The sequence below is a fragment of the Camelimonas fluminis genome (genome assembly GCF_014656355.1).
GTDB lineage: Bacteria > Pseudomonadota > Alphaproteobacteria > Rhizobiales > Beijerinckiaceae > Camelimonas > Camelimonas fluminis.
Window position 1 is genome coordinate 497,438 of the sequence record NZ_BNCG01000001.1, and the last position, 57,671, is coordinate 555,108.

Below are 57,671 nucleotides of genomic sequence, written 5' to 3' on the forward strand. Positions count from 1 at the left end.
GGTTGCAATCCGGCTGCTGGACCTGGGATTTGGTATATTCTATGCAGGATTTCGGGCGGCGGGCATCGGGCGGGCGCTGGCTTCGCCGGAGGGAGGTTTCCCTCCCGGCAAGTGCGCGCTCCAGACCGCTCCGGACGCATATGCCTGTCAGATAATGCCTGTAACGGGCGAGATGACGCCCCTGGGAGGAAACAACATGACCAATGCAGCAGCCCGCACGGACAATTCAGGTGAAAACAGGGTTGAGCTGACGCCCGACGAACTGGAAGCCATGGTCGGCAAGGAAGTCGGCGTGTCGCGCTGGATCGAAGTCGACCAGAAGCGCATCGACCAGTTCGCCGACGTGACTGAGGACTGGCAGTTCATCCACGTTAATCCGGAAGCCGCGGCGAAGACGCCGTTCGGCTCGACCATCGCCCACGGTTTCCTCACCATGTCGCTGATGGTGCCGATGTCCTATGAGGTGCTGCCCGGCATCAAGGGCCGCACCATGGGCGTGAACTACGGCCTCGACAAGCTGCGCTTCCTTGCGCCGGTCAAGTCGGGCAAGCGCGTGCGCGGCCGCTTCGTGCTCAAGGAGTTCACCCGCAAGTCGCCGACCCAGGTGCTGCTGAAGCATGAGGTGACGGTGGAGATCGAGGGCGAGGACAAGCCGGCCCTGATCGCCGAGTGGCTTGGCATGAGCTTCATCGGCTGAACCACGGAAGCGCAAGGTCTGGGGCGCTTCCCTGATGATGGGTCAGGAGGCGTCCTGGCGTCGCTCCTTGACGCGTTCCTCTGGCGCGAGATGGCGCCGGCGACGCCGGGAGGCGCGTTGGCGGCGTTGCGGCCGCATCTGCATTTCCGGTCAGCAGCGCCACGAAAGCTGATACATGGAGCGTGCCGCTGGCTTTCCGGCCCGCGGCGTGAACCCGGCCGCTGGCGGCGTATGGCTATAGCAACGCCTGATGCGGCGACAGGATCAGGGATCTGAAAGAAGATGAGCATCCGTTTTGACAATCGCGTCGCCATCGTGACGGGCGCGGGCAATGGCCTTGGCCGCTCGCACGCACTGGCGCTGGCCGCCCGCGGCGCGAAGGTGATGGTGAACGACTTCGGCGGCGCCCGCGACGGCACGGGCGGCAGCACGGCGGCGGCGGAGAGCGTGGTGGCGGAAATCGTCGCCGCTGGCGGCGAGGCCATCGCCAATGGCGCCGACGTCTCCAACATGGCCCAGGTGGAGGCCATGGTCGCGGAGGCAAAGGCCAAATGGGGCCGCGTCGACATCCTGATCAACAACGCTGGCATCCTGCGCGACAAGACCTTCGTCAAGATGACCCTCGATGACTTCTGGAAGGTCATCGACGTGCATCTGATGGGCACGGTCAACTGCACCAAGGCGGTGTGGGAGATCATGCGCGAGCAGAACTACGGCCGCATTCTGGTGACGGCTTCGGCCACGGGCCTCTATGGCAATTTCGGCCAGGCCAACTACGGCGCCGCCAAGGCTTCGATGGTCGGCCTGATGAACGTGCTGCACCAGGAAGGCGCTTCGAAGAACATCCGCATCAACACCCTGGCGCCTGCGGCGGGCACCCGCATGACCGAAGAGCTGATGGCGCCGCAGATGTTCGAGCTGATGACGCCGGAGATGATTTCGCCCGGCGTGCTGTACCTCGTGAGCGAGGAAGCGCCGTCGAAGGTCATTCTGGAGGCTGCCGCGGGCGTCTACGCCCAGACGCGCATCTACCAGACCCGCGGCGCCTATCTGAAGCCGGAAGACAACACGCCGGAAGGCGTGGCGGCGCACTGGGCCCAGATCACCAGCCCGGAAGGCCAGCGCGAAGTCAGCGGCGCCGGCGAACAGTCGGCCAACTTCATCACGCTCGCCGCCGCCGCCCAGGGCATCGAGTTGCCGAAGCGCGGATGAGTTTTTCCGCGAAGTCGCCGCGGCTTCGCGGATTGAAGGCGCATCCGTTCAGGGGCAGGGACCAGGGTTCGCTCCGGAATGAACGGGTTTTGCCCTGAGCGCATGGATGCGCGGGAAGCGGGCGCCAGTTGCACAGCGCCCGCTTCACCCAAAAGTGCTATAGCGTGACAGCGGAAAAGATGGGAGACGCGCCGGACGCATCATCCCGCCCGAGATTTCAACGAACTGGAAGGAAGACGCCATGAGAGAGGCTGTAATCGTTTCAACGGCGCGCACGCCCATTGGCAAGGCCTATCGCGGCGCGTTTAACGACACCCAGTCGCAGGAACTGGGCGGGCACGCCATCAAGCACGCCGTGTCGCGGGCAAAGGTGGATCCGTCCGAGATCCAGGACGTGGTGATGGGCGCCGCCATGCAACAGGGCGCGCAGGGGCTTAACGTCGCTCGCCAGTCCGCCATGCGCGCCGGCCTGCCGGTGACGGTCGCCGGCATGTCGCTCGACCGCCAGTGCGCCTCGGGCATGATGGCCATCGCCACCGCCGCCAAGCAGATCATTTCCGACGGCATGGACGTGGTGGTCGGCGGCGGCCTCGACTCGATCTCGCTGGTGCAGAACGACAAGCAGAATCACTATCGCGCTCGCGATCCCTGGCTGGTCGAGCACCTGCCGGCCATTTACATGGGCATGCTGGAAACGGCCGAGATCGTGGGCGAGCGCTACAAGATTTCGCGTGAAGCCCAGGACCGTTACGCCGCCCAGTCGCAGGACCGCACCGCCGCCGCCCAGGCCGCCGGCAAGTTCAAGGACGAGATCGTTCCGCTCGCCTCGGTCATGAAGGTTCAGGACAAGGTCTCGGGCGAGGTCAAGGACGTCGCCGTCACCCTGGACAAGGACGAGGGCAACCGTCCTGGCACCAGCTATGAAAACCTGGCGCAGCTGCAGCCGGTGTTCAAGGGCGGCATGGTCATCAAGGAAGGCAAGCACATCACCGCCGGCAACGCCTCGCAGCTCTCCGACGGCGCCTCCGCCGCCGTGCTGATGGAATCGCGCCTGGCCGAGAAGCGCGGCCTGCAGCCGCTCGGCATCTATCGCGGCATCGCCGTCGCCGGTTGCGAGCCGGACGAGATGGGCATTGGCCCGGTGTTCGCCGTGCCGAAGCTGCTGAAGGCTCACGGCCTGAAGGTCGAGGACATCGGCTTGTGGGAGCTGAACGAGGCTTTCGCCGTTCAGGTGCTGTATTGCCGCGACCAGCTCGGCATTCCGGATGAGCTGCTCAACGTCAACGGCGGCGCCATTTCTATTGGCCATCCTTACGGCATGTCGGGCGCCCGCATGGTCGGCCACGCGCTGATCGAGGGCAAGCGCCGCGGCGCCAAATTCGTCGTCTGCACCATGTGCGTCGGCGGCGGCATGGGCGCGGCCGGCCTGTTCGAAGTGGCCTGATTTTCCGCTTGCCGGGCGTCCCCGGGACGTCCGGCGACAGGGAATGCTTCTGGCGCCGGCCTGGCAGGGCCGGCGCCTTTTTTGTTGCCGGTTTCCACGCCTGTTTCGCTGGAGCAATTCCCGATCTACATGGATCGGGGATTGCTCCAGTTTCCCTTATTTTGAGCGCATTCTGATCGACCAGACGATTCCGTCTGGTCGATCAGAATGCGCTCCAGCCTGCTTGCCAGAGCCAGTCTGCGGTGGGATCGTCGGCGTGGAGCTGGAATGCGGGGTTTTCGCGCCGCTCCGGGTCATGACGCGCAAGGAGAGCCACCATGAGCGGAACGCCGCTGGACATCGATCCGCAGCCGACCAGGAAAGTCAGTTTCTGGGCGGCGCAGGCGCCTTATGTGATCATGCTGCTGCTGGTGTTCACGGGCATGGTGCTGACCAGCCTGACGCCGGGCTTTTCAGCGATCTACTGGCAGATCACGGCGGTGGCTTTCGCTGGCGTATGCATCGTCAGCGAGTGGGGCGCGCAGGTCTATCGCAGCGACAAGATTGGCATGGCGATCCGCCAGGGGGTGCACTGGCTGATCATCGTCATCGCCATGCGCACCCTGTTCTACCACGACGTGATGTCGGCGATGACGCCGATGGCGCTGGGCCTCGCGGTGCTGGGTCTGCTGGCCATCGGCACGCTGCTCGCGGGCGTGCATCTGGCGTCATGGCAGATCGGCCTGGTCGGCGTGCTGTTGGCGCTCGCCATCCCCGGCGTCTTCTGGCTGGAGCGGATTTCGCTGCTGCTGACCGCGGCCGCCGTGACGATAGCCTGTATCGCCGGCGTGTATTTCTGGCAGAAGCGCAAGTCAACGCGTGGAGATTTCGGACAATACTGATGGCGAATTTCCGGCGCGGCGTTCACGGTGGCGTGAAACGTCGCGTTGTGGTGGTGATTGTCCGAAGGGTATCAATGACATGCTGACTGGATTGCAGCCTGTGAATATGTCCATCCGGCGCACACGAACGGCATAATTTCGCCGGGCGCCCTGCTGTATGTTCATGGTCGCAGGCAACGTGAAAGCCCGTCTGGAGTTCGGAGCAAAGTCGAGCCGTATCGGATCAGGATTTTGCTTCGCTTTTTCCCAGGTTCGATCTTTCGTGAGTGACGTTCACTCCACGGGAGGGCGGGGGCAAGTCGGACAGTGGAGGTTTCGCCATGCGGCGGTCCTTTCCCGGACGGGAATCTTGGCGTTGCAACGCATCTGGAGGTCAGAAGATGACAGGATTTCGTACCTTGCTGGTTTCCGCCTGTGCGTCAGTTACGCTGGGCGGCGCTGCAATGGCCATGCCCGCCGCGCCGTCGCCGATGGATGGGCCGGCGCATGTGGAGCTTGCGGCGCAAGGCTGTGGGCCTGGCTGGGCTCGCGATGGATGGGGCCGTTGTCGCCCCATGGGACGCCCGGGGTACGGCTATGGTCCGCCGCCCTATGCCTATGGCGCGCCGCCCTATGGCTATGGCGCCCGGCCCTATGGCTATGGATATCGTCCGCCGCCGCCGCGCTGCTGGTGGCGCACGGACCCGTGGGGTCGCTCGGTGCGGGTGTGCCGCTAGAGCGTTTCAAACGTAGTGGATCTCGGTTCACGCAAAGAAAACGCGTTCATTCAGACGAGGAGAACGAACACCCGGTTCAGTATGAACGGATGTTGCTCCGGTGGAGCGAATTTGGCCCCCGCCTTCACATGAACGTGGGGAGCGGATGTCAAATTCACAAGCTCCCGCAGAAACACAATGGACAATAGATTGTCAGTGACCTGACGATGTCAGGAGCCGGCCAGGAGTTCCTGGCCGGCTTTTTTTTGATCCGCACATGCGGACAGCGCGGCGACGCGCAGGGGGCTTCTGGTTTGGGGCGCGCCCGTCCCAGGGCGCCGTCAGCAGCGCGGCAATGGGCGCCAGGCTTGCGGGCCGATGACGGATGACGGCGGGAACGTTTCGGGCTTATCCTCGCGTCGGCCAGACATACGGGTGAACCAGCAGGAAACGGGTGGGTGATGCAGACGATAGTTCCGGGCGTGATTCACCCCATCATTCAGGCGCCCATGGCCGGGACAGCCACGCCGGCGCTGGCCGCGGCTGTTTCCAATGCCGGCGGCCTTGGGTCGCTCGGCATTGGCGGCGTCAGCGTCGCCGATGGCGCCAGGATGATCGCGGCGACCCGCGAGCTGACCGACAGGCCATTTAATGTCAACGTGTTCTGCCACCGCCCCGCCCGTCGCGACGCCGCGCGCGAGGCGGCGTGGCTGGCATGGCTGGCGCCGCTGTTCGCGGAGTTCGGGGCCGGGCCGCCGACGACGCTGGCGGAGGTCTATCCCACATTCACCGGCAATGACGCGGCCACCGCCATGCTGCTGGAATTGCGCCCCGCAGTCGTGAGCCTGCATTTCGGTTTGCCGACGACGGCGCAACTGGCGGCGTTGCGTCAGGCCGGGATCATCATTTTCGCCACCGCCACCAGCGTCGCCGAAGCGCGGGCCCTTGCAGCGGCCGGCGTCGACGCCATCGTCGCCCAGGGCTATGAGGCCGGTGGGCATCGCGGCGTATTCGACCCGGATGGCGATGATGAACGCCTGACGACTTTCGCATTGATTGGCAAGCTGTCGGGCGCCGGTTCTCCGCCGGTGATCGCAGCAGGCGGACTGATGGACGGACGCGATATCCGCCGGGCGCTGGAAGCGGGCGCGGCGGCGGCGCAATTGGGCACGGCTTTCGTCGGCTGCCCGGAATCGGCGGCGGGCGCCGGATATCGCAAGGCGCTGGCCAATGCGGGACGCGACGCCACCACGATGACCTGCGCCATCTCGGGCCGGCCGGCGCGGGGGCTGATCAACCGTCTGGTCCGCCATGGCGCCGCGACCGGCGCGCCGCCCCCCGCCGACTACTCGCTGACCTATGACGTGACCAAAAAGCTGTTCGCTTTGGCCGCGGCTCGCCATGCCGATGGCTTCGGCGCCTGGTGGGCGGGCACGGCTGCTCACCGCGCCCGCGCTTTGCCGGCGGCGGAACTGATGCAGATGCTGCTGGCTGAAATGGAGGCGTAGGGAGCATTCGTCTATGCTGCCCGTCGCCATGCCGGAAACGGGTCTGGCAGGGCGCGCCACTGCGGATTGTCGAGCCCGCCGCTCGTGCTCGTGGCTGGCGTGAGTGCGGCGGCGAGCGCCGCGCGCATGGCGGCTTCATCCATGCCGACGCCGATGAACACAAGCTCCTGACGCCGGTCGCCATAGAGCGGATGCCAGCGCTGCTGGGCCGCGGCGCGCCATTGCGGGTCGCGCGGCCAGCGCGCCGGTGGGGTGGCGGCCCACCAGAGGCCCATGCCGGAGGTTCTGCAGACGGCGCCGGCGATCGACAGTTCGCCGCACCAGTCCGGGCGCGTCGCCAGCCAGAAATGCCCCTTGGCGCGCACGAGGCCGGGCCAGTCGCGACGCAGGAAATCATCAAGGAGCGCTGGCGCGAACGGCTCCGGGGCGCGAAAGACGAAATGGCCGACGCCATATTCCTCGGTTTCCGGCGTGTGGTCGGCGAAACCGTAGAGTTCCTTCGCCCACATGGGGTGGCCGTGAGCCTTCTCCAGATCGAACAGGCCAACGTCGAGCAGGTCGTCTGGCGCCACGACGCCATGCGACGTCTCGATGATGCGGGCGTCCGGGTTGAGCGCGCGCACGGCGGCGCGCGCCTGGCGCACCTGCGCCGGGCCCGCATCGCCGGCCTTGTTGATGATCACGATGTCGGCGAATTCGATCTGGTCGACGATCAGGTCAGCCAGGGTGCGGTCGTCGCCGCTGCCGGCGGTTTCGCCACGATCGGCCAGCAGGTCGCGGCCGCCGAGATCGCGCAGCAGGTTGAGGGCGTCGACCACCGTGACCATGGCGTCGATGCGGGCGACGTCGGCGAGGCCGCGGCCGTTCTCATCACGAAAATCGAAGGTGGCGGCGACGGGGAGGGGCTCGGCGATTCCCGTGCCCTCGATCAGCAGACAGTCGTAACGTCCATCGGCGGCGAGGCGGGCCACTTCCTGGAGCAGGTCGTCGCGCAGGGTGCAGCAGATGCAGCCGTTGCTCAGCTCGACCAGCGCCTCGTCCGTGCGGGAGAGATTGGCCCCGCCGTTCCGGACCAGGTCGGCGTCGATGTTCACTTCGGACATGTCGTTGACGATAACGGCGACGCGCCGGCCGGCGCGGTTGTTGAGAATGTGGTTGAGCACGGTGGTTTTGCCGGCTCCGAGAAATCCGGACAGAACGGTGACTGGCAGGCGGTTGTCGATCATCCCGGTTATCCAATGTATGTAATGTTATAATATTGCATAAACAGAATGACGTTAACCGTCAACGGCGGGGGGAGGCGCGGAGGCAGGCGGCGGGCAAGCAAGCGGACAAGTGGGTGAGCAAGTGGTGAGCAAGCGCGCTGGCTTTTGCCGGTGTGATGGCTCGCCAGCCTGCGGGGGCAGGCGCCGCCATGCCCACGCGCGTTGCGGCGTCCATGCTTTTTCATCATGGATGAAGGTTCAGTTTTGCGCGCGCCGTTGTCATCGATGGCCGGATCAGGTCCGGCCACGGCGGGCGGGTCGGGGAGGCCGCGCGAGGCGAAAGGCGCGCGGGATTGCGCGCCCCCCGGTCTCTTCGTCAGGCCAGGCCGCCATCGCCCTGGTCGATCAGGTCAATGGCGCCCTTGATGGGAATGTGCAGGAAGTCGGGACGGCGCTCCAGTTCGTGATTGATTTCGTGCAGCGCCTTGGCCAGCAGGCACAGGCGCAGGAGCCGCTCGCGCGCCGTCAGGTCGTGAATCCACAGCGGCGTGTCGCGGATGGCGGCGTCGTAGCTTTCGCGGAAGCTGGCGGCGGAGAGATCGCGCCAGCGCCGCGCCGCGGCGACCAGTTCGGCGTCCACATGGGCGATGCGCTGGCTAACGTTGTGGAGCACCGTTTCGGTGACATAAGAGACCGAACGCAACATGCTGGCCACGTCGCGCATGGGCGTGGTCTTGCGGCGACGCTCGGCCACTGGCCTGTCGGCGCGTCCCTCGAAATCGACGATGAAGACGTCGGCCCGCTCGATCAGGAACTGCCCCAGGTGCAGGTCGCCGTGGATGCGCGTGCAGATCCCCTGCGGCGCGGCGCTGGACAGCGCGATGATCAGCTCCAGGCACGCGCCTTCCCGTTCCAGCAGATTGCTGACCAGCAACGCGTTGTCCGCGGCGCTGGCGCGGGCCGGGCCCGCCTGCTCAAGGAGCTGGCGCAAGCCGGCGAAGGTTTTTGCGGCCTGTTCGTGCGCTTCGCGGGCGATGGCGTCGACATCGGCTCCGGTCATGGCGACCGGGGAGAAATCCTGATCGCTGGTCTGCCGCGCCAGGGCCGCGTGCATCTCGCCGACGCGCCGGCCGATGGTGTGGGCGTAGTGGCCAAACGACTCGAAGGCCTGCTCGGGCGAGGGGCGATCCTCCACCGGCAATTGCGCCAGATGCTCGATCTCGCGCTGCATCACGCTGGTGGCCACGTCCCAGGCGTCGCCCTGGTTGCGCACATAGTCCTGCAGCAGGGCCAGGGTGGTTATCGCGCCGTCGGCGGCTACATGGCGGGCGCTGCCGAGATAGCGGGGCGTATGGGTGAAGCCGGCGACCTCGGTCAGGTAGCGGCACATTTCCTCTTCAGGATGAACCCCCTGCTGCAGGCGCCGGTAGAGCTTCAGCACCATGCGCGAGCCGAGCGCCATCGAGGTGTTGCTCTGGTCCAGCCGCATGCGCGACAGGTCATGCGGATCCAGTTCCGGCGCATCCTCCAGTCCCGCGCCGCTCCGGAATTCGATGGCTCCAGCGTGCAGGGTGGGGCGGTGGGCGTTGTCGCGCATGGCCCTGACCATGCCGACGACGAACGCAGGGGCGGCTTCGGCGCCGTATAGCAGACCCATGCGGGCGCCGCGACGCAGGCGGGCGATGGCGTAGGGCAACAGCGCTTCGTTCTCGCCGCTTTCGTCCACGGCCAGGGGGATGAAAAACTCCTGTTGCTCGCCGCTGCGAAGGGTGACGTCAACCAGCGACAGCATCAGATTGCCGTCGCCGGCGCCGGGCAACATGGCGACGTCGCGCACCTCGGCGGTGTTGATGCGCCGGCGCGAGCCCGTGAACCAGCGACGGGTTCCCAGATAGCGCGGCAGGGATTCGCGGGCGAGGGCCTCGCCTTCGCGGCCTTCGAACAGCCCCTGCGGCGCGCCCGTCAGCACCAGGGTGAACAGTTCAGGCACCGGCCGGGGACCGAAACGGTCGTCGACCACCGCAGCTTCTTCCATGCGGAACCAGTAGAAGCCATAGGCTGGCAACGTGATCTGGTAGGGCAGATCGCTGACCGGCGGGAACTCCGCGCCGCCGCTCATCTCCACCAGGCGCCAGCCGGCAAATTCCGGCAATTCGATCTCGGCGGCCTGGGGCGCGCGCGACAGATTGGCGACGCACAGGATGGTCTCGTCGTCGAAAGCGCGCAGGTAGGCCAGAATCTTGCGGTTGTCTGGATAGATGAACCGCATGGAGCCGCGGCCAAAGGCGCGGGTATTGCGGCGCGCCGCCACCATCCGTTTCATCCAGTTGAGCAGGCTGGAGGGATTGCGGCGCTGGCTCTCCACATTCACCGCGTCGAAGCCATAGACCGGGTCCTGAACCGCTGGCAGCACCAGCCGGGCCGGGTCGGCGCGGCTGAAACCGCCATTGCGGTCCGGCGACCATTGCATGGGCGTGCGGACGCCGTCGCGATCGCCGAGATAGATATTGTCTCCCATGCCGATCTCGTCGCCGTAGTACATCACCGGCGTACCGGGCATGGAGAGCAGCAGGCTGGTCAGCAGTTCAATCTTGCGCCGGTCATTCTCCAGCAGCGGCGCGAGGCGGCGGCGGATGCCGAGGTTGAGGCGCGCCCGGGCGTCGGCCGCGTAAATGGTCCAGAGGTAGTCGCGCTCCTGCTGCGTCACCATTTCCAGCGTCAGCTCGTCATGGTTGCGCAGGAAAATCGCCCACTGGCAGTTTTCCGGGATGTCTGGCGTCTGGCGCAGGATGTCGGTGATCGGGCGGCGCTCTTCACTGGCGACGGCCATGTACATGCGCGGCATGAGCGGAAAGTGGAAGGCCATCTGGCACTCGTCGCCATCGCCGAAATATTTGGCGATGCCTTCTGGCCAGAGGTTGGCTTCCGCCAGAAGCATGCGGTCGGGATAGCGGGCGTCGATGAAGCTGCGGATGCGCCGGATGACCTCATGGGTGCCGGGCAGGTTGTCGCAACTGGTCCCCTCGGCCTCCACCAGATAGGAGATGGCGTCGAGCCGCAGGCCGTCGACGCCCATCTCGAACCAGTATTCCATGATCTCGATCACCGCTTCGAGCACGCGGGGATTCTCGAAGTTGAGGTCTGGCTGGTGCGAATAGAAGCGATGCCAGTAATAGGCGCCGGCGGTGGCGTCCCAGGTCCAGTTGGATTTCTCCACGTCGCAGAAAATGATGCGCGCGTCCTTGTAGCGGTCCTCCGTATCCGACCAGACATAGAAATCCCGCCAGGGCGAGCCGGGTTTCGCGGTGCGGGCGCGCTGGAACCAGGGGTGCTGGTCCGAGGTGTGGTTGATGACCAGTTCGGTGATGACCCGGAGGCCGCGGGCCTGCGCCTCACGGATGAAGCGGCGGAAATCGCGCATCTGGCCAAAGGCGGGATTGATGCCGCGATAGTCGGCGATGTCATAGCCGTCGTCGCGCAGGGGCGAGGGGTAGAACGGCATGACCCAGATCGCCGTGGCGCCCAACTCGCGGATGTAGTCGAGCCGCTCCGTCAGGCCGGCGAAATCGCCGACGCCGTCGTTGTCTGAATCGAAGAATGACTTGACGTGCACCTGATAGATGATGGCGTCACGGTACCAGTGGATGTCATTGCGATCGATCATGTCGTCCTCACGGCTGGCCCTGGCCCAAAGTCCGGCCAGGGCGGGCCTGGGCCGCCGGGCCCAGACCTGCGTTACCCTGGAGACCTGCGTTGCCCCCAAAGGCCTGCGTTGCCCCCAAAGGCCTGCGTTGCCCCCAAAGGCCTGCGTTGCTCCCGGCGCTTGTGTTGCCCCGAAAGCCTGCGGGCGCGCTGTCGCCAGGCGGATGCGGCCTGGGGAGAGCCCGCTGCAAACCAAAAAGATGGAGCATTCCCGGGAGCCAGATCATGAACCTGATCATGGCTGGAAACGCTCCATTCATTCCACCGAGGCTGGCTGCGTCCGGCCAGGGGAAACCTGCGCCGGACGTGTCGGCGTCAAACGTTGCTGTTATGGCGAACGCCGCGCGTCCGCCCCGGTTCCAGCCGCGCGATCGCCCGGAGGTCGCGCGACGTCATCTGCGCCTTCCCTTCGTTTCCCGCCAGTCGCAGCATCAATCCGGATGGCGTCAACCTGGATACATGCAGCCCAAATATGGCGAAACATTCAAGCCAGGTTTTGGAGACGAGAAATAATTGACGCTGACATTTCTGCTGGTTTCGCAGGCGGATGCGGCGCATGTTTGGGCAGCCGCAGCCCTGATGGCGTCGGATGGGGAACAAAACTGTTGTCACAATGTTGGCGTATGGTCATGATTGCGCCGGACAGAACATGGTTCGGATCTGGCGTTATTTGGCCGCGCCAGTCCGCCATAAAGCGGATGCTGCGCTGCAATATGCGCGTCAAATCGTGCGTCTTTCTTCGCCCGTTTCGGGGCGCGAACCCGTCATGTGGAGCATGACTGCTCCGCGAACGTCGCCAGAGCCCGGGATGGGCAGACGCCGGGGCATGCCGTCCCGCGACGCTTCAGGCGGCGTACAGGTCTGCCTGATCCGCGGCGTGTGACGCCCCGACGCGGACTGGTGCAACAGGAGGATTGGGCGCGGCGCGCCGGAGCGGTCATATCGCTCCTGGGCGGCCGGGCCAGAAAAAGCTCATGAAAAATCTTGCCCTCGACGGCGCTTCCCATGCGCTGTTCTTCGATATCGACGGCACCTTGCTCGATATTGCCGCGCGACCGGACGACGTCAGCGTCCCGGCCCCGCTGAAAACAGGTCTGCAACAGCTTACCCGCAAGTTTGGCGGCGCGCTCGCCCTGGTCAGTGGCCGCAGTGTCCGCGATATTGACCGCCTGTTTGGCGATCTGAAACCACGCGCCTCCGGCTGCCATGGCGGCGAATTGCGCCTGCTGCCGGGCGGCGAGGTGTTCATGGCCGCCAGCGGGCGGCTGCCAGCGGCGATCATGGAAAATCTCAAGCGGGTGGCGGCGTCGCATCGCGGCCTGCTGCTGGAGGACAAGGGCGTGTGCGTGGCGGTGCACTATCGGGCCGCGCCGACCCTGGGCGCCGCGTTGCGCTACGAACTTGAGGCGATCATCGCCCGCAGCGGCGAAACCGGGCTGACAGTGCTGCCGGGCCGGCTGGTCTACGAAATCAAGCGCAGTCACGTCGACAAGGGCACGGCGGTGGAGGCGTTCATGCGTCTGCCAGCCTTCGCCGGGCGTCAGCCGGTGTTTATCGGCGACGACATCACCGATATCGCCGCCTTCTCGGCCGTGAAGAACGTGAAGGGCGGCATGGCCTGGTCGGTGGGGCGCGAACTGGCGCCCGCGACGCGGATTTTTGACGACGCCTCGGACGTGCGGGCGTGGATCGCCGCGGAGGCGCGGGCGGAGTTGCAACGAAGCCCCGCCATCGCCCCGCGTCTCGAAACCGGCGCCCGTAACGCCAGGCTTGCCTGACCGCCCCGGGAATTGGGCGATTTGCTGAAATTTTCCGGACAGGATTGCGGAACTGCCGCCATCGACAAACGTTAAGTCATAGATCCCAGGCGCGTCTGGACCGGAAAAACCGGCTGCCTGCCTTCCTGTCCTGCGGAAAATCACCTCCGCGGACGTCTGGCCCTTTGGGCGCGGTCTGTTTTGGCGCGGTTCTTGCGAAGCCTGTCCGGGGATGCTGGCGCGACTATCTGTGCGCCAGCGCGTTGCGTTCACGAAAAACAGGAGCAGGAGGAAAACGCTTTGTCGCGCCTCATCGTCGTATCAAACCGGGTGGCGGCCCCGACCGGCGGAAAGCCCCAGGCCGGCGGCCTTGCGGTGGCTGTTCACGCCGCGCTGAAAAACCGCCCTGGGCTTTGGTACGGTTGGAGCGGCCGGGTCGCGGAAAATCCGGACCAGCGCCCACAGCTTATGGAGCGCGGCGGCGTTTCTTACGCCGTCACTGATCTCTCATCCGCCGATTACCAGGAATATTACAGCGGTTTCGCCAACCGCGTGTTGTGGCCGATCCTGCATTATCGGGTGGACCTGGCCGAGTTCTCACGTCTCGATCTCTCTGGCTACATGCGGGTCAACGAATGGTTCGCCCGCCAGGTGTCGGACATCCTGGAGCCGGACGACGTCGTCTGGGTGCATGACTATCACATGATGCCGCTGGCCCGGTTTCTGCGCAAACGCGGCCACCGCAACCGCATGGGCTTCTTCCTGCACATTCCGTTGCCGCCGCCGGAGATCCTGCACGCCCTGCCGCATCACGCCGACGTGGTGGGGGCGCTGACCGACTTCGATCTGGTTGGCTTCCAGACCCCCAACGATCGCGACAATTTCGCCCGCTACCTTCAGGAAGCCGGCGGCGTCGGCCGCATGGGCAACTCGCAGTTTGACATCAACGGCCGGCGCGTCCAGCTGGGCGCCTTTCCGGTGGGCATCGACACCGGGACGATGATGAAGGCGGCGCGGCGCGCCTCGGCCTCGCGCTTCGTGCGCGAACTGAAGGGCAGCCTTGGCAACGCGGCGATGCTGGTCGGCGTCGATCGCCTCGATTACTCCAAGGGCATCGCCGGGCGGCTGGACGCCTACGAGCGCTTCCTGGCGGAGAATCCGGAGTGGCGCGGCAAGGTCAGCTATGTGCAGATCACGCCCAAGAGCCGCTCGGATATCCCGGAATACATGGATATGGACCGGCAGGTGAGCGAGAAGGTCGGCCACATCAACGGCGCCTGGGGCGACGTGTCGTGGACGCCGATCCGCTACATCAACCAGAGCTATTCCCGCACGGCGCTGGCCACCATCTATCGCTGCGCCCGCGTTGGCCTGGTGACGCCGCTGCGCGACGGCATGAACCTGGTGGCCAAGGAATATGTCGCTTCGCAGGACCCCAATGATCCGGGCGTGCTGATCCTGTCGCGGTTTGCTGGCGCGGTGCGCGACCTGCGCGAAGGGGCGCTGGTGATCAATCCTCACGAAACCGAGGGCATGGCCGCGGCCATCCGCCAGGCGCTGGAGATGCCGCTTGAGGAGCGCAAGGCGCGCTACATCCGGATGATCCGTGTGCTGAGGAGCCAGGACATCAACGCATGGGCGGCCGATTTCCTTGAGGCGCTGGAGCAGCCGCCAGCGCGGCGCAGCCTGACGAACAATCTGCGGGCGATGTTCATGTGACGCCGGAAGCGGGCGCGCCTCATTGGCTGCGCGGCGTCTGGCCAGAAGACCTGGCGCGAAAAAAAGGCGGCGGGAAAACCCGCCGCCTTTTTGGCGTTCGCAGTTCAGGCGTTTCAGGAACGGTTGCCGCGCGGGCCGTTCATGAAGCCGATGCCGGCGAGATCGCCGCCGTGGCCTTCCTGATGACGGCCGCCTTCGCGGCGCGCGCCGGGCTGGCCGCGTCCCTCGGGACGGGCGCCCCGGCGCGGCGCGCCATTGCGGCCGGCGTTGTCGCGACCATGACCCGCGGCGGCGCGCGGCGCGGCCTGCTGGTCACGGCCTTCGCCGGCCGGAGCAGCGCGGCGGCCGCCGTTCGCGTGGCCGCCATTCGCATGCCCACCGTTGCCCTGGCCGCCATTGCCCTGGCCAGCGCCGCGGCCACGGTTTTCCTGACGCGGACCGCGCTGGCCGTCGCCGCGACCGGCGCCCTGGGGGCGACGCTGCTGTTGCTGGCGCGGCGGACGCGGCGCCTCAGGAGCGATCTCGGCGTCTTCGGTGGCGCGGGGCTCAACCGGGATCGACTGGCGGGTCAGCCGCTCGATCTGGCGCAGCAGGCCGCGCTCCTCACGGTCGACCAGCGAAATCGCCGAGCCGCTGGCGCCGGCGCGGGCCGTGCGGCCAATGCGGTGCACATAGGTTTCCGGCACGTTGGGCAGCTCGAAATTGACGACATGGGTCACGCCGTCGACGTCAATGCCGCGCGCGGCGATGTCGGTGGCGACGAGGATGCGGGTCGAGCCGTCCTTGAAGCCATCGAGGGCGCGCTGGCGCTGGCCCTGGCTCTTGTTGCCGTGGATCGCAGCCGCCGTCAGGCCGGCGCTCTCCAGATGGCGCACGACCCGGTCGGCGCCATGCTTGGTGCGGGTGAACACCAGGGTGCGGCCGTCGCAGGTGTTGGCCAGCAGATGGGCCAGCTCGACGCGCTTCTGCGCCGCATCGACGAACACCACCTTCTGCGTCACCCGCTCGGCGGTGCTGGAGACCGGCGCCACGGCGACGCGCTCGGGATTGTCGAGCATGTCGGCGGCCAGGGCCGCGATCTCTTTCGGCATGGTGGCCGAGAAGAACAGGGTCTGGCGCTGCTTCGGCAGGACCTTCACCAGTTTGCGGATGGAGTGGATGAAGCCCATGTCCAGCATCTGGTCGGCTTCGTCCAGCACGAACACCTTGACGCCGTCGAGGCGCAGGGAGCCGGTCGCCATATGGTCGAGCAGGCGGCCGGGGGTGGCCACCAGCACGTCAACGCCGCGCTGCAGCATCTGGGCCTGGGGGCCGTGGGAGACGCCGCCAAATACGGTGGCGACCGAAATCCGCATGTGGCGCGAGTAGGCGCGGACGGAATCGGCGATCTGGCCAGCCAGTTCGCGGGTCGGCGACAGGATCAGCACGCGGCACTGGCGTGGCGGCGTCCGGCCCTTTTCGGCGGCGAGATTGTGCAGGATCGGGAGGGTGAAGGCAGCCGTCTTGCCGGTGCCGGTCTGGGCGATGCCCATGAGGTCGCGTCCGGCCATGACGTGGGGGATTGCCTGCGCCTGAATCGGCGTGGGATTGGCATAGCCCTCGTCAGACAGCGCCGAGAGGATCGGCGCCGCAAGGCCGAGTTCCTGGAAAGATGTCAATGTAAAGCTTCCGGAGCCCTGGGTCGCGCGGGACGCAAAGGGCCGTTGCGGATCGCCCTGCGTGTGGGGCGTCCAGAAATTGGGCGTCGGCGGGGCGAAGCGGGACCAAGCGAAATCCGGTCGAACCAGACCGGCGTTTTGCCCTGTCTCTTCAGATGATGCATTTACGGAAAATGCTTCAGAAGCTTCACGCACGCGGCACGCACGCCGCAGGCCGCATCAGGCGGCTACGACGGGGCATGTGCCGCTTTTGGGTTGAAATGTCAAGGGACAGCGCTGACGCGCCCCTCGCCCAGCCATTCCCGGGGCCGTTCCCGATCAGGATGGACCGGAGGCGGCTCCGTGGCTCCCGGTTTTGAGCGCGTGCTGATCGACCAGACGATTTCGCCTGGTTGGAAAGCGCTCTAGCGGGCGCCGCAGGAGACCGGCGCGAGCCGGGCGCGCCAGCGGGCGACGATGGCGCCGGCGCCTTCCGGAGCGGCGCCAGCCGAAGCCGCGGCTTGTGGCGTGACGCCAGCGTCGGCGAGCAGGCGCCGGACGCTGTCGGCATTGGCCAGGGGCTGATCGGCGGCCAGCGCCACGCCCGCGACGGCCGGGGCGGCGGTCTGACCCGAGATAACGCCGACGATGGCGCCGGTGTTGTCCAGCGCCAGGGCTCCGGCGCCGCCGGGCTGGAGCGCGGCGTTGACCTTGCCGGTCTGTCTGGTTTCGATGAACTGGCCCGGGATCACGGACAACTGCGGCTTGCCAGCCGGATCGGCCGTCCAGGCGGCGAGCACCAGCGCGCCGGCTGGCTGCCCGTCGCCCGCCGGTGCAAGCGTGATGGGGCCAGCGTTGGCCGGATTGACGCCAGCGGCGGACAGCAGGCTGAGGTCGCTCTGGCGATCGCTGGCGGTGACCGTCGCGGTCGCATCGCCAAGGCGGATGTCCTTGCAGCCGCGCACGGCGGCGGTGGCGGTGAGGGCGCGGCCTGGTCCGATCAGCAACGCCGTGCCGGTGAGTGGCGAACTGGCGAACTGGGATGTCGCCGCCGCACCGTCGGGCCGGAGGGCCGCCTGGGCGCCAGAGGCGGGCTGGCCCGGCTGCTGGCCGCCAGATGAGGCAGCCCCCGGCGGAATAGCTCCTGGCTTGCCGGCAAACGGGACGAAGCTGTTGGCGATGGCAATGGTCACCCGGTCCATCGCCGCGGCGTCAGTGACAGGGTAAACGAAGGTGAAGCCACGCAGTCCGTCTGGCCCGGCGGCGACGCGGGTGAAGAAGCGGCGGGCGCCTTCGTCGCCGGTGACCACGGCGAAGTCCGGCCGCAGCAGTTTGTAGGTGACTTTGCGGCCAGGCGCGGCGCTGGTGGCGCGGGCGAACCAGGCGGGCAGGTCGCCATCTGCCGCGCCGCCGGCGAACAGGGTGAGCGAGGCCGGCGTCCGCGACGACGACAGCCGGGTGCGGCCAGGCGCACTCTCCTTGCGGTCGAACAGGCGGGCGGGCGAACCGATGCGCGCGCCGGTGGCGGCGTCATCGATCTGCGTGAAGCCAACAGCGCTTTTTTGTTTGTTGGCGGCGGCGCGCAGCACGGCGAGGCCTGGCCCGGCGACGACCGCGCCTGGTTGCAGCAGTTCGCGTTTCTCAAAGGCGGCCACGGCGTCGGCGGTGCGCTGGCCGAAGGCGCCGTCGGTCACGCCATTGTACAGGCCAAGCCAGACGAGCGAATCCTGCACCGCCTTGCGGTCGGCCTCAGGCAATGCCTCCCACCGTTCGCGTTGCTGTTGCAGTTGCAGGGCGCGCTCGGCGGTCGACACAGGACGCTGGGCCTGCGCCTGCAGCGGCAGGGCGCCCAGCGCCAGGCACAGGGCGGCAAGGCTGATACAGCCAAAGCGGGCGCCAGCCGGGCGCATCGCCCTGCTGCGTTTGCTGATGACCGCTCCTGTCTGGCGCATGCCGTGTCCTTTTCCCCAACCTTGGCCAGATCCAACCCTGAATCTGATCCGCCTGGAATCAACCAGCCGACATGGAAGAGGTCAATTGTGCGGCGGCGGCGGGCGGCTCACGAGGCGGTTACGCATGGCAAATATTGCGAGCGCCGACGCTGCATGCTGCTGGTCACGAGAAACTGAGGCCGCCGGCTGTCGCGTGGCCTTGCCGTGATCGCCAGCGCGCGGGAGACTCCCTCGCGCCGCCCGTTCCGGATGTTTGCAACCTGAATCAGGGTGATCGTCTATCTTGTTGATATTGCGCATTTTTACCGAAATTTGCGGCGTGCTTGCTTGAAAGCGCCCGCGGCGCAAGGGCAGAATAACGCAGCCGGAGCAGGGCATGACGGGTCAGTCAGGGAGAAACGGTATGGGCAGCAGGCGATCCAGCGAAGCAGGCGCCGCCTTGACGCCGCCTGACGTGAGACTGCCGCGTTCGCAACCGGCGCGCGACGTTCATGCGCGGCGCCGATCCGGCGTCGCCGCCGCCCTGTTCACCGGAGCGCTTTTCACCGGTGCGCTGGTAGCCGGATTTGGCGCCTTTGCGTCGCAACCGGCGCTGGCCCAAGTCCAGGCCCAAGCCCAGGTCCAAGCCCAGGTCCAGACTCAAGCCCAGACCGGGGCCGCGAACCTGGCTCGCCCGGCCGCCCGCCAGGCCGACGTTTTCGTGCGGGAGGATCTGGCCAGCAACGCCGTGCGCCTGGAAACACGGCTGCGGGCCGAGCCAGGAGCCGGCCAGCGGCCGGGCGCGCAGGCTCGCCAGGCTGCGGAAATGGCGCTGGGGCGAGGGCAGTGGGCAACGGCGATGGCCACCGCCCGCGACGCCATCTTCGCTGATGGCAAGGACGCCGCCGCATGGCTGATCTGGGCCCGCGCCGCCCGTGAGGCCGCGCCGGGCGACCGCTCGAACAGCTGGCGGTTGCGCAATGACGCCATCACCGCCGCTTATGCTGGCTATCAGTTCGCGACGGAGCGACAGCAGAAGGCCGAAGCGCTGGCGGAACTTGGCGCGGCGCTTGCCGCCACCAGTTCCTGGCGTCCGGCCCTGAACGCCTATGCGGCGTCGCTGGCGCTGGCGCCAGCGCCGAACGTGCGCGCCGCCTGGGCCGATCTGCGCAAGAAACACGGCTTCCGCATCACCAATTACAAGGTGGATTCCGACGCCGCCTCGCCGCGCGTCTGCTTCACCTTCTCCGAGCCGCTGGCGCGCGGTCGGGTTGATTTCGCGCCCTTCGTGGCGCTGGCCGGCGCCGCCAATGCGGCGGTGACGACCGAAGGGCAGCAGCTTTGCGTCGACGGGCTCCGCCATGGACAGACTTATGGCGTGGTGCTGCGTCAGGGGCTGCCGTCCGCTGTCGGCGAGGACCTGCTCGCCAACGCCGACTATCAGATCTATGTCCGCGACCGTTCGGCCATGGCGCGCTTTACCGGCCGCAATTACGTGCTGCCGCGCACCGGCCAGGAAGGAATTCCGGTCGTCACGGTCAATACCAGCGCCGTGCGGATCGAGCTGGCGCGGATTGGCGACCGTTCGCTGTTGCCGACCGTGCGCTCGGGCAATTTCATGGCGCAACTGTCGCGCGATGGCGTCGACGAGGTGCTGACCCAGAAGGGCTACAAGGTCTGGTCCGGCGACCTGGAGGTGAAGTCGCAGCTCAACGCTGACGTTATCACCGCTTTCCCGGTGCAGGAGGCGACGGGCGGCAAACTGGAGCCGGGCGTCTATGTGATGACCGCCCAGCCGGTCGGCGCCGTGCCGCTTGATCGGGAATCCGACTACGGCGAGCGGGCGACGCAGTGGTTTGTCGTTTCCGATCTGGGGCTTACGGCCGTTTCTTCCGAGAATGGCGTCAGGACGGTTGTGCGCTCTCTGGCCACCGCCAAGCCGGTTTCCGGCGTCGAGGTGCGGCTTGTCGCCCGCAATAATGACGTGCTGGCGACGCAGAAGAGCGACGCCAGCGGCGTCGTCGCCTTTGACCCGGGGCTGGGGCGCGGCAAGGGGGGCCTTGCCCCCGGCATGGTCGTGGCCAATGGCGCCGATGGCGACTACGGGTTTCTCGACCTGGAGCAGACCGCGTTCGATTTGAGCGATCGCGGGGTCAAGGGGCGTGAGGCTCCCGGGCCCATGGACGCATTCCTCTTCACGGAGCGCGGCGTTTATCGTTCCGGCGAAACCGTGTTCCTCACCGCCCTGCTGCGCAACAACCGGGCCGAGGCGACGGCTGGCGCGCCGCTGACCCTGGTGGTGCGTCGGCCGGATGGCGTGGAATATCGCCGCGCTGTGGTCGAGGACCAGGGGCTGGGCGGCCGGTCGCTGTCAATTCCACTGCTCTCCGGAGCACAGGGCGGCACGTGGCGGGTCAAGGCCTATGTCGACCCGAAGGGCGATTCCGTCGGCGAGGCCACCTTCCTGGTCGAGGACTATGTGCCTGAGCGGCTGGAGGTGAACCTGAAGCCGGCCGCGCCGGTGTTGCAGCCGGGCGAGCCGGCCCAGGTGGCGGTGGATGCGCGCTATCTCTATGGCGCGCCTGGCTCCGGGTTGACCGTGAGCGGCGAGGTTGGCGTCGCCGAGGCGCCGGCGACGGCGGTGAAGGGGCTGGACGGCTACCAGGTTGGCATCGACGATGAAAAATTCGAGGCGGTGACCGCCGAGCTGGAAGAAACCGTCCGCACCGACGGGGCTGGCAAGGCCGTGGTTTCGGCGCCGGTGAGCGACGTGGCCGCCGCCCGGCCGTTGCAGGCGACCGTGACATTGCGCGTTGGCGAGGATGGCGGCCGCGCCGTCTCGCGCTCGGTGACGCTGCCGATCCTGCCCGCCGGTCCGGTGATTGGCGTCAAGCGGTTGTTTGGCGAACTCAACGCAGGGGCCACGGCCAATTTCGACGTGGTGATGGCCCAACCCGACGGCGCCCGCATGGCCCGGCAGCTGAAATGGAGCCTGTACAAGGTCGAGCGGCGCTATCAGTGGTTCAACAGCGACGGCCGCTGGAATTCCGAGCCGGTGAAGACCAGCCGCCGCGTCGGCGACGGCGTCATCGAGGCGACGGCCGGGGCTCCGGCCCGCATCGCCGCGCCGGTGGACTGGGGTTCCTGGCGGCTGGAGGTGACGTCCGATGGCGGCGGAGCCGCCGCGGTCACCAGCGTTTCTTTCCATGTGGGCTATGGGGTGGAAGCCAGCGCCGATACGCCGGACGCTCTGGAGGTGACGCTGGACAAGGCCGCCTACAAGGCCGGCGACGTGATGCAGGCGCGCATTAACGCCCGCTTTGGCGGCACCGCCACGTTGATGATCGTCACGGACCGGGTGCAGCATGAACAGGCCGTGTCGCTGGCCGCAGACGGAACGACGGTAAGCGTGCCGGTGAAAGCGGACTGGGGGGCGGGCGCCTATGCGGTGGCCTTCGCCCACCGTCCGCTGGATGTGGCGGCGAAACGCATGCCCGGCCGGGCGCTTGGCCTGTCGTGGTTCTCCATCGATCGCGAGCAGCGCGAGCTGGGTGTGACGCTGGCGCCGCCCGCGCAGATGCGACCACGCAGCCAGTTGGCGATTCCGGTGACGCTCACCGGGTTGAAGCCGGGCGAGGAGGCGTTCGTCACCGTCGCGGCGGTGGACGTCGGCATTCTCAACCTGACCCGCTACGAGCCGCCAAGGCCGCAGAATTATTATCTGGGGCAGCGACAGCTGGGCGCGGAGTTGCGCGACCTTTACGGCTATCTCATCGACGGCATGCAGGGCGCGCGCGGCGCCCTGCGCTCCGGCGGCGACGCGGCGGCGCTGATGCAGGGCGACGCCCCGACGCAGGAGCCGCTGGCGCGCTATTCCGGCGTGGTCAAGGTCGGGCCGGACGGCAAGACGGTGGTGAATTTCGACATCCCGTCGTTCAACGGCGCGGTGCGGGTGATGGCGACGGCGTGGAGCGCCGGCCGCGTCGGCTCGGCCAATACGGACGTGGTGGTGCGCGATCCGGTGGTCGTCACCGCGACTGCGCCGCGCTTCATGGCCATTGGCGACCAGTCGCGCCTGCACGTCCAGGTGGACAACGTGGACGCGGCGCCGGGCGACTACGCCGTCAATGTTGATCTGGCTGGCCCCGGCCTCGCGCCGGCCGACGCCCTGTCGCGCACGCTCAAGCTGGCGAAGGGCGGCAAGACCTCGTTCGAGATCCCGCTGACCGCGACGGGCAAGGGCGTGGTCAGACTCGCCATCCAGGTGAACGGCAGGGACGTGGAGGCGAGCCAGACCGTGGCGCTGCGGACCCAGCCCGGCGCGCCGGCGCTGGCGCGGCGGACGGTGCGGCCATTGCCGCCCGGCGCATCGGTCGAGCTGACCGGCGAGTTGCTGGCGGATCTGGTTCCGGGAACCGGCGTAGCCTCGGTTGCGGCGACCCAGTCGACGGCGCTCAACGCCCCGGCGCTGCTGCGGGCGCTCGATCTTTACCCCTATGGCTGCACCGAGCAGACGGTGAGCAAGGCGCTGCCGCTGCTGTACAGCAACCAGTTGGCGGCGGCGCACGCCATGCCAGCGGACAATGACGCCGACCGGCGCGTCAACGATTCCATCGCCCGCGTGCTGTCGCGGCAGGACAGCAACGGCTCATTCGGCCTGTGGTCCGTGGGCGGCGACGATATCTGGCTCGACGCTTACGTGAGCGACTTCCTGACCCGGGCGCGCGAACGCGGCTTCTCCGTGCCACAGCAGCCGTTTGATCTGGCGCTGGAGCGGCTGCGCAACACCGTCGCCAACGCCGGCGATTTCAACGCCAGCAGCAGCGACGGGCTGGCCTACGCCATCTATGTGCTGGCCCGTAACGGCCGGCCGGTGATGGGCGATCTGCGTTATCTCGCGGACACCAAAATCAGGGAAATCTCCACGCCGCTGGGACGCGCCCAGGTGGCGGCGGCGCTGGCGCTGCTGGGCGACCGGCCCCGCGCCAACAACGCTTTTGGCGCGGCTGTGACCAGCCTGAAGAGCGAGACCAGCGGCGTCTGGCGTCCGGACTATGGTTCGCGGCTGCGTGACGGCGCGGCGATCCTGACGCTGGCCGCCGAGGCGGGCGCAGGCGCCGATCTGGTGCAGCAGGCGGCGACGGTGGTGGAGCAGTCGCGGGCGGTAGTGAACTACACCAGCACCCAGGAGAATGTCTGGCTGCTGCTGGCGGCCCTGGCGCTGGAGAAGGACGCGAAGAAACTGCGCATCAGCTTCAATGGCGAGACATCCTCCGGCGGACTGTCCCGCAATCTGGACGCCGCGGCGCTGGCCCAGCCGGTGCGCATTGGCAATGTCGGCGACGAGCCGGCGCAACTCACGGTGACGACCTCGGGCAATCCGCTGACGCCGGAGCCGGAGCTGTCGCGCGGCTACAAGGTGGAGCGCGCCTATTATCGCCTCGACGGAACGAAGGTTGATCCGGCGACCCTGCGTCAGAACGACCGGCTGGCGGTGATGCTGCGCATCACCGAGTCGGCGGCGGAAAACGCCAGGCTGCTGGTGGTGGACCACCTGCCGGCGGGCGTCGAGATCGAGAACCCGAAGCTGGTGGAGGGATCGTCCCTGTCGGCTTTCGCCTGGGTCGACAAGGACCAGACGGCGCCGTCGGCGACGGAGTTCCGCGACGACCGTTTCGTCGCCGCCTATGAGCGGCGCAAGGGCCAGCCAGCGTTCATCAATGTGGGCTACATTGTCCGCGTGGTGTCGCCGGGTCGCTTCGTGCATCCGCCGGCGACGGCGGAGGACATGTACCGGCCGGACCGGTTCGGCCGGTCGGCCTCGGGCGTGATGACGGTGGAGGCGGCGCGCAAGCCGTGAGCGGGACCGAAACAGCAGGGGGGACGGCCTCTGGCGGGCGTCGCGGCCGGTTGCTGCGGCGGCTGGGGCTGGTTGCGCTGCTGCTGACCACGGCCGGCGCCGGCGCCGGCTATCTGGCGCTGCAACACTATGCGGCTTCGCTGGGGCCGATTGATCTCAGCGTGTTGCAGCGAACCTCGCCGCTGGCGCTGGACCGGGATGGGCGGCTGTTGCGCGCCTTCGCCACGCCGGAAGGGCGCTGGCGACTGCCGGTGAAGCTGACCGAGGTCGATCCGCATTTCATCAATCTGCTCAAGGCTTATGAGGACCGGCGCTTTGATGCGCACGGCGGCGTCGACCCTTTTGGCGTGGCGCGGGCGGCGTGGCAGCTGGCGCGCAACGGCCGGGTCGTGTCCGGCGCCTCGACGCTCAGCATGCAGGCGGCGCGGCTGCTGGAGCCGCGTGAGGCGCGCAGTTTCTCCGCCAAGCTGCGGCAGATGGTGCGGGCGGTGCAACTGGAGCGCCGCCTGGGCAAGGAGGGCGTGCTTGTCGCCTATCTGACCCTCGCGCCCTATGGCGGCAATATCGAAGGGGTGCGCGCCGCCTCGCTGATTTATTTTGGCAAGGAGCCGGCGCGGCTCTCCACCGCCGAGGCGGCGTTGCTGGTGGCGCTGCCCCAGTCTCCCGAGGCGCGCCGGCCGGATCGGAATCCGGCCGCCGCCGGCGCGGCGCGGGCGCGGGTGCTGCAGCGTGGCCTGGAGGCCGGCGCGCTGGTCGCCGCCGAGACCGAACGCGCCAGCGCCGCCGCCATGCCGGCGGCGCGACGGGCGCTGCCAATGCTGGCCCCGCATCTGGCCGAACAGGCCATTGCCGCGCAAGACGGCGGCTCAGGCGTCGCCGCGCCCGTCTACATGGCGGCGCTGGAACCGGAGGCAGTGATCGCCCTGGTTCCGGGTGCCCCCGGCCAGGGCGCGCAGGTCGCGCCGAAGGCGGGAACCAATGTGACGCTCGCCATTGACGCCCGCCTGCAGGCCGCATTGCAGGCGCTGGCCGAGGAGCGCGCGGCGGGGCTGGGACGGCGCATCTCCGCCGCGATTGTCGTTGTCGACAACGCCACCGGCGAGGTGCGGGCGCATGTGGGATCGCCGGATTATTTTGATGCGGAGCGGGCCGGGGCGGTCGACGCCAGCCGGGCGGTTCGCTCGCCGGGCTCGGCGCTGAAGCCGTTCATCTATGGCCTCGCCTTCGAGCAGGGGTTGGCCCATCCGGAAACCGTGCTGGACGACCGTCCATCACGCTATGGCGCATGGGCGCCGGAGAACTTCGAGATGGGGTTCCTGGGCACGGTCAGCGCCCGCAAGGCGTTGCAGATGTCCCTGAACCTGCCGGCGGTGGAGTTACTGTCGGAGCTTGGCGCGCCGCAATTGCTGGCGCGACTGCGCGGCGCCGGGGCGCGGCTGGCCATGCCGGACGACGCTTCGCCGGGGCTGGCAGTGGGGCTTGGCGGCCTCGGCGTGTCGCTGGTCGATCTCACCATGCTTTACGTGGGGCTGGCGCGCGGCGGCGACGTGGTTCCACTGCGCTGGCGGCTGGACGATCCGGTGGGGCAGACCCGGCGGCTCACGGATCCGGTCGCGGCCTGGTATGTGGCCGACGCCCTGCGCGAGGCGCCGCCGCCAGCCAACGCGGTGACCGGGCGGATTGCCTTCAAGACCGGGACTTCATGGGGCTACCGCGACGCCTGGGCCATCGGTTACGACCGCCGTTATACGGTCGGCGTCTGGCTGGGGCGGGCTGACGGCGCTTCGGTTCCCGGTCTGGTGGGGCGTGTCGCGGCGGCGCCGGTGCTGTTCGACGCCTTTGCCCGCATCGGCGGCGAACCGCAGCCCTTGCCGCAACCGCCTGGCGTGCTCAGGGCGACGGCGGCGACGTTGCCGCCGCCGTTGCGACATTTGCGCAAGGGCGCGCCCAAGACCATCGCCGCGACGCTGATTCCGCCGCTGCGCATTTCGTTCCCGCCGGATGGCTCCAGCATCGATCTGGGCGCGGGGTCGGGGGGAGCCTTGCCGGATCTGGCCCTGCGCGCCAATGGCGGCGCGCCGCCGTTGCGCTGGTTTGTCAATGGTGCGCCGGTCGGCGAGGCGCAGATGCGACGGCAGAGCTTCTGGAAACCCGATGGCGCCGGTTTCGCGCGGGTGTCGGTGATGGATTCGCGCGGAACCAGCGACAGTGTGCAGGTGCGCATCGAGTAGCGGTGCAAGGCGCCCGGGAGGGGCAACGCAACTGGTGCGTTTTGCTCCATCTTTGCGGATGTGCGCGATCTCTGGTTGCGTCGACGGTTTCCCGGACGCGAGCATTCTTGTCGGGAGCTGGCGGGATGGGCAAAATTCCGCCGGATCGGAACCTCTGACCGGGGAAATGTCCCTGATTTTGGCTTAAGCGCCATGAGTCAGGCGGCGTACAGTCCTTAAAAAGCTCCAATGTTCCGGTATCGGTCGCAACAGGTTCATGGGGTGATTTCGGGACGACTTCGCCGGGCCGCCGGGATTTATGACCAGACGCTTGCGGGCAGGGCTGACGCCCGACGGCCCGGTTGAGGCTCTGGGGCGCGATCCCCATATAGGGACCGTGGAATTGCTCCGCGCATGGGATGAGTTCGGCTCCGGCGTGTGTGAGAGCGCTTCAGGTGTTTTTCGGCGCCGCCCGCGCTCCGGACTGACGTGTCGTCAGGTGGATTGTCGCGAGCGCGTTGTTTGCTGAGAGGGTGACTGATGAGGATCAGGTTTGGGGCCGTTTCCCGCATGGCGCTGGTGGCAGTGATGCTGGCTGGAGCCGCCGGAATGGCCGCGCCGGCGCTGGCGCAGGCCAATGGCGAGGCTCCGGCGGCGGCCGGCGCCGTGACGGCGACAGGCAAGGACGCGACACGCGCGCCGACGGCGGTTGGCGCCGTGGCGGCGGCGACGGCCACCTCCGCGACCGCATTCTACAGTGGCCAGAGCGGGTCGCAGTGGATGGCGAGCAAGCTGATCGGAGCGACGGTTGTCGGCGCTGACGACAAGGCCGTTGGAGCCATCACCGACCTGGTGCTGGGGCCGGCGGGCGCGACCGAAGGCGCCGTGATTGGCGTGGGAGGTTTCCTCGGCGTCGGCGAGAAAAAGGTCGCCGTGCCGTTTGGCAAACTTGAGGTCGTGCGTGGCGAGGACGGCAAGGTCGACAAGATCCGGGTCGCCCTGTCCCGTGACGAGCTGGAAAAGGCTCCGACCTTCGTCACGCTGGCTGAACAGAAAGCCAGGGCCAAAGCCTCGGAGCCGGCCAAGCCGTCGAAGTGAGGCTGCCAGGCGCGTCCGATATCCTGGTTTGCACAACGACAATGCCCGCGCCTGTTGCGGGCATTGTCGTTTTTGCCGGCTTGCGGGACCTGGCCGCTGCTGGCCGGCCTGCATGGGAAGGTGAGGGCAGGCGCTGATGGGCCAGCGCTTTTTGGCCAGGCGGAAACCTCTGGTCGATCGGAATTCGCTCAAAACAGGGAAAACCGGAGCAATTGCCGATCCGTGCAGGCCGGGAATTGCTCCGGGGCCAGTGAACAAATCTGAGCTGTGAGGCGGCTCATGTCAGGTCGCCGGGACGGTGCATCGGCGACCTGCAAAGCTCAGGCCGGCGCACGCATGTCCTTGCAGGAAATGCGTGCGCCGCGCCAACTTCCCCAAAGCTCAATGCGTCTGACCCTTTGGCTTTTGGCGCCAGCAGCTCCACGGATCAGGAAGCTCTCCAGCCTGGACAGCGCCTGTCAGTGATAGGGGTCCGCGGCGTCGCGCAGGCCGTCGCCCATGAAGTTGAACGCCAGCACGACGATCACCACCGGGATGATGGGCGCCAGCAGCCACGGGTAGAGGTTCACCGCCGCCAGGTTCTGCGCTTCATTGAGCAGCACGCCCCAACTGGTGATCGGCGGGCGCAGGCCAAGCCCGAGGAATGACAGCGCCGTCTCGCCCAGGATCATCGACGGGATCGACAGGGTGGCGGAAGCGATGAGGTGGCTCATGAAATTGGGGATGAGGTGGCGCCCAATGACCCGCGAGCGTGAGGCGCCCATCAGTTCAGCCGCCTTGACGTAGTCCTCCTCGCGCAACGCCAGCAGTTTGGAGCGGACGGCCCGCGCAAGGCCCGGCCAGTCGAGCAGGCCGAGAATGATGGTGATGCCGAAGAACACCAGCAGCGGGCTCCAGTTCGCCGGCAACGCCGCCGACAGCGCCAGCCATAGCGGCAATTCTGGCAGCGAGCGCAGGATCTCGATCAGCCGCTGGATGACGTTGTCGACCCAGCCGCCGAGATAGCCGGCGAGGCCGCCGAAAAACAGGCCGAGGGCGAACGATACGGCGATGCCTACCAGACCGACCGTGAGCGAGATCCGGGCGCCATAGATGATGCGGGAGAACATGTCGCGTCCCAGCCGGTCGGTGCCCAGCAGGAACATGGTGCCGTCCTTCGGCGGACAGACCAGATGGAAGCTGGCGTCGAACAGTCCCCAGAACCGGTAGGGCTCGCCCGGGCAGAAGAAGCGGATCGGCTGCGGCCGGCTCACGTCCACCTTGTAGTCGCGGGTGAAAGTCTCTTCGTTGAACGTGAAGCTGTAAGGGTAGACGAACGGACGATGCAGGCCGCCGTCGTGGAAGATCCGCAACGTCTGCGGCGGCGCGTAGAGAAAGTCGCCATTGCGCTTTGTCAGGCCGTAAGGAGCGATCAGCTCCACGAACGGCAGGCTGGCGTAGAGCGCCACCAGCACCAGCGCCGAGATGACGGCGAGCCGGTGGCGGCGAAACTTCCACCAGATCAGCGTCAGGGCCGAGGCGCGCAGATAGCGCTCGTCCTCATTGGCCGTGGGCTCGCTGGCGCCGGGGTCAAACGGCGCGGTGTCGACGAAATGCGGGGTTTTGGATTCACCGCGAGGCGTGGAAGGGAGGTTCATCGTGGGGGTCGTGCTCATGCCGCTCACCTCGCGCCCATGCGGATGCGCGGATCCAGCCACGCCAGCAGCAGATCGGAAATCAGCATGCCGACGACGGTCAGCACCGCCACGAACATCAGGATGAAGGCTGCCAGGAACTGGTCCTGACTCCGCAGCGCCGCCAGCAGGATGGGGCCGACCGTCGGCAGGCTCATCACCAGCGACACCAGAATGGAGCCGGAGACGAGGCCAGGCAGGATATGGCCGATGTCGGCGACGAACGGGTTCAGCGCCATGCGGAACGGGTATTTGAGCAGGGCGCGGGTCGGCGGCAGGCCCTTGGCCTTGGCCGTGACGTAATACTGCTTGCCCAGTTCATCGAGCAGGTTGGCGCGCATGCGCCGGATCATCGCCGCCGTGCCCGAGAGGCCAATGACCAGCGTCGGTACGATCATGTGTTGCAGCAGTGATTTGAACTTGTCCCAGTCCCACGGGGCGGTGGCGTATTTGGGATCATACAGGCCGCCAATGGAAATGCCGAACCAGCGGTTCATGTAATACAGCAGCACCAGCGCCAGCAGGAAGTTGGGGATGGCGAGGCCGAGATAACCGAGCAGCGTCGCCAGGTAGTCGCCCCACGAGTACTGGCGCGCCGCCGAATAGATGGCGATCGGGATCGAGACGATGTGGACGAAAATCACCACGGCGATGTTGATCGCCAGGGTCAGCCACAGGGCGTCGCCCACCACCTCATTGACCGGACGATCGTACTCGAACGACCAGCCCCAGTTGCCCTGAAGCAGCCCGGAGAAGCCATTGGGGCCCGGCCAGACGCCGAGCCAGGCGAGATATTGCTCCCACACCGGCCGGTCCAGACCATACTGCTTGATGAGGAACGCGGCCTTGGCGGCTGCGGCCTCACCGCCCTGGGCGCGCAGTTCGGCGATCTGGTTGGTGAGGAAGTCGCCTGGCGGCAGCTTGATGATGATGAACACCAGGCAGCTGATCAGCAGCAGGGTCACGGCCATGGTGGCGAGGCGCCGCAGAACGAAGCTGATCATGCCGGATTGCTCCCCCGACGCTCCGGGCGGACCCAGAACAGTTCGTCCATGCGATAAATCCCGAGCAGCGCCGTGGGCGCCCAGCTGTAAAGCGCAGTTTTGGGGAAATTGATCAGGCCATTGCGCAGGGCCACCGGCTGCAGGGCGCCGGCGACGGTGCCGATCGACCACACGTTTTCAGAGTGTAACCCTAGCATCTCATGCCAGGCGCGGGCTTTCACCGCCTCGTCCGTGGCGTTCATCCACGACGCCATGGCGACCAGAAGCTTCTTCGCTTGCGGATCGTCGCAGGCTTCGCCGCTCTTGCCCTTGGTCTCGGCGTATTGCCCCCACCTCGGCCACGACATGTTGTCCTGCTGCACCGGGGCCAGTTCGGTCGGCGCCATCTGCGCGGTGGGAATGGCGTTGTCGAGCCCGGCGGAGGCCACCATGACGGCGCGTCCCTCATAGGCGCGGTTGCGCAGGATGGTGCGGTCCTGCGGCTTGATGAACAGTTTGATTCCGACCTCGCGCCAGAACTCGGTGATCAGTTCCAGCGTATCGACGGCGAGGCCGGTGTCACTGTCTACTTCCACCACCACTTCCAGTGGCCGGCCGTCTGGCGCCGTGCGAATGCCCGACGCCGCCGCCTTCAGGCCCATCTCGTCCAGCAGCCGCGTCGCCTGTGCGGGGTCGTACTGCGCCCAGCGGCTGCGATACTCCGGCCGAAACATCGCCGAGCCTTCCATCACCGTGTTGTTGCCCTCCTTGCCGAGGCCAAACAGCAGGGCGTTGTTGATGGTGTGCCGGTCGATGGAAAGGGACAGCGCCCGCCGCCAGCGCACGTCGCGGTTCAGCGCCCGCCACATGGGGTCGGCGACGGTGAGGTTGGGGTAGAGCGCCAGCTCCGAGCCACGGGCCATGCGCCACAGCAACGTGGCGTAGTCGTGCGCCTTCTCGCCCTGCTTCAGCACGGGAATGTCGCTCATGATCAGGCCACGGGCGAGCACGTCGACCTCGCCGGCGTTGGTCTTGGCGGCGAACAGGCTGGCGGAGGCGATGTCGGCGATAACCCGGTCCACATAGGGCAGTTGTGCGCCGGCGCTGTCGATGCGGTGGAAATAGGGGTTGCGCTCAAAGATGATCCGCGTCGCTCCGGCTTCCACGGGGCGCCACGGGAACAGGGTCGGCAAGGTTGGGCTGGAATTCTCCAGCATGGCGTCCATGCGGTTGTGCAACGGCGCCCACGATTTCACCCGCGCCTTCTTGACCAGTTCCGCCAGTTGCTCGGCCGGGGCGTATTTGACGTGATATTGGCGCAGCACGTGGGCGGGGCGATAAATATAGGGGTCTTGCGGACCAGCGAGCGTCGGCAGGAACAGCGGATTGGGGCGCGGCCAGGAATAGCGGACGGTGATCTCGTCCAGCACCTCGAATTTCGGCTCCTGGCCATCAGCCAGCAGGAACAGCGGCGGGCCGGACGGCGTCAGCGCCGGGTTCCTGATGATGTCCTGCCAATAGTAGCGGAAGTCTTCGCTGGTGAAGGGATGGCCGTCGGACCAGCGGTGGCCGCGTCGCAGCCGCAGGGTGAAAATGCGGCCTTCCACCACGTCGACGGCAGCCAGCACGTCGGGCTGCATCTGCAACTGTTCGGTATAGCCGACCAGGCGGGTGTAGGCGTTGGCCGACAGATAGCGGATGTCGCGGGCGCGGGCGATCAGCGTCGTCATCTCGCCGCCGGGCGTCCCGGTGCGCCGCCCATGGGCCGGCAGGTCGACCACCAGCGGGTCCTGTGGCAGGCGCTCCTTCAGCGGCGGCAGGGAGCCGGCTGTGACCTGCGCCTGCAGCAGCGGGCTTTCGCCGGCGCCCTGGCCCAGCGCCGTCTGGCCGAGCAGCGGCGCCGCGGCGAGAGCGACGCCAGTGGTGAGCAGGGCGCGGCGCGAGATTCCCTCAGCTTGCAGGGTGTCCGGGATTCTACGGTGATCGCGGGTCATGCCGCGGCCCTCCCGGCGGCGTCTCCCAGCCGCACGTAATGTTGCGGCGCGACTTCGCGCATGAGCCCCGCCTCGCCGGTCTCCAGCCGGTAGGGCGCGGGCCATTGCGTCGGTTCGGAGAAGCGGCCGGAGCGGAGTTTCTCGAAGTCCAGCGGATGGTCGAGGTCCGGCGCCGGCACCGCCGCCAGCAGCGCCTGGGTGTAGGGATGCAGCGGCGCGTTGAACAGGGTCTCGCGCGGCGCCTGCTCGACGATGTGTCCCCGGCACATCACGGCGATGACGTCGGCCATGTAGTCCACCACCGCCAGATTGTGCGAGACGAAGATGTAAGACAGATCGAGCGCCTGCTGCAGGTCTTTCAGCAGGTTCAGCACCTGGGCCTGCACCGAGACGTCGAGCGCTGAAACCGGCTCGTCGCACAGCAGCACCTGCGGCGACAGGGCAAGGGCCCTGGCGATGCCAAGGCGCTGGCGCTGGCCGCCGGAGAACGAATGCGGATAGCGGCGCAGGGCGTGACGGTCGAGGCCGACCATGGCCAGCAGCATGCTGGCGCGCTCGAACTGCTCCTGCTCCGTCCCGACGTTGTGGATGCGCATGGGCTCGGTCAGCAACTGGTAGACCGTCATGCGCGGATTGAGCGAGCCATAGGGGTCCTGGAAAATGAACTGCACGGCGCGGCGATAGCGCATCAGGTCATTGCCCTTCAGCGTGCTGATGTCGCGCAGGCCGTCGCCTTCATCGTAGCAGATGGTCCCGGAATCCGGCGTGATGGCGCGCATGATCATCCGCGACACCGTGGTCTTGCCGCAACCGGATTCGCCAACGAGACCAAGCGTCTGCCCAGGCATCAGCGTCAGGCTGACATCGGACACGGCGCGCACCTGGCGGGTCTGGCCGGAAAACCAGCCGGAGCGCAGGGTGAAGGTTTTGGAGATGTCGCGCGCTTCCAGCACCGGGCCGGCCGGGCGCTTCGTCGCCGGGCGCGCCTGGGCGGCGAGCAGACGCGCGTCGGCAACCTCGCGCAGCGGCGTCAGGCGTTCGCCTGGCTTCATGTCGAAGTGTGGCGCGGCGTTCATCAGCGCGCGCAGATAGGGATGCTGCGGATTGCGGAAGATGGTCTCGCGATCGCCGGATTCGACGATGCGTCCGCGATACATCACCACCACGTCGTCAGCCACATTGGCGACAACCCCCAGATCGTGGGTGATCAGCAGCACTGACATGCCGGTTTCCGCCTGCAGGTCGGAAATCAGCTCCAGGATCTGCGCCTGGGTGGTGACGTCAAGAGCGGTGGTGGGCTCATCGGCGATGAGCAGGGCCGGCCGGCAGATCAGGGCCATGGCGATCATGGCGCGCTGGCGCATGCCGCCCGACAGCTCAAACGGATAGGTATTGAAGATGCGGCCTGGCTCAGGGAGTCCAACGCGCTGGAACACCGCCTCCGCCACCTCGCGCGCCACATGCGCCGGCACGCGGTTGTGCAGCATGTAGGCTTCCGTCACCTGATCGCCAACGGTGTGCAGGGGCGAGAGCGAGCTCATCGGCTCCTGGAAAATCATGGTCATGCGGTCGCCGCGCAGGGCGCGCATGTCCTTGCCGGAGGGATCAAGCCGGGTGAGGTCCACCGGGGCGTCCGGGCGATCCGGATCGTTGAACAGAATGGAGCCGCCGGTGATGGTCGCGGCCTTGGGGAGGATGCCCATCATCGCCTGGGCGGTGACCGACTTTCCCGAGCCGGATTCGCCCACCAGCGCCACGGTGCGACCGCGCGGAATATCGAAGGAAACGCCACGGAGCGCCTGCGTGACGACGCCGGCGCCCGTGAAGCTCACGGCGAGATCCCTGATGCTGAAAAGCGGCGTTTCACTCAACTGATGCCCCCGGACTTTGGCGTCTCAAGATCGCGGCGGATATTCCACATTCATTCGTGTGGATCTGTCTTCTCCAAGCATTAAACAGGTTGGCCCCGCAAGGCTATAGAGCTGCGTTGCGAAACAGGACGCCTTTGGGGATGGTTTTGGCAAGGTTGCGCGTTGAGCGGCGGCGCGACCGGAAAATCCGGTCGCCCGGCGGCTGTTCCCGCCGGCTGGCCCGTCCTGTTATTGCGCGGCGGCGCCTCTATTGCGCGGCGGCGCCTTGCGACAGGGCGTCATCGATGGCCGTCATGCGCGCGGCGGGATGGGCGGCGATGAGGCCGAGCAGGATGGCGACGAAGGCGTCGATGCGGGCGTCGTGAACCAGATGGTGGGTGAGCAGGCCAATGGGCTCAGGATCGGCGGCGGGCGCGGTGAAGCCGGCGATGGCCTGACACAGCGCTTCGGCGAGGTCCGCCGGACCGACCAGGCTGCGATCGCCGCGCCAGGCGATGGGGTCGATGTGGGCGTTGACCTGCGCCAGGCCTGGCGCGGCGAAACGCGCCGGGCGGCGCCGGAAGGTCGACAGGCCGGTGAACCCCGCTCCGGCCAGTCGCGGCGTCAGGGCTGGGCTGGCCCGGTTCCACGGCGGGGTGAAAACCGGGCGCGTTTGCGCGCCAAACAGGGCGTGGATGCGGGCCAGTCCTTCTCCCGCCCGCCGCGCCAGTTCCTCCGGATCGCCATGACTGAACTCGCCCTTTTTGGCGTTCGCCGGGGCGAGGTTTTCGTGGTTGAGGCCATGAACCAGCACGGCGACGTGGGGCTCGCCGGCAAGGCGATCCGCCAGTTCAGATGTGGCCCGGGCAGGGATGGCGGCGATGGCGAGCGGCGCATGATGGGCGCGGGTCAGCTCCAGCAGCCGCTCCAGTTGCGGGGTCGGCGCGACCGCGTCGTCGTCGCGATGCCAGAAAGCGACGCTCCGGCCAGCGTCGCCGGCGTGGTCCAGGGCGGCTTTCACCGGGCCCAGGGCGGCGGCTATGGCGGTGATGAGCGGGGTCACGCCCGGGCTGGCGATGGCGGGCCGGTCCGCTGCCAGTCGTTCAATGAGCTGCGCCGAGCAGTCCGCGCCGTTCACCGCGACGCCGTGATCGCTGGTCCCTCCGCTGGCCTGCGCCGCGCTGACGGCGGCCAGCAGTGTTGTCGCCGTCACCTCCTCCAGGGCGATGTTCTGCACGAGGCCGCGGGCGGCGAACAGGGCGGCGCGCTGGGCCTGTTCGGTTTCCCCGCCTTCAGCGAACGGAACCACAACCGCCGGCGCGCCGGTGGCGAGAATGTCGAGGGCGGTGTTGTAGCCGCACTGGCTGACAGAGGCGGCGCAGCGGCGCAACAGATCACGGAAATCCGGCCGGGCGCGTTCGATGATGGCGTTGGCCGGCGCGGCATGGCGCAGGCTGGTCATGGCTGCTTCCGCCACCTTGTGGCCGACGAGCAGACGCCAGACGCGCCGTTCCGGGTCAGATGTCGCGGCCGCCAGAGCTGCGTGGAGCAGTGGCAGGGCCGCCGCCGAGCCGCCGCCGGAGACGACGATCCCGGCTCGGGTGGGCGCCGTCGCCGGGGGCGGCGCGGCCGGGCGGTTGTCGTCGACATAGCCGGTGTAGTGCAGGCTGGGCTTCAGGTCGTCGGCGATGGGCCATGAGGCCTCCAGCGGAACCACCGCCGGGTCAGAATGAACCAGCACGCCGTCGTAGCGGGCGCGCAGCAGGGCGTGGGCGGCGTCGATCTTCGCCTGTTTGGCTGGTCGGGCGAGGATGTCGCGCACCGAAGCCAGCACGAGGGGCGGTCGCGCCAGCCCTTGCGCTGCATCCAGAATGGCCTGAAATTCCGCGCCCAGGGCGCGCCGGCCGAAGGGAAACAGCTCTGTCACGAGCACATGCGGTTGCAATTGCTCCAGGGCTTTGCTGGCGATGGCGATGCGGCGCCGCGCCGTTTCCGGGCGCAAGGGCGCGCCGCCTTCCTCGCGCAGGTTGGAAAACGCCGTCCCCACCACATGCAGGGGCGGCAACTGGATCAGTTCGACCCCATCAATGCGTAGCAGCGTCGCCGGCTGGCCGCCGCTGATGATCTGCGCCACATGCCCACGCGCCGCCAGCGCCCGCGCCAGGGAGGCGGCCCGCGTCAGATGGCCGACGCCGAGCAGATGGGTGACCACAATGGCGATGCGCAAGCTCATGGAGCGTCCCGTTCTGCCAGCAATGGCGCCAGCGTATCCCGTAAAATCGCGGCGGCGCTGGTGAGGCTGCGCTGCTGGCGGACAAACGCGGCGCCGGCCGCGCCGGCGGGACGCAGCAACTCCGGTTGCCCAAGCAAATCATCCAGCCGGGCGGCGAAGCGACCGGCGAGCGTCGTCTGTGGCCTGCCGGCGACCAGCCAGCCCGTTTCATGGTTCCGCACCACGCCGCTGACGCCGCCGGCATCGCCGGCAAGCACCGGGCAGCCATTGGCTTGGGCCTCCAGCAGCGCCATGCCAAACGCCTCGTTGATCGCCGGCCATACCAGCAGATCGTGCGCCGCATAGACGCCGTCGAGTTCTTCCTGCGACGCCAGGCCAGCCAGGATCACCCGTTTGCCGAATTGCGCGAACAGCGCCGCGACGTCGTCCCGCGCCGGCCCGTCGCCAACGATCGTCAGGCGCCAGTTCTGGCTGGCGATCCGGGTCAGGCTGTCCGCGAGGACATGGAAGGAGGCCAGCTTGTCGCCCCGGCGCAACATTGCAACGGCCAGCAGGCGGACCGCGCCAGGTCCGGCTTGTGGGCCCGGCGCCAGGCGCGGCTGCGCTGGCAGTCGCGTCAGGAACGGGGGCAGGGCGCGGCATTTCCCGGCCATGTCCGCCTCTGCCAGCTCGGCGGCTTCGAGCAGGCATGGCCGGTCGTTTTCGTTGAGTACGAATACGGTCCTGGCCTGGCGCAACGCCGCCACGGTCGCGGCGTGACCCATGCGCCAGGGGCCGCTGGCCCGGCTGGGGGCGAGCGACGCCTCGGCGACCACATAGGGAATGTCGAGCGCCGCCGCGACGGCCGGGCCGATCCAGTCCGGCGCGCGATCATAAAGGTGGTAGGTGAACCACAGGCGTGGACGGTCGGGGGCGGGCGTCGCGGTCCAGCGCGCGACCAGCTGGCCAGCCTCGCGCAGGGCTGCGTCGCGCATGGCGCCCTGCGCGTCCTGGTCTCCGGTTTTGTCGTGGCTGCGCAAACGCGCGGCGATCTGCGGGGCGAAGCCGGCCGCCGCCAGCGCCGCCAGCAGATTGCGCGCCATGGTGCGGTCGCCGGACGGCTGGGGATGGTCCGGCGGTTTCATCGGCGCGTAGAAGGCGACGGGCGCGTTGCGGACCATGGCGTCATCCTCCTGAAAACCAGAGTGAAAACCCCTTGAAGGAAAGGGGGGGCGCTCCACTCCTTTGGCCTGGCGCATGTTCACAATGCGAGACGGCCCACGCCCGGCCGGAAAATGTCGCCGAAAATATCCTGCGCTTTCCTGTCACACGCGTTATCGGTCACGTCGGGCGTCAGGCATTTCTGTTGGACGAAGCGGCGATCTCGCGGCCGGATGACGCCCCTGCGGCGAGGGCGGCCCGCAGCCGGGCTTCGATCAGGTCAATGCCGCCGTCCATGGAAAATTCGGCCCGCAACCGACGCCAGGCGGCCTCGCCAAGGCGGGCGCGGCGCTCCGGTTCGCGCGCCAGCAGATTGATGGCGTTGGCGAGGGCGGTGAAATCGGCCGGTGGCACCAGCACGCCTTCCACGTCGTCGCGGATGAACTCGGGAATGCCGGCGAAATCGCTGGCGACGATGGCCAGTTTCTGGCTGGCCGCCTCCATCAGCACATTCGGCAGGCCATCCTGATCGCCGGAGCGGGTCTTGCGCGCCGGCAGCACGAACATGTCGGCGGCGCCGAGCAGGGCCATGACGTCCGGCTGGGCGAGGGCGCCCATGAAAGCCACGCGCTGGCCGAGGCCGAGTTGCTCCGCCTCCGCCTTGAGGCGCGGCAGCAACTCACCGCCGCCCACATGCACGAACTGCCAGTTGAGGTCGCCGGGCAACCCCGCGAGGGCTTTCAGCAGATCGCCAAAACCCTTCTTGGCGACGGCGCGGCCCACCGAGACAATCCGCACCGGGCTGGCCGGGTCGCCGCCGTCGCTGGCCGGGCGACTGTTCGGCGGAGGCGGCAGGCGCGACAGGTCGAGGCCGTGATAGGCGAGGGCGACGCGCTCCGGCTCAGGCGCCAGGGCTTGCAGGGCCGCGAGATTCTGGTGCGTGCAGGTCACGCCGAACAGGCACGCGGCGATCTTCTCGCGTTTCTCCCAATCCGGCGTGGTCCAGATGTCCTTGGCGTGGGCCGAAAAGCTCCAGGCCGCCGGGTTGTTCGCCGAACGGCGCAGCAGCGCGGCGTAGCGCACGACCGAAGCCGGCGTATGCAGATAGTGCACATGCACGTGGCCGACGCTGGCCGGCAGTTCGCGGGCGAAAACCACGGCCTGGCCGAGCCGGCGAATGCGGTTGCGCGTCAGGTCGCGGCGGAAGTCGCGGACGAAGGCGCCAAGCATGCGGCCGAAGCCCGGCTGGCGCATGGCCCAGCCAAGGCCTTTCAGCACGCGAACCGGCGCCTCATGCAGATATTCCGGCAGATAGGCCACGGGGGCCTGGATCTGCCGGTGCATGGGATGGACGGCGCTGTCGGTGGGCTCGCGCAATGAGACAATGCGCAGTTTCAGGCCGCGGCGCTCCAGGGCAAGAATTTCCTGGGCGATGAAGGTTTCGGAAAGGCGCGGGTAGCCCTTCACGACGATGGCGATTTCGCTGGCTTCCGTAACGCCGGCTTGACCGGTTTTGGGCTGGGGGCGGGTCATGGGCGGCGGGTCATTTTGGGGAGGGCAATAGGGCTTTTTCAGGGGAGTGCTTTCCGGCGGAAGGAGTGCTGTCGCGCCTGGAAAAATGCGCTGGGATGGTGTTGGAGTTCAGCCGCCGCCGGAGGCGGCGCGCAGCAGGCTTTCCCGGTTCTGGTCAGGCGCTTGCCCGTTGCGGGCGCCCAGCCATTGGGCGAAGTCCTGGCGAATGGCGTCCGCGCCGCCAAGCAAGGAATCCGCGCACATGGTCGTGGCGCTTGGGCGCGGCTGCTCCAGCAGGCGATGCAGCGCCGCGGCCATGCGCAACGGGTCGCGTCCGCCGTCTTCTCCGACAATGGCGCTGGCCAGCCCCAGGCGTTCGGCCGCCATGGCGCGGATATATTGTTCGCGACGCGGGCGGGTGCGCGGCACGATCAATGCGGGCCGGTCGAAGGACAGCACCTCGCAGAAGGTATTATAGCCGCCCATGGCGACTACCGCCGTCGCCCGGTTCATCAGCGTTTCCAGCTTGCTGTCAAACGACAGCGCCGCCAGGCGCGGATGGCGGTTGATGCGCTCCATGAAATCGCGCCGGCGATCGCGGGCGATGAACGGCCCGAACACCACAAGGGCGGGAATCTGCAGGCCTGGATCCGCCTCATAGGCGCTGATGACCCAGTCGACCATGTCGTCGCCGTCGGCGCCGCCGCCGCTGGTGACGAGGATGAATGGCCCCCGGGTGATTTTGGGGTAGCGCGTCAGCGTTGGCTCGTTGGGCAGGCTGCGTCGCAGATAGCCCGTGTAAAGCGTGCGCTGGCGCAGGCGCTGCGACAGGTTGAAGGCGGCCAGCGGCTCGTAGATTTCTTTCAGGCCGTAAACCCAGATGTCGTCATACAACGTTTCCAGCGCATGCAGCGCGCCCTTGCGCTCCCACTCTGGAACCAGCAGGGCGGGGTCGTCCATCACGTCGCGCACGCCGAGCACGATGCGCGCGCCCTGGCGGCGCGCCAGCTCCAGCGCGCCAGCGATTTCGCCGCGAAACCCGGTTGGCTCCTTGTCGACGATGACCAGATCAGGGCGGAAGCTTTCGGTGGTCTGGCGAATGAGCTGGGCCCGCAACGCCGCCGTTTCATCGACGCCCATGTTGAGGTTGAGGGTGCGGTAATCGCCATTGGCCATCTTCACGACGCCGGGCACCCGCACATAGTCGACGCCGGGGCGAAATTCGAAGCTGCCGATGACCGGCGAGCCCGAGACGATGATCACCGAGACACCCGGCGCTTCGCTGGCGAGGACGTTGGCGATGGTTCGCGAACGGCGCAAATGTCCAAGCCCGAACGTGTCGTGGCTGTACATCAGCACGCGCGCGCCTGTCTTTGCCGCGGCGCCCAAAGCGCCGGCACGCCCCCCGGCGTCCTCCATGATCATGAAGACCTCATTGCGGCCGCCGGCCGTGCTCCCGTCTCCGCCGGCGCTGGCTGCGCCGTCCGGCTCCCCTGGAGGCGCAACCTAGAACATTTCCGCGCAACACGGAAACGCCATAAAGTGCAACTTTGCGCCAGCAAAGCGGGTTTTCAGCGCGGCATGTGGACGAAAGCCGGAATGGCCCCGTGGGCGCACGGCGCATGTCTGTCAAAATGACGAATCCGCCGCTAGGCTCAGGACGCACGGCCTCCCGGCCCCTTGCAGGGCGTTTTCGACCGGCCCCACTTTGCAACTGACGGCTTTGAGATTACGCACGGAAGTCGCTCAGCCCCGGAGGTGAGACGTTGGAGCGAAATCTGTTCCGGTACGTCTGGCGTCTTTCCCGGCGCGACCAGCTGATCATCTTCGCGGTCGTGCTGGCGTCGCTGCCGTTTTACTACTGGTCGCTGGATCTGCCCAAGCGCATCGTCAACGAGGCGATCCAGGGCGGCGCCTTCAGAAGCGGCCTTCCCACTACGGATTTCCTCAAGCTTGGCGTCGAACTTCCGTCCTATCTTGGCGGCGGCTATGTCTCGATCCATGACGGCTACAAGGTTGGCCAGATCGGCCTGCTGTTCGGGCTTTCCAGCCTGTTCCTGTTCTTCGTGCTGGTGAACGGCGCCTTCAAATACTGGATCAACGTGGCCAAGGGGGCGTTGGGCGAGCGCATGCTGCGCCGCCTGCGCTTCGATCTGTTCGCCATCGTGTTGCGCTTCACGCCGGAAACCCAGAAGACCGTGAAGTCTTCCGAGACGGCCACGATGATCAAGGACGAGGTGGAGCCGATTGGCGGCTTCATCGGCGACGCCTTCTCCCAGCCCCTGCTGCTGGGCTCCCAGGCGATCACCGCCATGACGTTCATCATGCTGCAGAACGTCTGGCTTGGGCTGATCGCCGGCGGCATCGTCGCCATCCAGTTCACGGTCATCCCGCGCATGCGCCGCGTGCAACTGCGCCTCGGCAAGCAGCGGCAGATCCTCTCCCGACGCCTCGCCGGCAAGGTCAGCGAGGTCGTGGACGACCTCGAAGCCGTTCACGACAACGACGCCACGGCCTATGAGCGCGCCGACGTGAGCGAGCGCCTGTACACGCTCTTTGACCTGCGTTTCCGCATCTACAAGTGGAAATTCATGGTCAAGTTTCTCAACAACCTGCTGGCCCAGATCACGCCGTTCTTCTTTTACGCCGTCGGCGGTTATTTCGCCCTCAAGGGCACCCTCGACATTGGCCAGCTCGTCGCCGTCATCGCCGCCTATCGCGATTTGCCGCCGCCGCTGAAGGAGCTGATTGACTGGGACCAGCAGCGTCTCGACGTGCAGATCAAGTACGAGCAGGTGGTGCAGCAGTTCTCGCCGGACAGGCTGCTGTCGGAAGAAACGCTGGCGCCGTTGCCGCCCGGCGTCGAGCCGCCGCGCCTGCAGGGTCCGGTGGCGCTTACCGATCTGCACATCACCGACAGTCATGGCATGGTGCTGGTGGAGCATCTGTCGTTCACCCGCGACCTGCCGATGCGCATCGCGCTGGTGGCCCAGGACAGCGCCGCGCCTGGCGCCGTGGCGCGCGTGCTGGCGCGGCGCATCACCGAATATCGCGGAGCGGTCACCTTCGGCGACGTTGAGCTTTCCCGGATGCCGGAGCATCTGACGGGGCGGCGCATCGCCTATGCCGGACCGGAGCCGGTGCTGTTCGCTGGCTCCCTGCGGGAAAACCTGGTGTATGGCCTGCGCCACCGGCAGCGGGACGCGCCGGAACTGACTGGCGTCCGGCGCATGGAGGCGCTGCGCACCGAGGCGGCCATGGACGCCACCGGCGAGGGCTGGCTGGATCTGGAACTGGCGGGCGTCGACGACGCAACGGCGCTCGATGAGCGGCTGACGGATGTGCTTGAACTGGTCGGCCTGCGCGAATCGCTGCTGAAACTTGGCATGTGGGGGCTGGTCGACCCGGAGCGTTACCCGCGCCTGGCGGAGAAAGTGGTGGAGGCGCGCAAGATCGTCCGCCAGCGTCTGGAGGAGCAGGGGCTTTCCAACCTGATCGAGCCTTTCGATTTCGAGCTTTACAACAATCAGGCCACCGTGGCCGAGAACCTGCTGTTTGGCGTGCCGGTGCATGCGGATTTCATGGGCGAGGCGCTGGCCGAAAACCGGCTGGCGACCCGGGTTCTCGACGCCGAGGATGTCCTCGATTCCCTCATCAACATGGGTGCGGGCATCGCCGCCACCATGAATGAGATTTTCCGCGATCTGCCGCCGGGGCATCCCCTGTTCGAGCAATTTTCGTTCATCGACGCCGATGACATCGCCGATTTCGATGACATCGTCGCGCGCTGGAAATCCCGGGGGATCACCGGTCTCTCACCTGACGAGCGCGCGCGGCTGCTGGCCCTGACGCTGGATTATATCGAGCCGAAACATCGTCTTGGCCTGCTCAACGATGATCTGCGCCAGGCCCTGGTGCGGGCGCGCAAACGCCTGCATGCGGCCCTTGATGAGAGCGCCTATGTTGGCGCTGTCGAGTTTTACGATCCGGACCGGCTGACGGCCGCTGCGCCCCTGCGCAACAATCTGGCGTTTGGCCGCATGAGCCACAGCATGGCGGACGCGCTGCCGCGCATCACCGCGCAGACGACCGAACTGATCGATGAACTCGGGTTGCGGCTGGACGTGGAGCGCGTGGGGCTGGACTATCAGATTGGCCCGGCCGGCCGGCTGCTGTCGGCGGAGCATCGGGTGGCGGTTTACATCGCGCGGGGTCTGATCAAGAATCCCGACATGCTGATCCTGGACGGGGTGTTCTCCGCTTTCGGCGAGAACCATGCCCGCGCCATGCTGACCGCGATCTCGGAGCGCATGGCGGGCCGGTCGATCGTCGCGGTGTTGCATGGCGAAGCGCTGGCCGATCCCGGCGTGTTTGACATGTTGGTGCGCTTCGAAGGGGTGCATCCGGTTGTGGTGCGCGACCAGCATGGGGCTTCAGCCGCTGGCTGACGTCACGCCGGTTCTGGAACAGGATTTGATCCGGCGACAGGATGTCTGCGTCAGGTTCGATGCTTTTCCCCGCGCCGGGCGGTCAGCCCGGTTTGCAGGGAGTGTTTTGGCGGGGCCGCCTTCTGGCCCAGTGGAGGGGGCGGAATGACGCTTGAAACTGAAGTTCAATCGCTACGACAGGTGCCGATGTTCCGGGACATCGATCCGGCCCGGCTGAAGTTGCTGGCCTTTACCAGCGAGCGGGTGACTTTCGCCAATGGGCAGCGGTTCTTCACCCAGGGGGATGTCGGCGACGCTGCTTACGTTATCCTTGACGGCGCCGCCGACGTGCTGCTGGAAACCGCCCATGGGCAGCTCAAGGTGGCCGAATTCGGCCGCAACGCCCTGATCGGTGAAATGGCGGTGTTGGCGGAGACGCCGCGCAGCGCCACCATCATGGCGGTGGGCGACGTGGTGGCCCTGCGCATCGACAAAAGGGTGTTCATTGAGCTGCTGGCGCAGTTCCCGCAGATGGCCATCGCCGTGATGCGCGAAATCGCCACCCGCCTCGAACGCACCAACGCGCGCCTCGCCAGCCGCAACTGAGGCGGCGGCTTCCTTTGGCACGCTCTGGAGCAAAAACCGGTCATCCAGAGCGGGGGATTTGCTCCATTGACCTGATGGCGCTGGTTTCAGGCCTGACGCGCCGGCAGGCGCCCAGCGCATGGCCGGCGCGCCGTCAGCTATCCGCGCGCTCCATCCATTTGATCAGCGGCATGATCGGCAGCACCCAGCCGACGCCGGCCAGCAGGAAGAAAATGAACTGCGCCGTCTTGCCGGCCTCCTGGATGCGGCCCTGCGCAATGACCATGACGACCAGCGCATAAACCATCACGAAAACCAGCATCCCGATCGAACCGAAGAATTTGCGTTTGCGGCGGGTCATGACGTCTCCGGTGTCCAGGCGTCAGAACCGGATCCGTTCGCGCTGAAGCGCCGTTGCGTCCAGGCAGGCGGCGAATCCGTCTCTGTTCAATATGGTGGGGCGACTGGCGAGATCTGTGACCGCGCAAGTCCGGATCGCGCTCCGGCGTCGCCCGGACAGCCTCTAGACCAATACCGCCGCAGTTGAAACCGCTTTTGCCGCCGCCGGCCTGATGGGCGGCGGCGAGGGTGCGGCGGTTGCCCGCCTTGGCGGCGCCCGCGGGCCGGCATTATACGACAGGCGCGGCGGGCCAGATCGCGCGCCGCCCGTATGGAGTGAAGCCATGACGACAACCAGCATCGACGACGCCATCGCTGGCGCGCGCGCGGGGGTGGGCGACAGGGGGCCTGCACAGCCTGGCCAGCGGGCGGTGCGCAACTGGCTGATCTTCGTCAGCTGCCTGATCTTCGTCATGGTCGTTGTGGGCGGCGCCACCCGTCTGACCGGCTCTGGCCTGTCGATCACCGAGTGGAAACCGATCACCGGCGCCATTCCGCCCCTGTCGCACGGCGCCTGGATGGCCGAGTTCGATTTGTACCGGGCGACGCCGCAATACAGGCTGCTGAACGCGGGCATGTCGCTGGGCGAGTTCCAGTTCATCTATCTGTGGGAGTGGGGGCACCGTCAGCTTGGCCGCTTCATTGGCCTGGCCTACATGCTGCCGCTGCTCTGGTTCGCCGTGCGCGGCGCCGTGCGCGGCCGCCTGCTGGTCACCCTGGCGGTGATCGGCCTGCTTGGCGGTTTGCAGGGCGCCATCGGCTGGATCATGGTGCATTCGGGCCTGCAGCCCGGCATGACGGCGGTGGCGCCGGTCAAGCTGATGCTGCACCTGCTGGCCGCCTGCATCCTGCTTGCGTGCGTCGTCGCGGTCATCGTCCGCCTGTCGCCGCGCGCTGAGGCGCGTTCAGCGGCGCGCGTGCGCTGGCTGGCCGGGCTGCTGGTCGCCGGCAGCTTCGCGCAGATCGGCCTTGGCGCGCTGGTGGCGGGTTTGCACGCGGGGCTCACCTATAACACCTGGCCGTTGATGGATGGACGCTTCATTCCGGATGCGGCGACGCTGGCGCCGCTTGATCCCTGGTGGATGAATATGCTCGCGACGGTTCCGGCGGTGCAGTTCAACCACCGTATGGGCGCCTACATCCTGCTGGCTCTGGCCATTTTTCACGCCGTCGACGTGCGGCGGCTGGCGGCAGCGGGCCTCGCCTCCGCCCGGGCCGCGCATCGCGCGATGGCGCTTGCCGGCGTCATCGCCGTTCAGGGCGTGATCGGCGTGGCGACCCTGCTGCTGGCCGTGCCGATCTGGGCCGGGCTGCTGCACCAAGCTTGCGCCCTGGCCGTGCTCGTGACCGCCGTGATTCATGCCAGACGGCTGGGCGCGGCCCGTTCCGGCGGAGCAGCCGCCACCTTGCGATAAACCCATGCATCCGGTCAGAGCGGTTTCCGGCCAGGCGGAATTGTGTGGTTGATCAGCATGGGCTCAAGGCAGGAAAGCCAGGAGCCGTTTCTGATCCGCACTGGCCGGAAAGGGCTTGAGGGAGACTGGGTGCTTCCGGCGACGGGGGCCGGACCCACTCCAACCGGCGGGGAAGGGGCCTGGCTGGCTCAGGCCGCACCTGTTTCTCCCGGAGATGCGGCGCGCCCGATCCCGTCGCTGCCGGGCGCCATTCGGGGCGCATCACCATTCGTGATGCATCCTGCCGGGGTGCGAAGATGCTGACGCATCCCCGCGTGGCAGCGCCCAAACCCCGCTCCGGCGGGGTTTTTCGTGGGCGGATTCGGGTTGGGGCGGCGCCGGCGGCGCGATCAAATCGGCATGATGCATGGAACTGGCGGGCAGGTTCGTGCGTCTCATGAGATAGGCGGGCTCGCGCGTCGTTGTGGACGCGAATCACCCCTGCCTAATAATCGAACGATTGTTTCATGATTAATTCTTTGAAATATTGACGACGTTGATTTTAATTGCAACGTATACGTAAATCATGCTTGAAAAATATCGCGATTAAGGAATCGTAAACCAGTGACAATCCTACACTTGTCCAGAACAGGCGGGGAGACGCGTTATGGTGACGATTGTAGTGCCTGCCCGATGGCGAATGGCGGTGGCGGCGACCAGCGTTGTGGTTGTGACGGTTTCTGGCGGTTTTGAAGGGCAGCGGCTGTGCGTGGGCGCGCCAGCCCGGCGCAGTCCCCGCCGCTGGCGGCACGTGCGGTTGCGCGCCTGACGTAGCGACCGCAATTGGGGAAACCTGAGCGCCAGCGTTTTTGGGCGGGCCGGACTATGCCTGGACAAGCAAAAGGCTGGCGCGAGGCCAGCCTTCCGTTGCGTAGCGCGAACCCGTTGCGTTGCGCCAGCCGGTTGCGTTGCGCCAAGCGGTTGCATCGCAGGTTTCCGACGCTGATGGCGACTTCGCCGAACCGGAGCCTGCCGGCGTTGCGTCGCCCGGAGCGAGACGCGCGCAACGCTTGATCCAGCGACATATGCGACGTTCCGACCCGGCGAATGCGACTGATTTCGCGCCCCATGGATCCGGCGGCGCAATACTCCTGCACAAAATATACGCGGCTCAGGCGCACGTTCTGTTCCCGTTGGAGCGGAAACGACGCCTGTTCCGCCAGTTCTCCAGCGCGGCGTCCGCCACGCTGGAACGTGCTTGTACCGGAGCCGGGTGCGCCGCGACCTGGCGTTACGCCTGCAGGGCGGCGTCGAGGTCGGCGATCAGATCGTCGGCGTCTTCCAGGCCGATCGACAGGCGCACCACGTCCGGGCCGGCGCCGGCGGCGGTCTTCTGGGCGTCGTTGAGCTGGCGGTGGGTGGTGGAGGCCGGGTGGATCACCAGCGAGCGGGTGTCGCCGATGTTGGCGAGGTGGGAGAACAGCTCCAGCGCCGCCACGAGGCTGACGCCCGCGTCATAGCCGCCCTTGAGGCCGAAGGTGAATACGGCGCCCGCGCCGCGCGGCAGGTATTTCTTCGCCAGCGCGTGATAGGGGTCGTTCTCCAGACCCGGATAGCTCACCCAGGACACGGCCGGGTGACTGGCCAGATGCCTCGCCACCTTGAGCGCGGTTTCCGACTGGCGGGCCATGCGCAGCGGCAGGGTCTCGATGCCGGTGATGATCTGGAAGGCGTTGAACGGCGAGATCGCCGGGCCGAGATCGCGCAGCGACAGCACGCGGGCGGCGATGGCGAAGGCGAAGTTGCCGAACGTCTCGGCGATCACCAGGCCGTTATATTCCGGCCGTGGCTGCGACAGCATCGGATAACGGTCGTCGCCGGCCCAGTTGAACGTGCCGGCGTCGACGATGACGCCGCCCATGGAGTTGCCGTGGCCGCCGAGGAATTTCGTGGCCGAATGCAACACGATGTCGGCGCCGTCCTTGATCGGCTGCCACAGGTACGGCGAGGCCAGGGTGTTGTCGACGATCAGCGGGATGTTGTGCTTCCTCGCGATGGCCGAGATCGCCTGCACGTCGACCACGACGCCGCCAGGGTTGGCGATGGATTCAACGAAGATCGCCTTGGTGCGCGGCGTGACGGCGCGGTCGAACGACGCCGGATCATCGCTGTCGGCCCAGATGACGTTCCAGCCGAAGTTCTTGAACGAATTGTTGAACTGGTTGATCGAGCCGCCGTAGAGCTTGCGGCTGGCGACGAATTCCTCGCCAGCCTGCATCAGGCAGTGGAAGGCGATCATCTGGGCGGCGTGGCCGGAGGCGACGGCGAGGGCGGCCGTGCCGCCTTCCAGCGCCGCGACGCGCTCTTCCAGCACCGCTGTCGTCGGGTTAGTGATGCGGGTGTAGATGTTGCCGAACGCCTGCAGCCCGAACAGCGAGGCGGCGTGGTCCACATCGTCGAACACGAACGACGCTGTCTGGTAGATTGGCGTCACCCGGGCGCCGGTGGTCGGATCAGGGCTGGCGCCTGCATGAACGGCCAGCGTGTGGAAGTTTGGCTCGCGTCCCGACATATTTACCCCCGTTGGATGTATATTGAAATATAACCCGTTTGATAATGTTTAAATGACCGCCCGTGCTCTCGTCAAACGCGATTGCCGGCGTTCCACCTCCGCCGCGCCCGCCGCGCCCGCCGCGCCCGCCGCGCTCAGCCGCGCCCGCGGAACGACGGCCCGGCGGCGCCGAGCGTCATGCGCTGCACGTTGCCGCCAGCATTGACGCGGCGTTTCGACGACAGCACCCGGGAATTGACGCCGTTCCAGGAAATCTCGCCGGAAAGGCGGCCGTATTCGATCTTGGGGCACCGGTCCATGATGACGGTGCAGCCGCGCGCTTCGGCCTTCGCAGCGGCCGCGTCATTGCGCACCGTCAGCTGCATCCAGATGACTTTCGGCGGGGCGGGCAGGGCGAGCGCCTCATCGACAATGGCTCCGGCGGCCGCCGAATTGCGGAAGATGTCGACCATGTCGACCGGCTCCGGCAGGTCGCGCAGGCTGGCGACCACCGGGCAGCCGGCGATCCCGGTTCCCGCAAGGCCCGGGTTCACGGCCCACACCTTGTAACCGCGCTTCGCCATGTAATTGGTGACGATCCAGCTCGGGCGCACCGTGTTGCTGGAGGCGCCGACGATGGCGATCGATTTCACGCCAGTCAGGATGGAGCGGATCAGGTCATCGGCATAGGCGAGGGGCCGGGCGGCGTCCGCGCCATGCGGGGCCGACGACGCCCCCGGCAGGGGCGGGGTGTCAGGCGCTTCGCCAGGGTGCCGGGTCATGCCTCTTCCTCCTGCGCCGGATAACGCGCGCGCCACCAGCGACAACCAAAAATGAACCAGCTTGCCTCATACCATCTATATGGCTGCTGGAAACACGTGTTCTGGCGCAAACGGGCCGAATTGCCCAATTCGGGTTACGCTGCGTACAGCATGAACAGGATGGCGCGAAGAGAAGCATGCGAAACCGGGTGAAATGCTTCAGTTTGCGCGGCGCATGATGACCGATGTCGGTCGCCGCCGGAGATTGGATATGACTGCGAGCGAAACAGCAAGGCCAGCTCCGGGGCGGGCGCGATGGACGCCGCGCCGTCGCGTCCGGGCCGTGCGGGTGCTCGTCGGGCGGCGCTGGCGTTCGTTCATCCGGGCGGACGAGCTGTCGCCGCTGATCCTTGGCGCACTGATCGGCCTGGTCGCTGGCGTCGGCGTGTTCGGCATCAATGCGCTGGCGCAGTGGATGCACGAAATCATCTATGCGCTGCCCTCCGGCGAGCGCCTCAGCGCCCAGGAGACGCTGAACCCGTGGCGTACGGTGTTGGGGCCTCTGCTTGGCGGGCTGGTGGTTGGCCTGACCACCATTGGCATCCGCGCCTGGCGCAAGCGCGAGGCCGTGGACCCCATCGAGGCCAACGCGCTTTATGGCGGGCGCATGTCGTTGACCGACTCCCTACTGCTGACGGGCGGCACCGTGCTCTCATGCGGTTCTGGCGCTTCGGTTGGCCTTGAGGCGGGCTACACCCAGTCCGCCTCGGGCGCGGCCTCATGGCTGGCGGGAGCGCTGCGCCTGCGCCGCGTCGACGTGCGCACCCTGGTGGGCTGCGGCGCCGCCGCCGCCATCGCCGCCGCCTTCAACGCGCCGCTTGCCGGCGCCTTCTATGCCTTTGAGCTGGTGCTGGCCGGTTACAGCGTGGCGACGCTGGCCCCGGTGATGGTCGCCGCGCTGGTGGCCAACCTGGTCCATGAGCTGTTGACCACCTCGCCGCACGCGCCGCTGGTCGGCTCGTTGTCGTTCTCGGGCGGCGACTACGTCATCTTCGTCGCCATGGGGTGCGTGGCGGCCGGGCTGGGCGTCGGGCTGATGAAAACCGCCACCACGGTGGAGTCCGGCTTCGTGCGGCTCAACGCGCCGCGCTGGGTGCGGCCGGCGATCGGCGGCCTGTTCGTCGGCCTGCTGGCGCTGGGCTCGCCGGCGGTGCTCGGCGCCGGCCACGGCGGCATGGAGGTCTATTTCAGTTCGGCGCATGGCGTCGGGCTGTTGCTGTTCCTGCTGTTGGGCAAGATGCTGGCGGCGTCGATCTCGGTCGGATCGGGTTTTCGCGGCGGCCTGTTCTTCACGTCGCTGTTCACCGGCGTCCTGTTCGGAGGCTTGGTGGGCGAAAGCTATTTCGCCCTGGCGCCGCACCTGGCCAGCGACCGCGTGGTCTACGTGCTCGTCGGCATGGCCTCGCTGGCGGCGGCGGTGATTGGCGCGCCGCTGACCATGACCTTCCTGGTGCTGGGCATGACCGGCGACCTGTCGATGACCAGCGCGGTGCTGATGTCGGTCATCGTCGCGACGGTTCTGGTGCGCCGCACCTTCGGCTATTCATTCTCCACCTGGCGCCTGCACCTGCGCGGCGAGACCATCCGCAGCGCCATGGATGTGGGCTGGGCGCGTGATCTGACGGTGGTGAAGCTGATGCGCCGCGAGGCGCGCACCGCCGCCGAGACCATGACCATCGCGGCGTTCCGCAAGCGGTTCCCGATCGATTCCACCGCTCAGGTGTTTCTCACCGACGAAGCTGGCGCCTACGCCGGGGTGGTCTATGTGCCGGAAGCGCACGCCACGGACTACGACAGCATCGCCGCCATCAGCCTGGTCCGGGATCTGCGCCACGCGCCCAACGCTTTCCTGACGCCGCGCCAGGGCGTCGAGAAGGTGCTGGAGGCTTTCGAGCGGGCGGAAACCGAAACCCTGCCGGTGGTGGACGATCCGCTGTCGCGCCGGGTGCTGGGTTATGTCACGGAAGCCTACGCCCTGCGGCGCTACAGCCAGGAGCTGGAGCGCCGGCGACGGGAATACAGCGGCGAGCGTTGATCAGCGTCAATGCGGGCCGGCGGCCAGGGGAGGCGTGATGGCGTTCGATCCGGAGCTTGAGCAACACGTCCGCGCCGCGCTGGATGGTCTGCCGTGGCTTGGCGAAAAACGCATGTTCGGCGGGCTGGCGTGGATGGTGGACGGCAACATGATCTGCGCCGCCATCACGCCAGGACTGATGGCGCGCGTCGGCAAGGCGGCCGAGCCCGGGATGCTGGCGCTGCCGGGCGTCGGGCCGATGGGCTCAGGCGCCCGGCGCATGGGCGGCTGGGTGCTGGCCGGCGAGGACGCCTGGCGTGACGACGATGTTCGCCAGCGCCTGCTGTCGACCGCCATCGCCCATGTGATGACCCTGCCGCCCAAGGAGGCGTGAGCTGCGTGGCGCCATCGGCGGCAGCCGCCGCGCATTCCGTTGCGGGTCACCTGGGTGCTGGCTGGAGCACGGGTCTTTCGAAGCCAGGCTCCCGGCTGCGGATATGTATGGCGACCGTCGGCGGAAGATGCTGGAATGACGGAAAGCGGCAAGACAATGGGGTGGGGGCGCAGATGGTGAGGCCTGCTGTCACGGGAGACGCGACGAGCCTTGCGGCGCTCAGCATCGAGGTCTGGCTGAACACATATATCCGCAATGGCGTCAACGCCTTCTTCGCGGACTACGCCCTGGCCCAGTACACCGGCGCCTATTTCGGGGAGGTTCTGTCGAATTCCGCCGAACGCATCCTGGTGTCAGACAACGCGCAGGGGATCGATGGCTTCGTCAGGGTGACGACCGGCGCCGCCGCGCCTGCGCCCGGCTGCTCCGATGTCACGATCGCCACGCTCTATGTCCAGCCGCGACATCAGGGCTCTGGCGTCGGAAAGCGTTTGCTGGAGGCGGGGCTGGCATGCTGCGCCGCGACCGGAAGGCCGGACGCCTGGCTGACGGTGAACGCGGAAAATGAACGCGCCATCCGCTTCTACCTCAACCATGGCTTCCAGCAGGTTGGCGACACCCATTTCCATATTGGCGATCAGGCTTACCCCAACCATGTCATGCGCTTCGTCTTTGGCGCTTCCTGAGGGGGCCTCCGGCGCGCCGCAACGGCAAACGGGAGGGGCGAGGCTTACGCCTCCCGCCACACCGGCTGGCGCTTTTCGACGAAGGCGCCAATGCCCTCCTCGGCGTCGCGGGCCATCATGTTCTCCACCATGACGCGGGCGGCGTAGTCATAGGCGTCGCCCAGGCCCATTTCGAGCTGCTCGTAAAACGCCTGCTTGCCGGTGCGCAGGGTGAGGCGCGACTTGGCGGCGATGCGGGCGGCGAAGGCGCAGGCCCCGTCAAGCGCCTCTCCAGCAGGGGCGACCTGATTGACCAGGCCCATGCGGGCGGCGTCTTCCGCGTCGATCATCTCGCCGGTCAGCAACATCTCCATGGCGTGCTTGCGCGAGACATTGCGCGACAGGGCCACCATCGGCGTTGAGCAGAACAGGCCGATATTGACCCCTGGCGTGGCGAAGCGGGCCCCGGCGCCGGCCACGGCCAGGTCGCAACTGGCGACCAGCTGGCAGCCGGCGGCGGTCGCCACACCCTCGACGGCGGCGATCACCGGAACGGGCAGGGCGACGATGGTCTGCATCATGGCCGAGCAGCGCGCCATCAGATCGGCGAAGAAACGCCGGCCGCGGTCGGCGTCGTCGCGATGGCCGGTAATTTCCTTGAGGTCGTGGCCGGCGCAGAACGCCGGACCATGGGCGGCGATGACCACGGCGCGCAGGCTGGCGTCGGTGGCGATGGCGTCCAGTTCTTTCTGGAGAGCGGCGATCATCGCATCGGACAGCGCATTGCGGCTCGCCGGCCGGTTCAGGGTGAGCACGGCGAAGCCGTCATGATCCGTGCGCTGGACCATCGGCGCGTTAGCCGTTGCGACAGGGGTTGGGGAGATGGCGGTCATGTCTGCTGCTCCACGAGCTATGGCGGCGCGCTGGCGTGGCGCGCAGGCGCGGGCTCCTGAGGAACTGGCTCCTGGAACGCGGAAACGCCAGCGCCGGAAAGGGTCGCGCTCCCGGTGAGCCTGGCGCGATTGCGGGGCGGGAGCGAATAGGCGACAAGGTATGGCGCCTGACAACATAAGGAACAAGGGTAAATGGGAGCACGGATCACGCCTGCGGCGGTCATGACCTGCGAGGAACTGGAAGCGACGCTGCGCCGGGAGTTTCCTGAAATGTGGGGAGGAACGAGCTCCCGCAAGATCGAGGATGTGGGCTATCTCACCGCCACGGTGCGCAGCATCTACGATCCTTCCCAGTTGCGTCCCGGCGGCACCATATCAGGGCCGACAATGATGGGTCTGGCGGATCTGGCGCTGTATGCGGCGATCATGGGCTCGGTCGGGCCGGTGACCCTGGCGGTGACCACGAATCTGTCGTTCAACTTCCTGCGCAAGCCTGCGCAGAGGGATCTGGTCGCTAATTGCCGGCTGCTGAAGCTGGGCAAACGGCTGGCGGTGGGCGACGTGTTCATTCGTTCTGACGGCGAAGACGACGTGGTCTGCCACGCTACCGGGACCTATTCGATTCCACCGCGCTGACGCGGCGGACGGCCCCAGGCGGGATGCATGGCGTTGGAAAATCCGTCATATCAACGGCATGGGGCGGTGCTTCGGGTCGGGGAGAGCGGATTTCACTCCATTGTCCATCCGCGGACGCCGCGCCCGCCCTTGCGCCGCGCTCGCCCGCTTTTGCCCCTTTCGCGCAATGACGGCGCTCCGCGACGTCGCCGGAAACCGTCAGTTCTGGAATAAAATTACGGTATTATAATACCATATTCTGCATCTTGTTGAAATATATCACTATTTTCCATCTTCCGTATTTTGACGTCGCTTGACGCCTTGCGGCGCGCAGGCTAAACGCCAGCCAACCCGCGCGGATGGCCAGGGTCGGCGGTTTCCCGTCAGCCCACGCCAGTTCCGCGCGTTAATCGTCAGGGGCCGCGAGGTCCCGCGAAAGTTGAGACAAGATCCATGAAAACCTACTCGGCAAAGCCGGCCGACGTTGAAAAGAAGTGGGTGCTCATCGACGCCGAAGGTCTGGTCGTCGGTCGCCTCGCTTCGATCATCGCCATGCGCCTGCGCGGCAAGCACAAGCCCACCTACACCCCCCACGTTGACTGCGGCGACAATGTCATCGTCATCAACGCCGACAAGGTGGTGCTGACCGGCCGCAAGTACGAGAACAAGGTGTACTACCACCACACCGGCCATCCGGGCGGCATCAAGGAACGCACCGCGAAGTTCATTCTCGAAGGTCGCTTCCCTGAGCGCGTCGTCGAGAAGGCCGTCGAGCGCATGCTGCCGCGCGGTCCGCTGTTCCGTCAGATCCTCGGCAACCTCCGCGTTTACGGCGGCGCCGAGCATCCGCACGCCGCCCAGCAGCCTGAAGCTCTGGACGTCGCTGCCCTCAATTCCAAGAACTCGAGGAGCGCCTGATCATGGCTGAAACCCTCCAGAGCCTCGCAGATCTTGGCCAGGCCAACGCCGCCGTCGCCAACGACGCTCCCGTGCACGTCCGCAAGGTCGACGCCCTGAACCGCGCTTACGCCACCGGCAAGCGCAAGGACGCCGTCGCCCGCGTGTACATCAAGCCGGGTTCCGGCAAGATCGTCATCAATGAGCGTCCGGTTGAAGTTTACTTCGCCCGTCCGGTGCTGCGGATGATCCTGAACCAGCCGCTCGAGCTGACCAATCGCGTCGACCAGTTCGACGTCACGGTTACCGTTGCTGGCGGCGGTCTGTCCGGCCAGGCTGGCGCCGTGCGCCACGGCCTGTCCAAGGCCCTGACCTATTTCGAGCCGGAGCTGCGCGCCATCCTGAAGAAGGAAGGCTTCCTGACCCGCGACAGCCGCGTCGTCGAGCGCAAGAAGTACGGCCGCGCCAAGGCGCGTCGCAGCTTCCAGTTCTCGAAGCGCTGATCGGGCGGCCGCAGCCCGACAGGGCCCGGTTACGCGATTTCAGGAAGGGCGGCCCACAGGCCGCCCTTTTTGCATATGTGGCCAGGATCAGCGTGCATCATCCGGTTGCATTCTGGCCGTATTGGTTTTTACACGTGGTTGGAGTACCGCGTGACGGCGACAGCTTTGTCGCACGACAGGAGTGATCCCATGAGCAGCAAGGCCAGCAGCACCCCCGCCACAGCCGGCGCCGGCGCGCGCCGCGCCGTGGTGTTCATCGACGGCGAGGCGGGCACAACCGGCCTCGGCATCCGCGAGCGGCTGGCCGGCATGCCGCAGATCGAGCTGCGCAGCATTCCGCATGAACAGCGCAAGGACGTGGAGGCCAAGCGGAAGCTGCTGTCTGAAGTCGACGTGGTGATCCTCTGCCTGCCCGACGACGCGGCGAAAGAGACCGTGGCGCTGGTTGAAGGCCTGGGCGACAAGGGCCCGAAGGTGCTGGACGCTTCGACGGCGCATCGCGTCGCTCCCGGCTGGGTCTACGGTTTCGCCGAGCTGGCGCCCGGCCAGGCCGGCGCCATCGCCAAAGCCCGCTTCGTCGCCAATCCCGGCTGCTATCCGACGGGCGGCGTCGCATTGCTGCGGCCGCTGGTGGAGGCGGGGCATATCGGCCCCGACACGGTGATCTCGGCCAATGCGGTCAGCGGCTATTCCGGCGGCGGCAAGTCGATGATCGAAGCCTATGAGAGCGGGACGGCGCCGAACTTCGAACTCTACGGCCTGTCGCTGGCGCACAAGCACCTGCCGGAGTTGCAGCAATACGGCAAGCTCGGCCGGCGGCCGGTGTTCGTGCCATCGGTTGGCAATTTCCGTCAGGGCATGCTGGTGTCGGTTCCGTTGCACCTGGACGACCTGCCGGGCAAGCCCACGGCGGCCGACCTGCACAGGGCGCTGGCCGACTGGTATCCGGCGGGCGGTGAAGTCGAGGTGATGGCGCTGGACGATCCGGCGATCCGCGCCGGGCGGGTGGAGCCGGAGGCGCTCAACGACACCAACAGGCTGCAACTGTTCGTGTTCGCCAATGAGGCGGCGCGGCAGGCGGTGCTGGTGGCGCGCCTCGACAATCTGGGCAAGGGCGCTTCGGGCGCCGCTGTGCAGAACCTTCTGTTGATGACTGGCTGTTAAGGACAGTTTGGGCGCCCTGGCGCCCGGATGTTCCCGCCGCAGCAATCAGGGCGTATCGTGCAACCATGCGCATCTTGAATCACCGCCAGATCCGTCGCCACGCACGTTCTGTGGGCCACGCCGCCGTCGCCTGCGTTGCGCTTGTCGCCGGGGCCATGGCGCTGGGCGGCTGTTCGGCTGGAAAGTCAGCGGCCAAGGTGGTGGGTTTCGCCACCGATACGCCGCCGCCGGCTGATTTCGTTGGCGCGGCGCGGCGGTCCGACGCCGGCTACATGAAGATCCCGCGCGATCTGCCGGCGCGTCCGAGCCAGCCGCGCAAGCCCGATGACGTGAAGGCGCTGGAGAAGAGCCTGGAAGCCACCCGCTCCAGCAACGCCGCGGCGGGCGCCGAAGCGCAGGCGGCGGGCAAGACTCCCGCGCCGACCCCGGCGAAGGCGCCGCCGCCGGAGCCGGAAGCGGCTGAGTGAGTGCGACGCCGGCCCCGCTGGAGAGCGCTCAGATATCCTGCCGGCCGGCCTGGGTGATCTCCCGCCCATTCCTTGATGGAGGGCGCGTCCGGAGGTCGCGCCCCGGGTTTTCGCCAGAGCGGCCGGTTTCGTATACAATCCGGAAAATGCCCTTGTGGCAGAAATAATTGCCCGTGTCGCAAAACCGCTGGCAACCGGCTGGCGATTTGCTACACACGACTGCTTCCGCGCCTGAAACCATCCAACCTGAACCTGTCGTCCGGGCGCGTGAAAAGGACCGATATCAGGGACCTGGGACCAATGACCGATTTTCATCGCATCAAGCGCTTGCCGCCCTACGTTTTCGAACAGGTCAACCGGTCCAAGGCAGCAGCACGCGCGCGGGGCGCGGACATCATCGACCTCGGCATGGGCAATCCCGACCTGCCGACGCCGAAGCACGTGATCGACAAGCTGGTCGAGACCGTCGGCAAGCCCCGCACCGACCGCTATTCCGCCTCCAAGGGCATTCCCGGCCTGCGTCGGGCCCAGGCGGCCTATTACAAGCGCCGTTTCGGCGTCACGCTGAATCCGGAAACCCAGGTGGTCGCCACGCTGGGCTCGAAGGAAGGCTTCGCCAACATGGCCCAGGCCATCACCGCCCCTGGCGACGTGGTGCTGGTGCCGAACCCGAGCTACCCGATCCATGCCTTCGGCTTTCTGATGGCTGGCGGCGTCATCCGCTCGGTGCCGGCCGAGCCGACGCCCGCGTTTTTCCCCGCGCTGGAGCGCGCGGTGCAGCACTCCATCCCGAAGCCGATCGCGATCGTGGTGTGCTATCCGTCGAACCCGACCGCTTATGTGGCGTCGCTGGATTTCTACAAGGATCTGATCGCCTTCGCCAAAAAGCATGAGCTGATCGTGCTGTCGGATCTGGCCTATTCGGAAGTCTATTTCGACGA

The 57,671-nt window shown here is 67.1% G+C and carries 41 protein-coding genes (1 of these 41 cut by a window edge); 24 read left to right on the forward strand and 17 right to left on the reverse strand.

Features of this window, described 5'->3' with window-relative positions; translation table 11 throughout:
* Positions 1-271: 271 nt before the first annotated feature.
* The 6 genes from IE243_RS02080 (at position 272) to IE243_RS02105 (ending at position 6,437) form a co-directional block, all read left to right on the forward strand.
* Positions 272-697: a MaoC family dehydratase gene (locus IE243_RS02080; RefSeq protein ID WP_373301549.1), complete on the forward strand. Its 426-nt coding sequence runs from the start codon at positions 272-274 to the stop codon at positions 695-697.
* Between the two features lie 282 nt (positions 698-979).
* Positions 980-1,909, forward strand: coding sequence for an SDR family NAD(P)-dependent oxidoreductase (locus IE243_RS02085; protein ID WP_191317657.1), 930 nt, complete (start codon positions 980-982; stop codon positions 1,907-1,909).
* A gap of 241 nt (positions 1,910-2,150) precedes the next feature.
* The gene (locus IE243_RS02090) at positions 2,151-3,353 is read left to right on the forward strand and encodes an acetyl-CoA C-acyltransferase (protein WP_191317658.1); all 1,203 of its coding nucleotides are present in this window, start codon (positions 2,151-2,153) and stop codon (positions 3,351-3,353) included.
* A gap of 317 nt (positions 3,354-3,670) precedes the next feature.
* Positions 3,671-4,234 carry a hypothetical protein gene (locus tag IE243_RS02095; protein WP_191317659.1) on the forward strand — a complete coding sequence of 188 codons (564 nt, stop codon included), beginning with the start codon at positions 3,671-3,673 and terminating at the stop codon, positions 4,232-4,234.
* 380 nt (positions 4,235-4,614) lie between these two features.
* Positions 4,615-4,950, forward strand: a complete 336-nt coding sequence (locus tag IE243_RS02100; RefSeq protein ID WP_191317660.1) for a GCG_CRPN prefix-to-repeats domain-containing protein — start codon at positions 4,615-4,617, stop codon at positions 4,948-4,950.
* A gap of 440 nt (positions 4,951-5,390) precedes the next feature.
* Positions 5,391-6,437, forward strand: coding sequence for an NAD(P)H-dependent flavin oxidoreductase (locus IE243_RS02105; RefSeq protein WP_191317661.1), 1,047 nt, complete (start codon positions 5,391-5,393; stop codon positions 6,435-6,437).
* A gap of 11 nt (positions 6,438-6,448) precedes the next feature.
* Here IE243_RS02105 and IE243_RS02110 read toward each other — a convergent pair whose 3' ends face one another.
* The 3 genes from IE243_RS02110 to IE243_RS02120 form a co-directional block, all read right to left on the reverse strand.
* Positions 6,449-7,663, reverse strand: a complete 1,215-nt coding sequence (locus tag IE243_RS02110; RefSeq protein WP_191317662.1) for a GTP-binding protein — start codon at positions 7,661-7,663, stop codon at positions 6,449-6,451.
* A gap of 355 nt (positions 7,664-8,018) precedes the next feature.
* A complete protein-coding gene (gene treS / locus IE243_RS02115; protein WP_191317663.1) occupies positions 8,019-11,306 on the reverse strand; it encodes a maltose alpha-D-glucosyltransferase in 3,288 nt (1,095 codons plus the stop codon).
* A 353-nt stretch (positions 11,307-11,659) separates the two neighbouring features.
* Positions 11,660-11,902 carry a hypothetical protein gene (locus tag IE243_RS02120; RefSeq protein ID WP_191317664.1) on the reverse strand — a complete coding sequence of 81 codons (243 nt, stop codon included), beginning with the start codon at positions 11,900-11,902 and terminating at the stop codon, positions 11,660-11,662.
* A gap of 416 nt (positions 11,903-12,318) precedes the next feature.
* On the opposite strand from IE243_RS02120, the gene otsB reads away from it, so the two are divergent.
* Both otsB and otsA read left to right on the forward strand, forming a co-directional pair.
* Entirely contained in the window at positions 12,319-13,122 is an 804-nt protein-coding gene (gene otsB, locus IE243_RS02125) for a trehalose-phosphatase (RefSeq protein ID WP_191317665.1), read from the forward strand.
* Positions 13,123-13,401: 279 nt separating this feature from the next.
* Positions 13,402-14,820, forward strand: coding sequence for an alpha,alpha-trehalose-phosphate synthase (UDP-forming) (gene otsA, locus IE243_RS02130; RefSeq protein WP_191317666.1), 1,419 nt, complete (start codon positions 13,402-13,404; stop codon positions 14,818-14,820).
* 113 nt (positions 14,821-14,933) lie between these two features.
* On the opposite strand, the gene IE243_RS02135 is transcribed toward otsA, so the two are convergent.
* Positions 14,934-16,478 (reverse strand): DEAD/DEAH box helicase, encoded by a 1,545-nt coding sequence (locus tag IE243_RS02135; protein WP_191317667.1) that lies wholly within the window; start codon positions 16,476-16,478, stop codon positions 14,934-14,936.
* Between the two features lie 404 nt (positions 16,479-16,882).
* Positions 16,883-18,409, reverse strand: coding sequence for a peptidoglycan-binding domain-containing protein (locus IE243_RS02140; protein ID WP_191317668.1), 1,527 nt, complete (start codon positions 18,407-18,409; stop codon positions 16,883-16,885).
* 403 nt (positions 18,410-18,812) lie between these two features.
* On the opposite strand from IE243_RS02140, the gene IE243_RS02145 reads away from it, so the two are divergent.
* The 3 genes from IE243_RS02145 to IE243_RS02155 all read left to right on the forward strand — a co-directional run bounded on the left by IE243_RS02145 (position 18,813) and on the right by IE243_RS02155 (position 27,556).
* Complete coding sequence (locus tag IE243_RS02145; protein WP_191317669.1) at positions 18,813-24,248, forward strand: alpha-2-macroglobulin family protein; 5,436 nt, start codon at positions 18,813-18,815, stop codon at positions 24,246-24,248.
* Positions 24,245-26,479, forward strand: coding sequence for a penicillin-binding protein 1C (locus tag IE243_RS02150; RefSeq protein ID WP_191317670.1), 2,235 nt, complete (start codon positions 24,245-24,247; stop codon positions 26,477-26,479). The genes IE243_RS02145 and IE243_RS02150 overlap by 4 nt, the downstream gene beginning before the upstream one ends.
* 519 nt (positions 26,480-26,998) lie before the next feature.
* The gene (locus IE243_RS02155; protein ID WP_191317671.1) at positions 26,999-27,556 is read left to right on the forward strand and encodes a PRC-barrel domain-containing protein; all 558 of its coding nucleotides are present in this window, start codon (positions 26,999-27,001) and stop codon (positions 27,554-27,556) included.
* Between the two features lie 458 nt (positions 27,557-28,014).
* On the opposite strand, the gene IE243_RS02160 is transcribed toward IE243_RS02155, so the two are convergent.
* From IE243_RS02160 to IE243_RS02195, 8 genes are all read right to left on the reverse strand, one after another.
* Positions 28,015-29,193 carry an ABC transporter permease gene (locus tag IE243_RS02160; RefSeq protein WP_191317921.1) on the reverse strand — a complete coding sequence of 393 codons (1,179 nt, stop codon included), beginning with the start codon at positions 29,191-29,193 and terminating at the stop codon, positions 28,015-28,017.
* A 23-nt stretch (positions 29,194-29,216) separates the two neighbouring features.
* Complete coding sequence (locus IE243_RS02165) at positions 29,217-30,233, reverse strand: ABC transporter permease (protein ID WP_191317672.1); 1,017 nt, start codon at positions 30,231-30,233, stop codon at positions 29,217-29,219.
* On the reverse strand, positions 30,230-32,206 hold the full coding sequence (locus IE243_RS02170) for an ABC transporter substrate-binding protein (protein WP_191317673.1): 1,977 nt from the start codon (positions 32,204-32,206) through the stop codon (positions 30,230-30,232). The genes IE243_RS02165 and IE243_RS02170 overlap by 4 nt, the downstream gene beginning before the upstream one ends.
* Entirely contained in the window at positions 32,203-34,038 is a 1,836-nt protein-coding gene (locus tag IE243_RS02175) for an ABC transporter ATP-binding protein (protein ID WP_244642633.1), read from the reverse strand. Before IE243_RS02175 ends, IE243_RS02170 begins: the two co-directional genes overlap by 4 nt.
* A 286-nt stretch (positions 34,039-34,324) precedes the next feature.
* The gene (locus IE243_RS02180; protein ID WP_191317675.1) at positions 34,325-36,289 is read right to left on the reverse strand and encodes a glycosyltransferase; all 1,965 of its coding nucleotides are present in this window, start codon (positions 36,287-36,289) and stop codon (positions 34,325-34,327) included.
* A complete protein-coding gene (locus IE243_RS02185; RefSeq protein WP_191317676.1) occupies positions 36,286-37,449 on the reverse strand; it encodes a glycosyltransferase family 4 protein in 1,164 nt (387 codons plus the stop codon). The genes IE243_RS02180 and IE243_RS02185 overlap by 4 nt, the downstream gene beginning before the upstream one ends.
* Positions 37,450-37,621: 172 nt before the next feature.
* Complete coding sequence (locus IE243_RS02190) at positions 37,622-38,962, reverse strand: glycosyltransferase family 4 protein (RefSeq protein ID WP_191317677.1); 1,341 nt, start codon at positions 38,960-38,962, stop codon at positions 37,622-37,624.
* A gap of 108 nt (positions 38,963-39,070) precedes the next feature.
* The gene (locus IE243_RS02195; protein ID WP_191317678.1) at positions 39,071-40,366 is read right to left on the reverse strand and encodes a glycosyltransferase family protein; all 1,296 of its coding nucleotides are present in this window, start codon (positions 40,364-40,366) and stop codon (positions 39,071-39,073) included.
* A gap of 341 nt (positions 40,367-40,707) precedes the next feature.
* Here IE243_RS02195 and IE243_RS02200 point away from each other — a divergent pair, with 341 nt between their 5' ends.
* Both IE243_RS02200 and IE243_RS02205 read left to right on the forward strand, forming a co-directional pair.
* Complete coding sequence (locus tag IE243_RS02200) at positions 40,708-43,389, forward strand: ABC transporter transmembrane domain-containing protein (RefSeq protein ID WP_191317679.1); 2,682 nt, start codon at positions 40,708-40,710, stop codon at positions 43,387-43,389.
* A gap of 144 nt (positions 43,390-43,533) precedes the next feature.
* Positions 43,534-43,974, forward strand: a complete 441-nt coding sequence (locus IE243_RS02205; RefSeq protein ID WP_191317680.1) for a Crp/Fnr family transcriptional regulator — start codon at positions 43,534-43,536, stop codon at positions 43,972-43,974.
* Positions 43,975-44,107: 133 nt separating this feature from the next.
* Here IE243_RS02205 and IE243_RS02210 read toward each other — a convergent pair whose 3' ends face one another.
* A complete protein-coding gene (locus IE243_RS02210; protein WP_191317681.1) occupies positions 44,108-44,314 on the reverse strand; it encodes a DUF2842 domain-containing protein in 207 nt (68 codons plus the stop codon).
* Positions 44,315-44,636: 322 nt separating this feature from the next.
* Here IE243_RS02210 and IE243_RS02215 point away from each other — a divergent pair, with 322 nt between their 5' ends.
* The gene (locus IE243_RS02215) at positions 44,637-45,767 is read left to right on the forward strand and encodes a COX15/CtaA family protein (protein WP_191317682.1); all 1,131 of its coding nucleotides are present in this window, start codon (positions 44,637-44,639) and stop codon (positions 45,765-45,767) included.
* Between the two features lie 646 nt (positions 45,768-46,413).
* Positions 46,414-46,575 (forward strand): hypothetical protein, encoded by a 162-nt coding sequence (locus IE243_RS02220; RefSeq protein WP_191317683.1) that lies wholly within the window; start codon positions 46,414-46,416, stop codon positions 46,573-46,575.
* 462 nt (positions 46,576-47,037) lie between these two features.
* Here the strand turns inward: IE243_RS02220 and IE243_RS02225 are convergent, their stop codons facing one another.
* Positions 47,038-48,318, reverse strand: coding sequence for an O-acetylhomoserine aminocarboxypropyltransferase (locus tag IE243_RS02225; protein ID WP_191317684.1), 1,281 nt, complete (start codon positions 48,316-48,318; stop codon positions 47,038-47,040).
* Positions 48,319-48,452: 134 nt separating this feature from the next.
* Positions 48,453-49,079: a CoA-binding protein gene (locus IE243_RS02230; RefSeq protein ID WP_191317685.1), complete on the reverse strand. Its 627-nt coding sequence runs from the start codon at positions 49,077-49,079 to the stop codon at positions 48,453-48,455.
* Between the two features lie 250 nt (positions 49,080-49,329).
* Between IE243_RS02230 and IE243_RS02235 the strand changes: the two genes are divergently transcribed.
* The 3 genes from IE243_RS02235 to IE243_RS02245 all read left to right on the forward strand — a co-directional run bounded on the left by IE243_RS02235 (position 49,330) and on the right by IE243_RS02245 (position 52,212).
* Entirely contained in the window at positions 49,330-51,153 is a 1,824-nt protein-coding gene (locus IE243_RS02235) for a chloride channel protein (RefSeq protein WP_191317686.1), read from the forward strand.
* A 37-nt stretch (positions 51,154-51,190) separates the two neighbouring features.
* Positions 51,191-51,526, forward strand: coding sequence for a TfoX/Sxy family protein (locus IE243_RS02240; RefSeq protein WP_191317687.1), 336 nt, complete (start codon positions 51,191-51,193; stop codon positions 51,524-51,526).
* Positions 51,527-51,699: 173 nt separating this feature from the next.
* A complete protein-coding gene (locus IE243_RS02245; protein WP_191317688.1) occupies positions 51,700-52,212 on the forward strand; it encodes a GNAT family N-acetyltransferase in 513 nt (170 codons plus the stop codon).
* Positions 52,213-52,256: 44 nt separating this feature from the next.
* On the opposite strand, the gene IE243_RS02250 is transcribed toward IE243_RS02245, so the two are convergent.
* Complete coding sequence (locus IE243_RS02250; RefSeq protein ID WP_191317689.1) at positions 52,257-53,084, reverse strand: enoyl-CoA hydratase; 828 nt, start codon at positions 53,082-53,084, stop codon at positions 52,257-52,259.
* Positions 53,085-53,276: 192 nt separating this feature from the next.
* Between IE243_RS02250 and IE243_RS02255 the strand changes: the two genes are divergently transcribed.
* The 6 genes from IE243_RS02255 to IE243_RS02280 form a co-directional block, all read left to right on the forward strand.
* A complete protein-coding gene (locus IE243_RS02255; protein ID WP_210319782.1) occupies positions 53,277-53,720 on the forward strand; it encodes a PaaI family thioesterase in 444 nt (147 codons plus the stop codon).
* A 432-nt stretch (positions 53,721-54,152) separates the two neighbouring features.
* Positions 54,153-54,617 (forward strand): 50S ribosomal protein L13, encoded by a 465-nt coding sequence (gene rplM, locus IE243_RS02260; RefSeq protein ID WP_132002620.1) that lies wholly within the window; start codon positions 54,153-54,155, stop codon positions 54,615-54,617.
* A gap of 2 nt (positions 54,618-54,619) precedes the next feature.
* Positions 54,620-55,099 (forward strand): 30S ribosomal protein S9, encoded by a 480-nt coding sequence (rpsI, locus tag IE243_RS02265; protein ID WP_191317690.1) that lies wholly within the window; start codon positions 54,620-54,622, stop codon positions 55,097-55,099.
* A gap of 189 nt (positions 55,100-55,288) precedes the next feature.
* Positions 55,289-56,263 (forward strand): N-acetyl-gamma-glutamyl-phosphate reductase, encoded by a 975-nt coding sequence (gene argC / locus IE243_RS02270; RefSeq protein ID WP_191317691.1) that lies wholly within the window; start codon positions 55,289-55,291, stop codon positions 56,261-56,263.
* 65 nt (positions 56,264-56,328) lie between these two features.
* The gene (locus IE243_RS02275) at positions 56,329-56,730 is read left to right on the forward strand and encodes a hypothetical protein (RefSeq protein ID WP_191317692.1); all 402 of its coding nucleotides are present in this window, start codon (positions 56,329-56,331) and stop codon (positions 56,728-56,730) included.
* A 300-nt stretch (positions 56,731-57,030) separates the two neighbouring features.
* Positions 57,031-57,671: the 5' portion of an LL-diaminopimelate aminotransferase gene (locus tag IE243_RS02280; RefSeq protein WP_191317693.1), read on the forward strand. It continues 580 nt past the right edge of the window; 641 of the gene's 1,221 nt are visible here — the first part of the coding sequence; the start codon lies at positions 57,031-57,033; its stop codon lies beyond the right edge, outside the window.

Excerpts from the sequence above, each read along its gene's own strand:
- otsB (WP_191317665.1), top strand. The coding sequence starts at position 12,319 with ATGAAAAATCTTGCCCTCGACGGCGCTTCCCATGCGCTGTTCTTCGAT.
- IE243_RS02255 (WP_210319782.1), top strand. The coding sequence starts at position 53,277 with ATGGGAGCACGGATCACGCCTGCGGCGGTCATGACCTGCGAGGAACTG.
- IE243_RS02210 (WP_191317681.1), bottom strand. The coding sequence starts at position 44,314 with ATGACCCGCCGCAAACGCAAATTCTTCGGTTCGATCGGGATGCTGGTT.
- IE243_RS02155 (WP_191317671.1), top strand. The coding sequence starts at position 26,999 with ATGAGGATCAGGTTTGGGGCCGTTTCCCGCATGGCGCTGGTGGCAGTG.
- IE243_RS02100 (WP_191317660.1), top strand. The coding sequence starts at position 4,615 with ATGACAGGATTTCGTACCTTGCTGGTTTCCGCCTGTGCGTCAGTTACG.
- IE243_RS02235 (WP_191317686.1), top strand. The coding sequence starts at position 49,330 with ATGACTGCGAGCGAAACAGCAAGGCCAGCTCCGGGGCGGGCGCGATGG.
- IE243_RS02090 (WP_191317658.1), top strand. The coding sequence starts at position 2,151 with ATGAGAGAGGCTGTAATCGTTTCAACGGCGCGCACGCCCATTGGCAAG.
- IE243_RS02275 (WP_191317692.1), top strand. The coding sequence starts at position 56,329 with ATGCGCATCTTGAATCACCGCCAGATCCGTCGCCACGCACGTTCTGTG.
- IE243_RS02180 (WP_191317675.1), bottom strand. The coding sequence starts at position 36,289 with ATGAGCTTGCGCATCGCCATTGTGGTCACCCATCTGCTCGGCGTCGGC.
- rpsI (WP_191317690.1), top strand. The coding sequence starts at position 54,620 with ATGGCTGAAACCCTCCAGAGCCTCGCAGATCTTGGCCAGGCCAACGCC.
- IE243_RS02205 (WP_191317680.1), top strand. The coding sequence starts at position 43,534 with ATGACGCTTGAAACTGAAGTTCAATCGCTACGACAGGTGCCGATGTTC.
- IE243_RS02215 (WP_191317682.1), top strand. The coding sequence starts at position 44,637 with ATGACGACAACCAGCATCGACGACGCCATCGCTGGCGCGCGCGCGGGG.
- argC (WP_191317691.1), top strand. The coding sequence starts at position 55,289 with ATGAGCAGCAAGGCCAGCAGCACCCCCGCCACAGCCGGCGCCGGCGCG.
- IE243_RS02140 (WP_191317668.1), bottom strand. The coding sequence starts at position 18,409 with ATGCGCCAGACAGGAGCGGTCATCAGCAAACGCAGCAGGGCGATGCGC.
- IE243_RS02250 (WP_191317689.1), bottom strand. The coding sequence starts at position 53,084 with ATGACCGCCATCTCCCCAACCCCTGTCGCAACGGCTAACGCGCCGATG.
- IE243_RS02245 (WP_191317688.1), top strand. The coding sequence starts at position 51,700 with ATGGTGAGGCCTGCTGTCACGGGAGACGCGACGAGCCTTGCGGCGCTC.
- IE243_RS02165 (WP_191317672.1), bottom strand. The coding sequence starts at position 30,233 with ATGATCAGCTTCGTTCTGCGGCGCCTCGCCACCATGGCCGTGACCCTG.
- IE243_RS02160 (WP_191317921.1), bottom strand. The coding sequence starts at position 29,193 with ATGAACCTCCCTTCCACGCCTCGCGGTGAATCCAAAACCCCGCATTTC.
- IE243_RS02120 (WP_191317664.1), bottom strand. The coding sequence starts at position 11,902 with ATGCGCCGCATCCGCCTGCGAAACCAGCAGAAATGTCAGCGTCAATTA.
- IE243_RS02240 (WP_191317687.1), top strand. The coding sequence starts at position 51,191 with ATGGCGTTCGATCCGGAGCTTGAGCAACACGTCCGCGCCGCGCTGGAT.
- IE243_RS02190 (WP_191317677.1), bottom strand. The coding sequence starts at position 38,962 with ATGACCCGCCCCCAGCCCAAAACCGGTCAAGCCGGCGTTACGGAAGCC.
- treS (WP_191317663.1), bottom strand. The coding sequence starts at position 11,306 with ATGATCGATCGCAATGACATCCACTGGTACCGTGACGCCATCATCTAT.
- IE243_RS02185 (WP_191317676.1), bottom strand. The coding sequence starts at position 37,449 with ATGGTCCGCAACGCGCCCGTCGCCTTCTACGCGCCGATGAAACCGCCG.
- IE243_RS02220 (WP_191317683.1), top strand. The coding sequence starts at position 46,414 with ATGGTGACGATTGTAGTGCCTGCCCGATGGCGAATGGCGGTGGCGGCG.
- rplM (WP_132002620.1), top strand. The coding sequence starts at position 54,153 with ATGAAAACCTACTCGGCAAAGCCGGCCGACGTTGAAAAGAAGTGGGTG.
- IE243_RS02170 (WP_191317673.1), bottom strand. The coding sequence starts at position 32,206 with ATGACCCGCGATCACCGTAGAATCCCGGACACCCTGCAAGCTGAGGGA.
- IE243_RS02095 (WP_191317659.1), top strand. The coding sequence starts at position 3,671 with ATGAGCGGAACGCCGCTGGACATCGATCCGCAGCCGACCAGGAAAGTC.
- IE243_RS02225 (WP_191317684.1), bottom strand. The coding sequence starts at position 48,318 with ATGTCGGGACGCGAGCCAAACTTCCACACGCTGGCCGTTCATGCAGGC.
- IE243_RS02195 (WP_191317678.1), bottom strand. The coding sequence starts at position 40,366 with ATGATCATGGAGGACGCCGGGGGGCGTGCCGGCGCTTTGGGCGCCGCG.
- IE243_RS02085 (WP_191317657.1), top strand. The coding sequence starts at position 980 with ATGAGCATCCGTTTTGACAATCGCGTCGCCATCGTGACGGGCGCGGGC.
- IE243_RS02080 (WP_373301549.1), top strand. The coding sequence starts at position 272 with ATGGTCGGCAAGGAAGTCGGCGTGTCGCGCTGGATCGAAGTCGACCAG.
- IE243_RS02110 (WP_191317662.1), bottom strand. The coding sequence starts at position 7,663 with ATGATCGACAACCGCCTGCCAGTCACCGTTCTGTCCGGATTTCTCGGA.
- IE243_RS02145 (WP_191317669.1), top strand. The coding sequence starts at position 18,813 with ATGGGCAGCAGGCGATCCAGCGAAGCAGGCGCCGCCTTGACGCCGCCT.
- IE243_RS02105 (WP_191317661.1), top strand. The coding sequence starts at position 5,391 with ATGCAGACGATAGTTCCGGGCGTGATTCACCCCATCATTCAGGCGCCC.
- IE243_RS02230 (WP_191317685.1), bottom strand. The coding sequence starts at position 49,079 with ATGACCCGGCACCCTGGCGAAGCGCCTGACACCCCGCCCCTGCCGGGG.